This window comes from Cryobacterium sp. TMT2-14, assembly GCF_004402465.1.
Taxonomy (GTDB): Bacteria; Actinomycetota; Actinomycetes; order Actinomycetales; family Microbacteriaceae; genus Cryobacterium; species Cryobacterium sandaracinum.
In genome coordinates, this window is record NZ_SOFV01000035.1 from 1 (window position 1) to 57172 (window position 57172).

Annotated in this window: 50 protein-coding genes (1 of these 50 cut by a window edge); 18 read left to right on the plus strand and 32 right to left on the minus strand. The window is 68.4% G+C overall.

Going from position 1 to position 57172, the window contains the following annotated elements:
* Nucleotides 1-434 precede the first annotated feature (434 nt).
* The 7 genes from E3O28_RS12265 to E3O28_RS12295 all read right to left on the minus strand — a co-directional run bounded on the left by E3O28_RS12265 (nucleotide 435) and on the right by E3O28_RS12295 (nucleotide 11546).
* Complete coding sequence (locus E3O28_RS12265) at nucleotides 435-1046, minus strand: histidine phosphatase family protein (RefSeq protein ID WP_134416196.1); 612 nt, start codon at nucleotides 1044-1046, stop codon at nucleotides 435-437.
* Nucleotides 1047-1142: 96 nt separating this feature from the next.
* On the minus strand, nucleotides 1143-2027 hold the full coding sequence (locus E3O28_RS12270) for a fructose-bisphosphatase class II family protein (protein WP_134416198.1): 885 nt from the start codon (nucleotides 2025-2027) through the stop codon (nucleotides 1143-1145).
* Between the two features lie 148 nt (nucleotides 2028-2175).
* Nucleotides 2176-5481, minus strand: coding sequence for a DEAD/DEAH box helicase (locus E3O28_RS12275; protein ID WP_166784815.1), 3306 nt, complete (start codon nucleotides 5479-5481; stop codon nucleotides 2176-2178).
* 91 nt (nucleotides 5482-5572) lie between these two features.
* Nucleotides 5573-7126 carry an APC family permease gene (locus E3O28_RS12280; protein ID WP_134416202.1) on the minus strand — a complete coding sequence of 518 codons (1554 nt, stop codon included), beginning with the start codon at nucleotides 7124-7126 and terminating at the stop codon, nucleotides 5573-5575.
* A gap of 15 nt (nucleotides 7127-7141) precedes the next feature.
* Nucleotides 7142-8029, minus strand: coding sequence for a universal stress protein (locus E3O28_RS12285; RefSeq protein ID WP_241973120.1), 888 nt, complete (start codon nucleotides 8027-8029; stop codon nucleotides 7142-7144).
* A gap of 36 nt (nucleotides 8030-8065) precedes the next feature.
* On the minus strand, nucleotides 8066-10039 hold the full coding sequence (locus E3O28_RS12290; protein ID WP_134416204.1) for a primary-amine oxidase: 1974 nt from the start codon (nucleotides 10037-10039) through the stop codon (nucleotides 8066-8068).
* 67 nt (nucleotides 10040-10106) lie between these two features.
* Nucleotides 10107-11546, minus strand: a complete 1440-nt coding sequence (locus E3O28_RS12295; RefSeq protein ID WP_198411579.1) for an aminobutyraldehyde dehydrogenase — start codon at nucleotides 11544-11546, stop codon at nucleotides 10107-10109.
* Nucleotides 11547-11777: 231 nt separating this feature from the next.
* Here E3O28_RS12295 and E3O28_RS12300 point away from each other — a divergent pair, with 231 nt between their 5' ends.
* Entirely contained in the window at nucleotides 11778-13967 is a 2190-nt protein-coding gene (locus tag E3O28_RS12300) for an AAA family ATPase (protein ID WP_134343196.1), read from the plus strand.
* A 104-nt stretch (nucleotides 13968-14071) separates the two neighbouring features.
* The gene (locus E3O28_RS12305) at nucleotides 14072-15118 is read left to right on the plus strand and encodes a zinc-dependent alcohol dehydrogenase family protein (RefSeq protein ID WP_134416206.1); all 1047 of its coding nucleotides are present in this window, start codon (nucleotides 14072-14074) and stop codon (nucleotides 15116-15118) included.
* Here the strand turns inward: E3O28_RS12305 and E3O28_RS12310 are convergent.
* The 8 genes from E3O28_RS12310 to E3O28_RS12345 all read right to left on the minus strand — a co-directional run bounded on the left by E3O28_RS12310 (nucleotide 15096) and on the right by E3O28_RS12345 (nucleotide 24584).
* On the minus strand, nucleotides 15096-16592 hold the full coding sequence (locus E3O28_RS12310) for an NAD(P)/FAD-dependent oxidoreductase (RefSeq protein WP_134416208.1): 1497 nt from the start codon (nucleotides 16590-16592) through the stop codon (nucleotides 15096-15098). The genes E3O28_RS12305 and E3O28_RS12310 overlap by 23 nt on opposite strands.
* A gap of 64 nt (nucleotides 16593-16656) precedes the next feature.
* A complete protein-coding gene (locus E3O28_RS12315; protein ID WP_347232384.1) occupies nucleotides 16657-17340 on the minus strand; it encodes a nitroreductase family protein in 684 nt (227 codons plus the stop codon).
* Between the two features lie 144 nt (nucleotides 17341-17484).
* Nucleotides 17485-19176, minus strand: a complete 1692-nt coding sequence (locus E3O28_RS12320; protein WP_104100045.1) for a long-chain-fatty-acid--CoA ligase — start codon at nucleotides 19174-19176, stop codon at nucleotides 17485-17487.
* Nucleotides 19173-20243 carry a low specificity L-threonine aldolase gene (locus E3O28_RS12325; protein WP_233191259.1) on the minus strand — a complete coding sequence of 357 codons (1071 nt, stop codon included), beginning with the start codon at nucleotides 20241-20243 and terminating at the stop codon, nucleotides 19173-19175. The genes E3O28_RS12320 and E3O28_RS12325 overlap by 4 nt, the downstream gene beginning before the upstream one ends.
* A gap of 182 nt (nucleotides 20244-20425) precedes the next feature.
* Entirely contained in the window at nucleotides 20426-21583 is a 1158-nt protein-coding gene (locus tag E3O28_RS12330) for an ABC transporter permease (protein ID WP_347232385.1), read from the minus strand.
* Nucleotides 21580-22464 (minus strand): ATP-binding cassette domain-containing protein, encoded by an 885-nt coding sequence (locus E3O28_RS12335; RefSeq protein WP_104100103.1) that lies wholly within the window; start codon nucleotides 22462-22464, stop codon nucleotides 21580-21582. Before E3O28_RS12335 ends, E3O28_RS12330 begins: the two co-directional genes overlap by 4 nt.
* Before the next feature lie 58 nt (nucleotides 22465-22522).
* Nucleotides 22523-23194: an SDR family NAD(P)-dependent oxidoreductase gene (locus E3O28_RS12340; RefSeq protein WP_241973121.1), complete on the minus strand. Its 672-nt coding sequence runs from the start codon at nucleotides 23192-23194 to the stop codon at nucleotides 22523-22525.
* Complete coding sequence (locus E3O28_RS12345) at nucleotides 23187-24584, minus strand: DUF6421 family protein (RefSeq protein WP_134416212.1); 1398 nt, start codon at nucleotides 24582-24584, stop codon at nucleotides 23187-23189. The genes E3O28_RS12340 and E3O28_RS12345 overlap by 8 nt, the downstream gene beginning before the upstream one ends.
* 468 nt (nucleotides 24585-25052) lie before the next feature.
* On the opposite strand from E3O28_RS12345, the gene E3O28_RS12350 reads away from it, so the two are divergent.
* Nucleotides 25053-25433: a DUF1622 domain-containing protein gene (locus E3O28_RS12350; protein WP_104100048.1), complete on the plus strand. Its 381-nt coding sequence runs from the start codon at nucleotides 25053-25055 to the stop codon at nucleotides 25431-25433.
* 59 nt (nucleotides 25434-25492) lie between these two features.
* On the opposite strand, the gene E3O28_RS12355 is transcribed toward E3O28_RS12350, so the two are convergent.
* Together E3O28_RS12355 and E3O28_RS12360 are read right to left on the minus strand one after the other, a co-directional pair.
* Complete coding sequence (locus E3O28_RS12355; RefSeq protein WP_104100049.1) at nucleotides 25493-26731, minus strand: class I SAM-dependent methyltransferase; 1239 nt, start codon at nucleotides 26729-26731, stop codon at nucleotides 25493-25495.
* Nucleotides 26732-26804: 73 nt separating this feature from the next.
* Nucleotides 26805-27797 (minus strand): LLM class F420-dependent oxidoreductase, encoded by a 993-nt coding sequence (locus tag E3O28_RS12360; RefSeq protein ID WP_134416214.1) that lies wholly within the window; start codon nucleotides 27795-27797, stop codon nucleotides 26805-26807.
* 86 nt (nucleotides 27798-27883) lie between these two features.
* Here E3O28_RS12360 and E3O28_RS12365 point away from each other — a divergent pair, with 86 nt between their 5' ends.
* Nucleotides 27884-29050 (plus strand): glycerate kinase, encoded by a 1167-nt coding sequence (locus tag E3O28_RS12365; protein WP_104100105.1) that lies wholly within the window; start codon nucleotides 27884-27886, stop codon nucleotides 29048-29050.
* Between the two features lie 66 nt (nucleotides 29051-29116).
* On the opposite strand, the gene E3O28_RS12370 is transcribed toward E3O28_RS12365, so the two are convergent.
* From E3O28_RS12370 to E3O28_RS12395, 6 genes are all read right to left on the minus strand, one after another.
* Nucleotides 29117-29938 (minus strand): 2,3-diphosphoglycerate-dependent phosphoglycerate mutase, encoded by an 822-nt coding sequence (locus E3O28_RS12370; RefSeq protein ID WP_134416216.1) that lies wholly within the window; start codon nucleotides 29936-29938, stop codon nucleotides 29117-29119.
* 152 nt (nucleotides 29939-30090) lie between these two features.
* Nucleotides 30091-30660, minus strand: coding sequence for a hypothetical protein (locus E3O28_RS12375; RefSeq protein ID WP_134416218.1), 570 nt, complete (start codon nucleotides 30658-30660; stop codon nucleotides 30091-30093).
* 83 nt (nucleotides 30661-30743) lie between these two features.
* The gene (gene acs, locus E3O28_RS12380) at nucleotides 30744-32831 is read right to left on the minus strand and encodes an acetate--CoA ligase (protein ID WP_233191265.1); all 2088 of its coding nucleotides are present in this window, start codon (nucleotides 32829-32831) and stop codon (nucleotides 30744-30746) included.
* Nucleotides 32822-33697, minus strand: a complete 876-nt coding sequence (locus E3O28_RS12385) for an ABC transporter permease (RefSeq protein WP_134343187.1) — start codon at nucleotides 33695-33697, stop codon at nucleotides 32822-32824. Before E3O28_RS12385 ends, acs begins: the two co-directional genes overlap by 10 nt.
* Nucleotides 33698-33815: 118 nt before the next feature.
* Nucleotides 33816-34874, minus strand: coding sequence for an aliphatic sulfonate ABC transporter substrate-binding protein (locus E3O28_RS12390; RefSeq protein WP_134343186.1), 1059 nt, complete (start codon nucleotides 34872-34874; stop codon nucleotides 33816-33818).
* 95 nt (nucleotides 34875-34969) lie between these two features.
* The gene (locus E3O28_RS12395) at nucleotides 34970-35908 is read right to left on the minus strand and encodes an ABC transporter ATP-binding protein (protein WP_134416220.1); all 939 of its coding nucleotides are present in this window, start codon (nucleotides 35906-35908) and stop codon (nucleotides 34970-34972) included.
* A gap of 121 nt (nucleotides 35909-36029) precedes the next feature.
* Here E3O28_RS12395 and E3O28_RS12400 point away from each other — a divergent pair, with 121 nt between their 5' ends.
* Nucleotides 36030-36866, plus strand: a complete 837-nt coding sequence (locus tag E3O28_RS12400) for an SDR family NAD(P)-dependent oxidoreductase (RefSeq protein WP_104100056.1) — start codon at nucleotides 36030-36032, stop codon at nucleotides 36864-36866.
* A 76-nt stretch (nucleotides 36867-36942) separates the two neighbouring features.
* Here E3O28_RS12400 and E3O28_RS12405 read toward each other — a convergent pair whose 3' ends face one another.
* Entirely contained in the window at nucleotides 36943-37833 is an 891-nt protein-coding gene (locus tag E3O28_RS12405) for a DUF222 domain-containing protein (protein ID WP_134416222.1), read from the minus strand.
* A gap of 767 nt (nucleotides 37834-38600) precedes the next feature.
* On the opposite strand from E3O28_RS12405, the gene E3O28_RS12410 reads away from it, so the two are divergent.
* The 6 genes from E3O28_RS12410 to rbsD all read left to right on the plus strand — a co-directional run bounded on the left by E3O28_RS12410 (nucleotide 38601) and on the right by rbsD (nucleotide 44482).
* On the plus strand, nucleotides 38601-39665 hold the full coding sequence (locus E3O28_RS12410) for a LacI family DNA-binding transcriptional regulator (protein ID WP_104100058.1): 1065 nt from the start codon (nucleotides 38601-38603) through the stop codon (nucleotides 39663-39665).
* 1 nt (nucleotide 39666) lies between these two features.
* On the plus strand, nucleotides 39667-41175 hold the full coding sequence (locus tag E3O28_RS12415; RefSeq protein ID WP_104100059.1) for a sugar ABC transporter ATP-binding protein: 1509 nt from the start codon (nucleotides 39667-39669) through the stop codon (nucleotides 41173-41175).
* 16 nt (nucleotides 41176-41191) lie between these two features.
* Nucleotides 41192-42163, plus strand: a complete 972-nt coding sequence (locus E3O28_RS12420; protein WP_104100060.1) for an ABC transporter permease — start codon at nucleotides 41192-41194, stop codon at nucleotides 42161-42163.
* Between the two features lie 74 nt (nucleotides 42164-42237).
* The gene (locus E3O28_RS12425; RefSeq protein ID WP_134416224.1) at nucleotides 42238-43182 is read left to right on the plus strand and encodes a substrate-binding domain-containing protein; all 945 of its coding nucleotides are present in this window, start codon (nucleotides 42238-42240) and stop codon (nucleotides 43180-43182) included.
* Nucleotides 43179-44102, plus strand: a complete 924-nt coding sequence (locus tag E3O28_RS12430) for a ribokinase (RefSeq protein ID WP_104170698.1) — start codon at nucleotides 43179-43181, stop codon at nucleotides 44100-44102. The genes E3O28_RS12425 and E3O28_RS12430 overlap by 4 nt, the downstream gene beginning before the upstream one ends.
* A complete protein-coding gene (rbsD, locus tag E3O28_RS12435) occupies nucleotides 44099-44482 on the plus strand; it encodes a D-ribose pyranase (protein WP_104100063.1) in 384 nt (127 codons plus the stop codon). Before E3O28_RS12430 ends, rbsD begins: the two co-directional genes overlap by 4 nt.
* 59 nt (nucleotides 44483-44541) lie before the next feature.
* Here rbsD and E3O28_RS12440 read toward each other — a convergent pair whose 3' ends face one another.
* Nucleotides 44542-45435, minus strand: a complete 894-nt coding sequence (locus tag E3O28_RS12440) for an NAD-dependent epimerase/dehydratase family protein (protein ID WP_134416226.1) — start codon at nucleotides 45433-45435, stop codon at nucleotides 44542-44544.
* 74 nt (nucleotides 45436-45509) lie between these two features.
* Between E3O28_RS12440 and E3O28_RS12445 the strand changes: the two genes are divergently transcribed.
* On the plus strand, nucleotides 45510-46040 hold the full coding sequence (locus E3O28_RS12445) for a pyridoxamine 5'-phosphate oxidase family protein (RefSeq protein ID WP_104100065.1): 531 nt from the start codon (nucleotides 45510-45512) through the stop codon (nucleotides 46038-46040).
* Nucleotides 46041-46061: 21 nt separating this feature from the next.
* Here E3O28_RS12445 and E3O28_RS12450 read toward each other — a convergent pair whose 3' ends face one another.
* The 3 genes from E3O28_RS12450 to E3O28_RS16400 form a co-directional block, all read right to left on the minus strand.
* A complete protein-coding gene (locus E3O28_RS12450; RefSeq protein WP_134343181.1) occupies nucleotides 46062-46262 on the minus strand; it encodes a hypothetical protein in 201 nt (66 codons plus the stop codon).
* Entirely contained in the window at nucleotides 46241-46972 is a 732-nt protein-coding gene (locus E3O28_RS16395; protein ID WP_166784816.1) for a glycosyltransferase family 2 protein, read from the minus strand. The genes E3O28_RS12450 and E3O28_RS16395 overlap by 22 nt, the downstream gene beginning before the upstream one ends.
* A 227-nt stretch (nucleotides 46973-47199) precedes the next feature.
* On the minus strand, nucleotides 47200-47460 hold the full coding sequence (locus tag E3O28_RS16400) for a hypothetical protein (RefSeq protein WP_166784817.1): 261 nt from the start codon (nucleotides 47458-47460) through the stop codon (nucleotides 47200-47202).
* Between the two features lie 221 nt (nucleotides 47461-47681).
* Here E3O28_RS16400 and E3O28_RS12460 point away from each other — a divergent pair, with 221 nt between their 5' ends.
* From E3O28_RS12460 to E3O28_RS16405, 5 genes are all read left to right on the plus strand, one after another.
* Nucleotides 47682-48176, plus strand: a complete 495-nt coding sequence (locus E3O28_RS12460) for a MarR family transcriptional regulator (protein WP_134343179.1) — start codon at nucleotides 47682-47684, stop codon at nucleotides 48174-48176.
* A gap of 92 nt (nucleotides 48177-48268) precedes the next feature.
* Nucleotides 48269-48988, plus strand: a complete 720-nt coding sequence (locus E3O28_RS12465) for a GAF and ANTAR domain-containing protein (protein ID WP_134416232.1) — start codon at nucleotides 48269-48271, stop codon at nucleotides 48986-48988.
* Entirely contained in the window at nucleotides 48981-49694 is a 714-nt protein-coding gene (locus tag E3O28_RS12470; protein ID WP_104100070.1) for a GAF and ANTAR domain-containing protein, read from the plus strand. The genes E3O28_RS12465 and E3O28_RS12470 overlap by 8 nt, the downstream gene beginning before the upstream one ends.
* Nucleotides 49695-49971: 277 nt before the next feature.
* On the plus strand, nucleotides 49972-50616 hold the full coding sequence (locus E3O28_RS12475; protein WP_104100071.1) for a hypothetical protein: 645 nt from the start codon (nucleotides 49972-49974) through the stop codon (nucleotides 50614-50616).
* Between the two features lie 116 nt (nucleotides 50617-50732).
* On the plus strand, nucleotides 50733-50879 hold the full coding sequence (locus tag E3O28_RS16405) for a hypothetical protein (RefSeq protein WP_166784818.1): 147 nt from the start codon (nucleotides 50733-50735) through the stop codon (nucleotides 50877-50879).
* A gap of 429 nt (nucleotides 50880-51308) precedes the next feature.
* Here E3O28_RS16405 and E3O28_RS12480 read toward each other — a convergent pair whose 3' ends face one another.
* From E3O28_RS12480 to E3O28_RS12490, 3 genes are all read right to left on the minus strand, one after another.
* Nucleotides 51309-52979 (minus strand): ABC-F family ATP-binding cassette domain-containing protein, encoded by a 1671-nt coding sequence (locus E3O28_RS12480; RefSeq protein WP_134416234.1) that lies wholly within the window; start codon nucleotides 52977-52979, stop codon nucleotides 51309-51311.
* A 105-nt stretch (nucleotides 52980-53084) separates the two neighbouring features.
* The gene (locus E3O28_RS12485) at nucleotides 53085-54215 is read right to left on the minus strand and encodes a nucleoside hydrolase (RefSeq protein ID WP_104100107.1); all 1131 of its coding nucleotides are present in this window, start codon (nucleotides 54213-54215) and stop codon (nucleotides 53085-53087) included.
* Nucleotides 54216-54271: 56 nt separating this feature from the next.
* On the minus strand, nucleotides 54272-55666 hold the full coding sequence (locus E3O28_RS12490; RefSeq protein WP_104100073.1) for an MFS transporter: 1395 nt from the start codon (nucleotides 55664-55666) through the stop codon (nucleotides 54272-54274).
* A gap of 114 nt (nucleotides 55667-55780) precedes the next feature.
* Here E3O28_RS12490 and E3O28_RS12495 point away from each other — a divergent pair, with 114 nt between their 5' ends.
* Entirely contained in the window at nucleotides 55781-56599 is an 819-nt protein-coding gene (locus tag E3O28_RS12495) for a GntR family transcriptional regulator (RefSeq protein WP_134416236.1), read from the plus strand.
* A 9-nt stretch (nucleotides 56600-56608) separates the two neighbouring features.
* Here E3O28_RS12495 and E3O28_RS12500 read toward each other — a convergent pair whose 3' ends face one another.
* Nucleotides 56609-57172 carry the end of a hypothetical protein gene (locus tag E3O28_RS12500; RefSeq protein ID WP_134416238.1) on the minus strand. It continues 2031 nt past the right edge of the window, so only the last 564 of its 2595 coding nucleotides appear in the window; the start codon falls outside the window, past its right edge; the stop codon is at nucleotides 56609-56611.

A 57172-nucleotide genomic window follows, 5' to 3' on the forward strand; every position in this document is an offset into this window, starting at 1 on the left:
GGGGACCCTGTGGGAGAGTAGGACACCGCCGGACTCAACGTAGCAACACACACAATGGCCACCCCAACGGGTGGCCATTGTGCGTTAACCACCACCACCCCGCCCGGCGCCCGGCGCCCGGTGGCCACGCGTCCAACAGCGACGCCCCCGCCCCATCCACCCCGCGGCGCACATCCAGCAGCGGTCGTGGCCAACTCAGGAGATCCAGCCGGGCCGTGCCGGGCATCCGCACCAATGCCGCACTAACCCGCGGCGGCCGTCTACTGCGGGCAACAGATGTCCTGAGTTAGCCACACACACACGGGCCCGGGTGCGAGGGCGCACACCTGCACCGACGACAGAGGGCCACCCGCGCGAGGGGGCCTGCCGTCGCTAAGCGAGGGTGAGTAGGCCCGTTCCGGGTGCAGTCATGCGGGGTGCGGGACCGGCCGCTGCTAGTTGATGGGGAGGAGGTTGCCGGCGGGGACGGGCTCGCCGTTGAGTATGTCGAGGGTCCAGCCGGCCTGGTCATGGACGACCACGTTGAGGGAGGCGTTCCTGATCGTGTCGACGGGCGTCTCGAGCGCCTGCATCAGCGTCAGTCGGATCAGTGTTCCGTGGCTGACTACGATGATGCGGGCACCCGGGTGGTTGCGGGCCAGCAGCTGCAGGGCCTCGACTCCGCGGTCGGCGACACTGGCCTCGGTTTCGGCGCCGTGGAAGCCGCCGATTCCGGTGGGGCCGCCGGGGACGCGGAGCGCGTCCAGCTCGGGGCCTGCGCCCAGTCCCTCGGCGGGACCGTAGTTGCGCTCGACGATCCCTGGGATGCGACCGGTGACGGTCAGGCCGAGGCCCCGGGCGATGAGATCGGCCGTCTCGGCTGCGCGGCTGAGCGGTGAGGAGACGACGAAGTCCCACTCCTGTGCGGCCAGGTGGCCGACGGCATCCGCTGCCTGGCCACGCCCGGTGTCATTGAGCGGGATGTCGGAGTGGCCCTGGATACGCAGAGCGGCATTCCAGTCGGTCTGGCCGTGGCGGATCAGGGCGAAGGTAGTTGTGGAACTCACCGTTCTATTCTGTCTCGGGCTGAGGTCGGGAGATGAATCGGGTCTCGACCGGGTCGAACATCGGGCGGATCGACTTTTGGAACAGAGCGCGGTGGCTCAGGTGACCGGGGACGACGCGAAAAGCACGTGCTTGCTCGTCACCAGGTCTGCTGCGTCGTAGATGCGGGCGAGGTCGAGGCCCGCGGCCCGGGCGCCGCGCTCTTCGGGCTCACTCTGCGGGGCCATCCGCCCGAGCATCACGCCGCCGAGGGCGCGCACGGCGCAGGCCGCGATGACGCCTTCCGGGGTACCGCCGATTCCCATCGAGAGGTCGACCGCGGCATCCGTCGATGCGGCGGCGATGGCCGTGGAGACGTCACCCTCGGCCGTGCGGAGCACGCGTGCTCCGGCGCACCCGAGTTCGCGGATGAGTTCGACGTGGCGCGGTTTGTCGAGCACAGCGACGGTGAGCGCGGTCTCGGGGATGCCGCTGGCGAGCGAGAACGCACGGAGGTTGCGGGTGGCGGAGGCGTGCAGGTCGAGCACGCCGTGACCGGCTGGGCCTGAGATGAGCTTCTCCATGTAGAAAACACCGGCGGGATCGAACATCGTGCCTCGGGGGGAGATGGCGATCACGCACACCGCCCCGGGCAGGTTCCGGGCGACGAGGGTCGTGCCGTCGAGCGGGTCGACTGCGATGTCGCAGTCCGGTCCGTTCCCCGTGCCGAGCTGCTCCCCGTTGGCAAGCATGGGGGCCTGGTCCTTCTCGCCCTCGCCTATCACCACGGTTCCGCGAAAAGGCGCGGTCAGGAGAACGGCACGCATGGCGGCGACGGCCGCCTGGTCGGCGTTGATCTTGTCGCCGCGACCCACCCAGGGCAGTGTGGCGCGTGCCGCCGCCTCGGTCGACGCGCGCACGGCGGCGACCAGCCCGGCCGGCCAGCCCTCGGCTCCGATCACGGTGGATTCGGGCAGGGGAGCGAACGGGCGGTGCTGCGGCATGGGCTACCTCTTGCTGGGACGGCGGTCTCGTGACCGGCAGCTGAAAGCCTACTCGCGTGCCCGGGGCGGGCACTCGTGCGGGCGACAGCGCGGGCGACAGCGCGGGCGACTCAGGGGGCGACTCAGCGGGCGGGTACCGGTGCGTGGGCTAAGCGAGCAGCTCACGGATGTCGGCGGCCGTCAGGGCGGTCCCGCGCGCGGCGCCATCCGTCATCACGCTCTCGAAGAGGCGGGCCTTCGTGGCCTTGAGGGCCATCACCTTTTCCTCGATCGTGTCCCGGGAGACCAGGCGGTAGACGAAGACGTTCTTCGTCTGGCCGATCCGGTGCATGCGGTCCACGGCCTGCGCCTCGGTGGCCGGGTTCCACCACGGGTCGAGCAGGATGGCGTAGTCGGCCTCGGTCAGGTTCAGGCCGAACCCGCCGGCCTTGAGGCTGATCAGGAAGACCGAATTGTTGCCGGCCTTGAAGCTCTCGATCACCTGCGCCCGGTTGCGGGTCTTGCCGTCGAGGTAGGAATAGCTGATGCCCGCGGCGTCGAGGCGTGCGCGGGCCTTGCCCAGGTACTTTGTGAACTGGCTGAAAATGAGGGTGCGATGCCCGCCGGCGACGACGTCCTCCAGCAGTTCGAGGAGCACGTCGAGCTTGGTCGACGGGATGTCGTCGTACTTCGTGTCGTAGAGGCTGGCATCGAGGCTGAGTTGGCGCAGCATGGTGAGCGAGCGGAAGATCTCGAAACGGTTGGAGTTCATGTCGTCGATCAGGCCGAGCACCTTCTGCCGTTCCCGCTGCAGGTGGGTGTCGTAGACCGCGCGGTGCTTCGGGTGCAGCGTGAGCTCAAGCACCTGCTCCTGCTTGGTGGGCAGGTCGCCGGCCACCTGCTCCTTCGTGCGGCGCAGCATGAACGGGCGGATGCGGCGGCGCAGCTGGTCGAGCCGGTCGCCGTCGGCATCCTTCTCGATCGGTTTCTGGTAGTAGTCGCCGAAGCGGCCGGGGCTGGGGAACAGTCCCGGTGCCGTGATTGAGAGCAGCGACCAGAACTCCATCAGGTTGTTCTCCAGCGGCGTGCCCGTGATCGCGAGCTTGAACGGGGTGGCCAGGCGGCGGGCGCACTGGTGGGCGCGGGACTTGCGGTTCTTGACGAACTGGGCTTCGTCGAGCAGCAGCCCGGACCAGGCCAGGGCCTCGTAGTCGCCGAAGTCCAGCCGGAATAGCGTGTACGAGGTGACGACGACGTCCGCGCCGGCGTGCAGCGAGGCCAGAGTGCTGCTGCGCTTGCCGGCGGTCTCGGTGATCGCGGCCACCCGCAGGCCGGGCGCGAATCGGGCGCACTCGGCCGCCCAGTTGGAGACCACGCTGGTGGGTGCCACGACCAGGAACGGCGCGCTCTGCCCCGGCTGCTCCCGCACGCGTTCCATCAGGGCGATGGCCTGCAGGGTCTTGCCGAGGCCCATGTCGTCGGCGAGGATGCCTCCCAGTTGATGGTCGTAGAGAAAGCTCACCCACTCGAAACCGGCCTGCTGATAGCCGCGCAGGGTGGCGTCGACCCCGGCCGGCAGCGGCTGTTCCGGAATCTGGGCGACGTCGGTGAGCCCGGACACGGTGTCGCGCCACGCGGCCGCCTGGCTGGCGACGACCCCGAGGGACTGCAGCTCCTCCCAGAGGTCGGCCTGGAACGGGCTGATCCCCAGGGACTCGGCGCCGGCGTCCTGCAGCCCTCGGGCCTCCTCGATCAGCCGGCGGAGCGTGTGCAGTTCGGGGCGGTCTAGATTGAACCAGGTGCCGCTGGGCAGGATCATCAGCTGCTGACCGACCGCCAGGGCCCGGAACAGGCTGTCGAACGGGATCTCTTCGCCGTCGATGCTGACGGCCACCTGCAGGTCGAACCAGTCCCGGTCATCCGGGCGTTCGGTGGTGCCCACGGTGATCACCGGCGCCTCGTCGGCCTGGCGGTAGTCGGGGGCATCGCCGGCGACCAGCACGGTGACATGGTCTGCGGCCGCCAGGGTCGGCACCACGGAGTCGAGGAAGCCGAGCATGGCGGTGCCGGCCAGGGTGGCGCGCTCGATCAGTACCGGCAGGCCGCTCTGCTGCCCTACCAGGGCCGGCACGGAGGTGAGGAGCGTCTGCACGTCGTGCAGGATCTGTCCCTCCCGGGTGCCGTCGCGAAACCTGTCATCGTCCGGCACCGGGCGGAGTGGCTGGTGGTATTCCGGGTAGTGCCACACCCAGTGCAGGGTGATGCGGGCATCCATCTGGTGCGTGACGGTCAGGGCCAGCACGGGCTGCGGGGTCTCGGGTAGGGCGAACGACTCGTCCCGGCTGGTCACGGTGACCCGGTGCCGAAGGAACGGGTAGAACTCGGCCAGGAAGTCGGCCTCGTCCGCGCCGGGCACCGCGATGGTGTCGGAGGCCGCCATGGCCCGCAGCTCCCGGCTGATCTCGCCCGACAGCGGGGCGAGGGTGATCTGCGGGGAATCGCTGCCGGACTGGCCCGCCCAGGTGTAGACGCCGTGGGCGGGGTTGCCGATGAACCCGAACGTGCCGCGCGCCTGCTGCTCGTCGCCCAGCAGCAGGACGGGGCGCAGCGTGAGGCCGTCGGACACACGACGGATGTCCAGCTCGAGGCACGCAGGAACGGGCGAGACGAGCACGGGATCCTGCTGCGCCGTGGCGGAGACCAGGGGGAGCCCGGCGTTCGCCGCGTCGTCGAGCAGGTCCCAGAGCGCTCGGTCGGGGAAAGCGTCGACCGGAATCCACTGGGTGGAGGTGGCGTAGTACGGGCGGGCCGCGAACTGCAGCGCGTAGAGCGCCGAGAGCACCCGCAGCTGGCCGCGGTCGAGCGACCCGTCGGTGGTCAGGTTCTCCCAGGTGACGCTGCCCCGGATCCACTTGCCCTGCTTGCCCATCATCACGGGCCGCGCCGCCAGCCGGCGCAGCCCCGGCTGACTGGCGAAACGCCCGTGCTCGGGAGCGAGAAGTTGGAACTGGAGGGCGAGGCGGGTGTCTGCGGACGGCGCGGAATCCGGTCGCGCCAGAGGAGCCAGCGTACTTCGCCACGCTGCCCGTGCGGAGAACCCGGCGGTGCCGACGGCCGACCCGGGCTCGCGGCCCAGGGCGGTGGCGGGGGCACCCGGCACTCCGCCGAGGCTGCGGCCCACGGCGCCGCCCTGGCTCGCGATCAGCAGCGCGGCGACATGCTTGCAGTTGCGCTTCATCGGGCAGGTGCAGACGCCGGATGCCCGCACCGCGGCGCCGGCGGAATCAAGGGTGAACGAGACGGTCACCGAATAGGGCGTCGGGTGAGAACCGCGCACCATGCCGAAGAGCTGGGTGTTCGAGCCGAACCAGGTCTCGGCATCAACGTGGCCGTTGCGGGCGTAGCGTTCGCCGCGTGAGAACGCCTGGCTGCCCACAAGGAGCGCGATGTCGTGGGAGCTGAACGTGTGGGCCATGGCGGGAACCATTCTTCCATGCCCCAGCCCGGCCGGCCGTGCCCGGCCGGCCGTGCCCGGCCGGCCGTGCCCGGCCGGGCGCATCAGGGGGCTACTCGACGTGCCCGTGTTCCTTCGAGGACCCCTTCGTCAACGTCTTTCCCTGGAAGAAGGCAGGGTTGACGCTGCGCTGGATCAGCATCAGCACGAGGCCGCCGATGAACAGCACCATCGCGAGGATGAACACGAGCCCGACCCCGCCGATGTTCGATCCGCTGCCGTAGTCGGGGTTCATGCTGTCGTAGAGAGTGGTTGCGAAGATGACCAGCAGGATGACCCCGCCGATCAGCGGCGCCAGGAGTTTGAGCAGGATGGCCCGGGGCCCGTTCAGCGAGTCGCGGAAATACCAGACGCAGGCAAACGCGGTGACCCCGTAGTAGAAGCAGATCATCATGCCCAGGGTCAGGATCGTGTCGGTGAGCACATCGGTGCTGAGCACGCGCATGATCGCGTAGAAGCCCCAGGCCACGATTCCTGCCATTACGGTGGCGAAGGCCGGGGACTTGTAGCGCGGGCTGATTGAGGCGAACCGCTTCGGGAACGCTTTGTAGTGGCCCATCGATAGCATGGTGCGTGCCGGCCCGACGAAGGTCGACTGCAGCGACGCGGCCGAGCTGGACAACACGGCCAGCGACATCAGGATGGCGTAGGGACCCATCACCGGTCCGGCGAGGGCGGCGAACACGTTGCCCTGGATCTCCTCATTGCCGAGTCCGAATTCGCCGGCGCCGATGCCGGAGAACATCAGGGCGGCGACCGCCACGAGGATGTAGAGCGCGAAGATGATGCCCACGGTCAACGTCGCCGCACGCCCGGGGGTTGTCTTCGGGTTCTTGGTCTCCTCGTTCATGGTCAGGGTGACGTCCCAGCCCCAGAAGATGAAGATCGAGAGCGAGACCCCGGCCGCGAAGGCCGAGAACGAAGGGGCGAGGAACGGGTTGAACCAGTCGGCGCTGAACGCAAGGGCATCGAAGGCGGTGCCTTCTACGACCTGCAGCAGGGCGGCGACGCTGAACCAGACCAGCACGATCAGCTGGAAGGCCACGAGCACGTACTGCACGGCCTTCGTGGTCTCCATGCCGCGGTACGAGACATAACAGGCCGCCACCATGAACACCAGACAGGTGAGCACGTTGATCACAACATTGTTCGTCAGGTCGGCGAGGCTCGGGTTGCCGAGAAGCTGGGCGAGCATCAGATAGAAGAAGTCGACGGCGACTCCGGCGAGGTTGGAGAGCACGACCACCGTCGCGACGATCAGACCCCAGCCGCCCATCCAGCCGAGCCACGGCCCGAAGGCGCGGGTGGCCCACGTGAAGGAGGTGCCGGCATCCGGCATGGCGTTGTTGAGCTCGCGGTAGCCGAGCGCCACCAGCAGCATGGGGATGAACCCGACCAGGAAGATGCCCGGCATCTGGGTGCCGACGGCCGCGACCGTCGGGCCGAGGGAGGCCGTCAGGGTGTACGCCGGCGCGATGCACGAGATGCCGATGACCGTGGCGCCGAGAAGCCCGATGGAGCCAGCGCTGAGGCCCTTCTCGGAAAGGCCGCCGGTGAGGGTGGAGGTGCCGGGCGTGGAGCCCGAGGAGGGATGTTGGCTAGTCATGGACTGTCCTTAGGGTCAGTGCGGCTTACGGGCGTCAGTGCCGGTGGGGACCACGATGAGGGGAACGGGGAGCGCGTGCAGCATGCGGTGCGCGGTGATGCCGAGGAAAATCGTGGTGGGCTGAGCCAGCCGGCTGGAGCCGACGAAGGCGATTTCGAACGGCTGCCAGTCGAGGGCCTCGACGGCGGCCTCGACGATGTGCCCGGACGCGACCTCGGTGGTGATGGTGCCGCGCGCCTTCGACCGACTCTGGAAGTACTCCAGGACGCCGTCGAGGTGGGCCTGGCTCTCGCTCTCGTCGACCGGGTGCCGACGACCGGCGTCGACCTCCACGAGCGTGACGAAACGCAGGTCGACCGTGAGGTCCGCCGAGAAGGCCACCAGTGAGTCGAGCAGCGTCTTCCAGCCCGGCCGGGTGCCGATGGCGCAGGTGATCCGGGTCAGCTGTGCGGGAGCCTTGTAGCCGCGGGGCGCGAGGGCGACGGGCGCCGGCGAGGCGTGCAGGAGCGCGTTGGCCACGCTGCCGATCGTGAATCGGTTCATCAGGCCGCGGCGTGAGGCCCCGACGACGATGCGGTCCGAGTCGAACGCGCGAGCGGCCTGGAGCAGCCCTTCCGTGGTGGAGTCGGCGTAGAAGAGATGCGTTGTGGCGACCACGTCATCGGGAACCAGGGCCTTGCCCTGTTCCAGCCATTCGAGGGCCTGCTCCTCGAGCAGAGCCTGGTAGTCGGGGGAGGTGGAAGCACCGACCCGGGCCGGGACGGTGGATGAATGATGCGGAAGCACAAGACACAGACGCAGCTCGGAGCGGGTCAGGCGCGCCAGCGCGACACCCAGCTCGACGGTGTCATTGCCCCGTTCGGTCGCTTCGTATGCGATGACGTAGTTGGCTACTCGGGTCACGCTGGTTTCTCCCTCGGTTCGCGACGGGTGTCGCACTCAGTGGTCATAGTGGTGTGGATTATGGGCGGGCTGATCATGTTCATGGTCATGCTCGGCGTGCTCGCCCGGCGCACAGTGCGCCGGGCTGCGTTCCACGTCGAGCGACGGATTGCGGTCGAAGAAGCCGACCGGCTTGAGCCAGAACGACACGGTGTCGACCGGCATGATCGGCCACTCTTCCGGTCGGGTGATGTGGTGGATACCGAAGACGTACCAGAGCACGATATCGGCGTTCCGCACCGGTCGGCGAGCCTGGATCCACTCGGGCAGGCCGTGGTCGACCGCGCTCTGGTTGACGAACTCGCCGCACGGCCAGCGTTCGGACTCGTCGTTCGGGGTGACCCAGACCGTGTGCCCGATCACCTGGGCGCGTTGGAGGGCAGGCGCCGCCTGGTCGAAGAAGGACGGGATGGCTCCGCCGGGCACCAGCTTGTAGGACACGGGGGTGCCGAGGCCGTTGAGCGAGTTCTCGTTCACGACCTTCCAGGCCCGTTGGGTGTCCCAGTTGTAGTCGTCGAACCCCTCGGTCTCGATCGGGGTGTTCAGCTGGGTGATCGCGAGGCCGAGCGGGTTTGCGGCGCTGATCGGCTCGGCCTGCGTCTCGGTGCGGAACACCGTGTTCTCGCGGCCGTCGACGTCGAGGTCCATCCGGGCCACGATGAAGTGCTGGTGGAACGGCGCGTAGGTGCGCGTGTCGACCAGGGTTCCGTTGGGGTGCGGCTGGCCCTCGTCGAGGTGCGTCACCACCATGATCCCGGTGGCGCGCACCTCGCATTCCATGTTGCCGTCCTGGTAGAAGCGCCAATAGACGAGGTACTCGTAGTTCGCTACCGTGACGTGGAAGGACACGACGAGCCGGCGCATCCGGCGCACCTCGGCACTGCCGTTGTGGTCGACGTGCTTCCAGAGCACCGCGTTGTCTTCCTCGTGGATGCAGAACGCGTTCGGGATGCTGTACGGCTCGCCCTTGCTGTTGTGCAGCACGGCATCGAGGTAGCGGATTTCGCCGAGGCAGTCGCAGCCGAGCTCGAGCGAGGTGGTCATGAAGCCGAGGCCCCACTCGCCGATGTCGAAGGCGGTGCGACGGAAATGGTCGACGCTGGGGTCGCGGTAGGGCACGACCATCTCCGCGAACGACAACCGGTTGGCGATGGGCCGCACCCGGCCGCCGTCCCGGTAGCCCACGGTGTGCAGGGTCATGCCCTCGCGGTAGTTGAAGCCCACCCGGAGCGACCAGTTCTGCCACTCGACCAGGTTGCCGTCGAGCGTGAAGCTCGGGCCGTCGGGCTGCCCGATGTCGAGCGGGGTGAGCGGCGGGCGCGGGCTTCGATCCCGGATGCGCCGGGGCACCAGGTGCGGCACGTATTCGCCCATTCCCGCCGGCGGTTCGACCGTGAACGAGTCCTCCACCTCGAGCAGTTCCATGGTGTTGACGTCGAGCACGAAGTGCAGGCCGCTGACCGGTCCCGCATAGGGGTTGGCGTCGGTGGACGCCCGGACCCAGACGTCTGACCAGCCCAGGCGGCGGCCGCGATACCGGTCGGGGATTACCGCGTCGCCGTAGGTCCAGGTGTCGATGAAGACCAGGTCGAGGTCGGTGATGCCCCGGCGGGCGAGAGTGGCGATCACATCGGGGTGGGCGCGAAGGGCGGCGTCGGCTTCCTCCCACTCGTCGACGGTGAAGTTCGCCTGCATCCCCGGCACCGTTTCCCACTCGAGCAGGGCGTCGGTCGTGAGCGAGACGACGCCCACCCAAGTGGTGTTCTCGGCGCGGTGGAGCACAACCAGCCGTGCGCGTCGGTCGGGAACCGCGCTGGTAGCTGTGAACTCGGCGACGGCGCTCCGGGGCGGCTCGACCAGCTCGATCGAGGTGAACCGCCACCCGTCGGCGACGCCGCGCTCGCGGGCGAGGATGGCGACGGCGGAGGTGAACTCAGCGGCGGAGAGCGGGTCGAGCGGGTGGAAAGTCATCGAGGGGCCTCTGTTCTCGTTGGCGGTGGTCGAGCCTGGCGGTGGTCGAGCCTGTCGAGACCCGTGTTTATTCCAGCGCGCTCATCACGTGCTTGATCCGGGTGTAGTCCTCGACGCCGTACATCGACAGGTCTTTGCCGTATCCGGACTGCTTGAAACCGCCGTGTGGCATCTCGGCGGTCAGCAGGAGATGGGTGTTGATCCACACCGCGCCGAAGTCGAGGTCGCGGGAGACCCGCATGGCCGTGGCGTGGTCGAGGGTCCACACGCTGGAGGCGAGCGCGTAGTTGACATCGTTCGCGAGCGTGACCGCGTGCTCCTCCGACGTGAAGGGCTGCACCGTGATCACCGGGCCGAACGTTTCCTCCTGCACGATCGCATCCGTTTGGCGCACCTGAGTGACGACTGTGGGCTCGAAAAAGAAGCCCTCGGTGCCGACCTGGTGTCCGCCGGTGGCAATGACAGCGTGGTCGGGCAGGGCCGCGACCTTGCGCGAGACGTCGCCGAAATGGTTGACGTTGTTGAGCGGCCCGAAGTAGTTGTCGGCGTCGTCGGCCGACCCGGTAGTGCGGCTGCGGGCCTCGGCGACGAGTGCGTCGACGAACTCGTCATGGATGGACTCGTGCACGAGCACTCGCGTGATGGCCGTGCAGTCCTGCCCGGCGTTATAGAAGGAGAAGTCGGCGATGGCGGCGGCGGTCACGCTGACGTCGACGCCGGCGAAGACCAGGGCCGGCGCCTTGCCGCCGAGCTCGAGATGGGCCCGCTTGAGCGTCTTCGCGGCGCCGGCGGCGACGGCCATACCGGCCCGCACGCTGCCAGTGATCGAGACCAGGCCGGGTACCGGATGCTCGACGATCGCGGCCCCGGTGCCGCCGTTGCCGAGCACGATGTTCATCACGCCGTCGGGGAGGATGCCCTGGCTGATCCGGGCGAGTTCGAGGGTCGACTCCGGGGTGGTGTCGCTGGGCTTGAGCACGAGGGTGTTGCCGGCCGCCAGCGCGGGGCCGATCTTCCAGATGGCCATCAGGAAGGGGAAGTTCCACGGGGTGACCTGCCCGACCACGCCGATCGGTTCGCGGCGTACCCAGGAGGTCATGCCGGGCAGATATTCACCGGCGGACTTGCCCTCGAGCAGTCGGGCGGCACCGGCGAAGAAGCGCAGCTGATCGGCGCCGGCCGCGACCTCGTCAACGGCGATCGTGGCGCGAGGTTGGCCCGTGTTGCGGTGCTGGGCCTCCACGATGGCGTCGCTCTCGGCATCGATCGCGTCGGCGAGGCGCAGCAGCGCGCGCTGCCGCTCGGCGGGAGTGGTGCGGCCCCAGGTGCGGAAGGCGGTCTTCGCGGCGGTCATCGCGTCGTCGACGTCGGCCGCGGTGGAGACCGGGGCCCGGGCAACCCGGCGTCCCGTTGTGGGATCGACGATGTCGAGCAGCTCGGTGCCGGAGGGAGTGACAAAGCGGCCGTTGATGAAGTTTTTAAGGGTGGGGGTGGCCACGGGCCTGATCCTCTGCGCTGAGTGTAGAAACGGGTCTTTTGTTCGGTAAGTATGGCATCCGACAGAGGAATTCGGATACCCGGACGAAAACTGGGTCGTGATGGGGCTGCCGCCGTAGCACCGCCGAGTTGTCTCCGGACCGCTGGCGCGTTTTCTCGATGTCCCCTAAACTTGAGTCCAACAGGCTCAGCTTTTTGCCGACCTGCGACGAGAGCGGCCGGCCCGAGAGAGGATCTTCCGATGCAAGCAGGTCAGCAACCGCCCCAGGAAGAAGCGAAGACGGCGTTGGAGCAGTACGGTGTCAACCTCACCGAGATCGCCCGGACCGGCAAGCTTGACCCGGTGATCGGGCGGGACGCGGAGATTCGGCGGGTCAGTCAGGTACTCACCCGCCGCACCAAGAACAACCCGGTGCTGATCGGTGAACCCGGCGTGGGCAAGACCGCCGTTGTGGAGGGACTGGCCCAGCGCATCGTGGCCGGCGATGTGGCCGACTCCCTCAAGGGCAAGCAGCTGGTCTCCCTCGACCTGGCGGCCCTGGTGGCGGGGGCCAAGTATCGCGGCGAGTTCGAGGAGCGGCTCAAGGCCGTACTCAAGGAAATCAACGACGCGCAGGGGCAGATCATTACCTTCGTCGACGAGCTGCACACCCTGATGGGTGCCGGCGGCGGCGAAGGGTCCGTGGCGGCCTCCAACATGCTCAAGCCCATGCTCGCCCGCGGCGAGTTGCGCCTGATCGGTGCGACCACGCTCAACGAGTACCGCGAATTCATCGAGAAGGATGCCGCCCTCGAGCGCCGGTTCCAACCGGTGCTGGTCGACGAGCCCAGTGCGGAAGACACTGTGGCCATCCTGCGCGGGCTCAAGGAGCGCTACGAGGCCCACCATAAGGTGTCGATCGCGGACTCGGCGCTGGTGGCCGCGGTCTCCCTCTCCAACCGGTACATCACCGCCCGCCAGCTGCCGGACAAGGCCATCGACCTGATCGACGAGGCGGCCAGCCGGCTGCGGATGGAGATCGACTCCGCTCCCGTGGAAATCGACGAACTGCGTCGCAGGGTGCAGAGGCTGGAGTTGGAAGAGCTCGCGCTGAAAAAAGAGAAGGACGACGCCTCTAAGGCTCGCCTGGGGAAGTTGCGTGCTGACCTTGCCGAATACACGGTGGCCCTTGCTGAGCTGCAGGACCGCTGGGACAAGGAGCGTTCCTCGCTCAACCGGATCGGCGATCTGAGGAAGCGCTTGGTGAGCACCCGCAGCCAGGCCGAGGTGGCCGAGCGCGAGGGCAACCTGGAGAAGGCGTCCAGGCTGCTCTACGGCGACATCCCGGTGATCGAACGGGAACTCGCCGAAGCGGAGCAGACCGAGCAGGATGGGCCGCGGATGGTCGGTGACCAGGTCACCGCGGAGGACATCGCCGCCGTGGTCGCGATGTGGACCGGCATCCCGGTAGGGCGGCTGCTGCAGGGCGAGACGGAGAAGCTGCTGAACCTCGAGGGTGAGCTCGGGCACCGCTTGGTCGGGCAGAAGCAGGCCGTGCGCGCGGTCGCCGACGCCGTGCGCCGCAGCCGGGCCGGCATCTCCGACCCGGACCGGCCGACCGGTTCGTTCCTCTTCCTCGGGCCGACCGGCGTGGGCAAGACGGAGCTGGCGAAGGCGCTCGCCGAGTTCCTCTTCGACGACGAAAAGGCGATGGTGCGCATCGACATGAGCGAGTACGGGGAAAAGTTTTCCGTGTCCCGTCTGGTCGGGGCTCCTCCCGGCTATATCGGCTACGAGCAGGGCGGGCAGCTGACCGAGGCCGTGCGCCGCCGCCCGTATTCGGTGATTTTGTTCGACGAGGTGGAGAAGGCGCATCCGGAGGTCTTCGATGTCTTGCTGCAGGTGCTCGACGACGGCCGGCTCACGGATGGCCAGGGCCGCACCGTGGACTTCCGCAACACGATCCTGGTGCTGACCTCGAACCTCGGGTCGGCGTTCCTGATCGACCCGGTGCTCAGCCGGGACGAGAAGGAGGCGGCCGTGCAGGCACTCGTGCGCAAGACGTTCAAGCCCGAGTTCGTCAACCGTCTCGACGACATCGTCGTGTTCGAATCGCTGTCGATGGAGGACCTCGGCCAGATCGTCGGGCTGCTCGTTGACCGGTTGGAAAAGCGGCTGATCGAGCGGCGGCTCGAGCTGGGCGTGACCCCGGATGCCCGCACCTGGCTGGCGGAACGCGGCTATGACCCGATCTACGGTGCGCGCCCGCTGCGGCGGTTGATGCAGACCGAGATCGACGACAGGTTGGCGACCGCGATCCTGTCGGGCGCCGTGCGGGACGGCGAGACGGTGCGGGTGGACCTGGCGCCGGACGGGGAATCGCTCAGCGTCGCATCCGCCCCGTTGCTGGTCGTGGACCCGGCCGACCTCGACGACGACGCGCTGCTGTAGTTCTGTCCGTCGCCGGATTTCGCGTTTAGCGGAATTCGGCGGGAATACGACGGAACGGGCCCCCTGCCCGGTGACAGTCAGGGGGGCTGGCATAGGGTCGAAGCATGCGTGCAACAGTGATTTACGGGGAACGGGACATCCGCCTCGAAGAAGTATCCGATCCGATTCTCTCCACCGGCGGTGACGCCATCGTGCGCGTCGTCGCAGCCTGCGTCTGCGGCTCAGATCTCTGGCCCTACCGCGGCATCCATCCCACCGAGGAGCCGAAACGAATCGGCCACGAGTTCGTCGGCATCGTCGAGGAAATCGGCGCCGACGTCAGCCGGGTCAAGGTCGGCGACTTCGTCATCGCGCCGTTCTACGACTGCGATAACACGTGCATCAACTGCCAGAACGGCACCAGCACCTCCTGCCTGAACGGCGGCTGGTGGGGCTCGGACGACCAGCTCGGCGGCTTCGCCGACGGCGCCCAGGGCGAGAAAGTGCGCGTGCCGCACGCCGACGGGTCGCTCGTTGCGACGCCGACCCTGCCCACCGATGCCCAGGTTCCCGGTCTCCTGACCCTCGCCGACGTCATGGGCACCGGCCACCACGCCGCGGTCTCCGCCGGTGTGACCGCGGGCAGCACGGTCGTCGTCGTCGGTGACGGCGCGGTCGGCCTCTGCGCCATCATCGCGGCCAAGCGGCTCGGGGCCTCCCGGATCGTGGCCATGTCGCGTCACCCCGAACGGCAGATCGTGGCCCGCGAGTTCGGCGCGACCGAGATCGTCGAGGAGCGCGGCGAGGCCGGCGTGGCCCGCATCCGTGAGCTGTTCGACGGCATCGGCGCGGATTGCGTGCTCGAGTGCGTCGGCACCAAGGAGTCGATGGAGCAGGCCATCGCGTCGGCCCGTCCCGGCGGAATGGTCGGCTACGTGGGCGTGCCCACCGGCGGACCGATCGAGGTTAGCCCGCTGTTCGGGCGGAACGTGGGCCTGAACGGCGGCGTCGCATCCGTGCGCGGCTACGTCGAAGAGTTGCTGCCGGAAGTGCTCTCGGGTGCCATCAACCCCGGCCGCGTGTTCGACCTGCAGCTGCCGCTGGCCGAGGTTGCCGAGGCCTACGCCGCCATGGACGAGCGCCGCGCCATCAAGGTGATGCTGCTCCCGTAGGCACGGAGATCACACGTGTCGGGAGGGGGAGCTCGACGGGCTCGATCACCGCGACGGGCAGGATCACCGCGGCCGGCTTCGGCGCTTCCAGCAGTAGTCGACGGGCCGTGAGGCCGATGACGGCACTGTAGGTGGGGTAGGCGAAGCGCACCCGGGCCAGAGTGGCGACGTCGACGCCGGCGGCCATCGCCGTCGTCACGGATTGGATCACTTCGACCGCGTTCTCCCCGGTGGCATGGGCGCCGAGGATCAGCTCCCGCCGCCGGTCGGCGATCAGCTTGAGGAAGCCAGGTTCCCGACCGTCGATCACAGCGCGGTCGAGTTCGGCGTAGGGCACTGTCGCGACGACGCAGTGCGGGTCGCGAGCCCTGGCCTCCTCCTCGGTGAAGCCCACGCCCGCGTAGTCGGGGTCGGTGAAACCGCCGGCCGGGAGCAGGTGGTGCGGCGTTCTGCGATTGGCGCCCAGCACCGCGTTCTCGGCCGCGGCCTCGCCCTCGAATTGGGCCGCCTGTACGAGCATGTCCCGGCCGTTCGCGTCGCCGACCGCGAAAATATGGGGCACGACACTCCGGAAGTACTGGTCCACCGGGATGGCGGAACGTTCGATGGTGATGCCAGCCCGGTCGAGCCCGAGGTCGTCGACATCCGCCGGCCAACCGGTGGACATAATGACGGCGTCGAAGGCGGAAGACTGTTCCGTTCCTTTTTCGCGCCAGGACAGGGTGAGGGTTCCGTCGGCGTCCGGCTCGATCGCCGTCACCGCTTCGATGCCCGTGTGCACGGCCACGCCCTGCTCGCGGAACGCCGCCGAGACCGTGGCGGAGATGTCGGAATCCGACGCCATCAGGATGCGCGGTGCCACATCGAGCACGGTCACGTCGGAGCCGAAGGAGCTGAACACCGTGACCAACTGGGCGCCGGTGTTTCCGGCGCCGATCACGGCTACCCGTCGGGGTAGCGACGGCAGCTTCAGAATGTCTTCCGGGACCGTCGCCAAGTGCGCCCCCGGCACGGCGAGTCGCCGAGAATGCCCGCCGACGCAGACCAGGAACGTGGCGGCGGTGAGGATGCGGCCGGTGTCCAGGACCACGGAATGCGGGTCGATGAATCGCGCCCGACCTTCCAGAACCAGTTCGATTCCGGCGGCCGCGAACCTCTCGGCCTCGCTCTTGATCGAGCGCACCTTGTTCACCCGCGACTGCACCCGGTCTCCCATGGTGGCCCAGTCGATGACGGGGCCGTTGACTACGATCCCGTAGGTATCTGCCGCGCGCACCTCGCGCATCAGGCGCGCCGCCTTGGCGAGCACCCGCGTCGGCACGCACCCCGTGTTCACGCAGGTCCCGCCGAGCTGGTCGGCCTCCGCCACGGCGACCCGGGCTCCCAGTTCGGCGGCACGGAGCGCCGCGGCCGTTCCCGCCGGCCCCGCGCCGATGATGACGACATCAAAGTGATTTGGGGTGTGTTCGGTCATCGTGGTCTCCACCGGTGTTCACTGCTGGGAGCAGCCGGGCGCGTTGCCGGGAAAAATAGTCGAATCATGTTTGTACCTGACGGGGCTGTGGAGTTACTGTGTCGGGGCGGGCTCTTGCTGCTGGTCGTTGACTAGTCGTTGACCAGTCGTTGACCAGGAGAAGCTCGACGAGAGGCTTGCGGGTGCGCGGGGCGGACTCGCGTTCGAGCAGCTCGGGGGAGAGCAGGGAGACGTCGCCGAGCACGCCGAGGGCGGTGCCGTCGAAGCCGCCGAGGGCGGTGCCGTCGAAGCCGCCGAGCTGGTGGGTGTGCAGTCCCTCGTGCTGGGCCTGGATCGTCAGATGGGCGACGGCCTGACCCAGGTCGTAGCGGGCCCACGGGTTCTCGCGGGTCACGTCGATCGGCAGAGTGGCGACGTTGACGATCAGCACGGAGGCGGCATTCGCCCCCGCCTTGTTGAAGCCCATCAGCGTCTCATGGATCTTCGCGAAGCTGTCCGAGCCGCGGCGGGCGACGATGAAGCGGGTCGGCTGCATATTGCTGGCCGAGGGAGCCCAACGGGCGGCCTCGAGCACGGTGGTCAGAGTGGCTTCGTCGACGAGGGCCGTCGGGTAGAAGCCGCGGGGGCTCCAGCGCCCGGCGAGCACGGGGAGGAGGGGCGACGCCGTGTGGGCGGCGCGGCTGAGGGTGTTGGTGATGAGGTTCGTAGGCCCATCTTTCGCCAGAGTCTGGCTGGGATGGCGGGGCAACGCTGACCCATCCACTCCAACGCGGGCGGCGGCACACTGTTCCGCTACGACCTGCCGCTGCGGTATACGCATCGCCGAAGCATCTCACGAGCGGGTAGGCGTCGGAATGCGGCGTCGAAACCGACGCTCTACCCGCTCTCGCGGCTACTCCTTGATCAAGCCGGCTCGCACCTCGCGGCGCAGCACCTTGCCGATCAGCGACCGGGGCAGCTCGTCGACCTCCACGACGGTGCGGGGCACCTTGTAGGCGGAGAGCCGGGTGCGGCAATACGTGCGGATGGCGTCGACGTCGAGGGTGGCCCCCGCCGCCAACACGACGGCGGCGGCGACGTCTTCGCCGCCGTTCGCGCTCGGCAGCCCGACGACGGCGGCGTCGGCGACATCCGGATGCGACAAAAGAGCGGCCTCGACCTCGGAGGGCGCCACATTGAAGCCGCCGGTGATGATGAGTTCTTTGATACGGTCGACGACCGTGACGAAGCCGTCGGAGGAGACGCGGACGATGTCGCCGGTGCGCAGCCAGCCTCCGTCGAGAAGCGTCTTGGCGGTCTCGGTCGGCTGGTCCCAGTAGCCGGAAGAGACCTGTGGGCCACGGATGAGTAGCTCACCTTCCTCTTCGATCCCGCGGTTCACGGTCGGGTCGTCCGGGTCCACCACGCGGATCTCGGTGCTCGGGAACGGCACGCCCACCGTGCCGGGGCGCCGGCTCGGGCCCATCGGGTTGCCGACGGCGATCGGCGAGGCCTCGGTCATGCCGTAGCCCTCGACCAACAGCCCGCCGGTGGCGGCCTCCCAGCGTTCCACGATCGACACCGGCAGGCTCATCGCGCCCGAGATGGCGTAACGGATGCTGCGCAGGCTTACATTCTTCGCCGTCGCGGCCTTCACGAGCCGGTCGTAGATCGGCGGGACGGCCGGCATGAATGTGGGTGGGGTGCGCCGGGCCGCATCGAGCAGCAGTCCCTCGTCGAACTTGGGGAACAGCACGAGCCGGGCGCCGGTGGCCATCGCGAACGTCAGACAGAGGGTCAGGCCGTAGGCGTGGAACATGGGCAGGACCGCGTAGAAGACCTCCTCGCCAGGGCGCAGCCCCTGCACCCAGGCCTCGCCCTGCAGGGCGTTCGAGCGCAGGTTGAAGTGGCTGAGGATGGCACCCTTCGGGGTGCCGGTGGTGCCGCTGGTGTATTGGAGCGCGGCGGTGTCGGTGACCTTCGGGCGCGGGTGGCCGGGGCGCAGCTTGCGTGAGCCGACGATGCCGGACCAGCTGAAGGCATCCTTGCCCAGCGGGCCCGAGGTCAGGGCGTCTCGCGACTCGCGGGCTTTAGCGATCGGCAGCTTGAGCAGGAGCCGCTTGGCGAGCGGCATCGCTTCCGTCAGGTTCACCGCGATCACGGTGCGCAGGCCCAGGTCGGCGGGGAAATCGGTGACGGTCTGGTAGATCTTGTCCCAAACGATGGCGACGCGGGCGCCGTGGTCTTCAAACTGGTGTCGGAGTTCACGTTCGGTGTAGAGCGGGTTGTGCTCGACGACGATCGCGCCCAGGCGTAGCACGGCGTAGAAAGCCACCACGTGCTGAGGGCAGTTCGGCAGCACAAGGGCCACCCGGTCGCCGGGTTTGACGCCGAGGCGCAGGAGGCCGTTTGCAGCCCGAGAGATCTGCTCGCCGAGCTCGGCGTAGGTGGTGGTGGCGCCGAAGAAGTCGAGGGCCACGCTGGGGCCGAACCGGCGCGCCGAGGTCTCGATCATGTCGGAGAGCGTGTCGGTCGGTTCCTGGATGGTACTCGGAACGCCGGGGGCGTAGGAGCCGAGCCAGGGTTTATTCTCGAAGACGTTCATCGGGCGGCCAGTTCTCTGATCAGGGCCGCGACGAATGCGTCGATGTCGGCCTCCTCGGTGTCGAAGCCGCACATCCAGCGCACCTCGTTGGTCGCGGGGTCCCAATCGTAGAACCGGAAGTGCCCGCGCAGGCGATCGGCCACGCCGGGGGGCAGGATCGCGAAGATCGCGTTGGCCTGAGTGTTCTGGGTGAAGGACAAGCCCTCGATTTCGCCGGCGGCGATACCGGTCTCGAGGGCGTGGCGCATCCGTGTGGCCATGGCGTTGGCGTGGCCGGCGTTTCGCTGCCAGAGGTCGCCGCCGAGCAGCGCGATCAGCTGGGCCGAGATGAAGCGCATCTTCGAGGCCAGCTGCATGTTCAGTTTGCGCAGGTAGAGCAGGCCCGCGGATGCCTCAGGGTTCAGGACCACGACGCACTCGCCGTACATCATGCCGTTCTTGGTGCCGCCGAAGCTGAGCACGTCGACGCCGGCGTCACGGGTGAAGGTGCGGAACGGCAGGCCCAGCGAGGTGGCGGCGTTGGACAGGCGGGCGCCGTCCATGTGTAGCTTCATGCCGTGGGCGTGTGCGTGGTCGGCGATGGCCCGCACCTCGTCGACCGTGTACGCGGTGCCGAGCTCGGTGGTCTGGGTGATCGACACCACGAGCGGTTGGGCGCGGTGTTCGTCGCCCCAGCCCCAGGCCTGCTGGTCGATCAGTGCGGGGGTGAGTTTGCCGTCGGGGGTGTCGACGGTGAGGAGCTTGATGCCGGCCACCTTTTCGGGGGCGCCCGCCTCATCCGTGTTGATATGAGCGGTGGATGCGCAGATCACGGCGCCCCAGCGCGGCAGCATCGACTGCAGTCCGATCACATTGGCGCCGGTGCCGTTGAAGACCGGGAAGGCTTCGACGCCCGCGCCGAAGTGTTCGGTGAAGACCTGCTGCAGCCGGGCAGTGTAGACGTCTTCGCCGTAGGCGATCTGGTGCGCGCCGTTGGCGGCGACGATCGCCTCGAGAATCTCGGGGTGCACCCCGGAGTAGTTGTCGGATGCGAACCCGCGCGAAGAAAGGTCATGGAGTTGAGTCACCCCTCCATCTTCGCGCATCCGTCTGCTCCGCTTCTGTGCGCTCGGTGTGCGAATTCGACGGAGATTTTGCGTTGAAACGGCGATTTCGGGCCGAAACCGGCCCGTGGGAGCAAAATCACCGTCGAATTGGTTCGGGGCAGGGTTCAGGTTCGGGGCCGGGATCGGGCTGGCGGGGCGGCAGGTCAGCCGCGCAGGGCCTGGCGCAACGTAACGCGGGCGCCCATCCGCAGCAGGGAGTTCGAGTAGATGCGGGAGCCCAGCAGGATGACCACGGCCGTCGAGGCGAGCAGGATGGCCAGCGAGAGCAGCGGCTCCCACCAGGCGGCCGTGCCGAGGAAGATGCGCATCGGCATGCCGACCGGGGCCGAGAACGGGATGTAGGACATGACGGCGAGCACGGTGGGGTTGTCGTTGAAAAAGATCACCAGAAAATAGGGAATCATCACGAGGAACAGCACGGGCGAGGTGGCCGAGCCCACGTCTTCCTGGCGGGAGACCATCGACGCGGTCGCGGCGAACAGCGCCGCAAGCATGACGAAGCCGAACGCGAAGAACACGGCGAACCAGACGATCGACGGCCCCACGGTGCCCAGCAACCCGAACTGGCCGGTCGTGGCCATGCCGATCGCCACCAGCAGGCCGATCGCCACGATCTGCCCGAAGGCCATGATGCTGTTGCCCACCACCTTGCCGCCGAGCAGGGCGCGCACCGGGATGGTGGTCATTAGGATCTCGACGACCCGGGTCTGCTTCTCCTCGACGACGCTCTGCGCGATGGTCGAGCCGAACGTGATCGCCGACATGAAGAAGACCAGCCCGAAGCCCAGGGAGACGAGGTAGACGAGGCCACCGCTCTGCCGCGATGTCGGCTCGAGCAGGCTCACCGCGGGGGTGACGCTCAGGGCCGCGAGCACACCCACCGGCGGGGAGTCGAGGGCGATGACGCGCACGCCGAGCAGGGCATCCGCCCGGGTGGACGGAACGACCGCCGCGGAGACGGTGCCGTCCCGCACCAGGGACTCGGCAGCGCCGACGTCATCGGCCTTCACCATCGTGAACGACTCGGTCTGCTCGACGACCTGAGCGGCGGACCCCACGACGGCCACCTTCGGCATGGTCAGGTTCTGACTCGCAATGCTGCCGGCGACGACGGAACCGACCGAGATGAGCAGCAGGATGCCGGTTGAGATCAGGAAGGCCTTGCTGCGCAGCCGGGCCATGATCTCGCGGGTCGCGACAAGCCACACACTCCGGGCGAAGCTCGGCGCCGGATACCGGGGGCGAACCTGCGGGCGTCCGATGTGTGGCGTGCCGGCGCGGTCGTTCCAGATGGTGCTCACTGCACGATCTCCTTGAAGATGGTGGCGAGGCTGGGCCGCTGCTGGCTGAACTGTGTCACCGGGGCCCGGGTGAGGGCCTGGCGCAGAACGGACTGGCTGGCGGCATCCGTTTCGGCTTCGAACACGGCGACACCCCCGGAGAGGTCGAGCACGGAGATGCCGGGCACGGTGTGGATCCACTCAGCGTCGGCCGCGGTGCGCAATTCGAACCGGGGGCTGCTGTGCTGCTCGCGCAGCCGCTCTCGGGGGCCGTTGGCCCGGATCTCGCCGTCGGCGATGATGACGACGTCGTCGCAGAGGCGCTCGACGATGTCGAGCTGGTGCGAGGAGAACAGCACCGGCGCGCCCTGGGCGGCGAAGCCGGAGAGCACGCTCATGACCACTTCCACCGCGAGCGGGTCAAGGCCGGAGAACGGCTCGTCGAGCACGAGGAACTCCGGGTCGTGCACGAGCGCGGCCGCGATCTGGGCGCGCTGCTGGTTGCCGAGCGAGAGAGACTGCACCAGGTCACCGGCCCGCTCGCCGAGGCCGAGCCGGTCGAGCAACTCGGCGGTGTTGCGGCGGGCGGATGCCGGGCCCAACCCGTGCAGGCGGGCCAGGTAGACGAGATGCTCGCCCACCTTCATCTTCGGGTAGAGGCCGCGCTCCTCCGGCATGTAGCCGAAGCGGCGGCGGTCGTCGCTGGTCAGCGGAACGCCGTCTTGCAGCACGGTGCCGGAGTCGGCCGACAGCACCCCCAGGATGATCCGCATGGTGGTTGTCTTGCCGGCGCCGTTCGCACCGACGAAGCCGGTCAGGCGTCCGCTCTCGACGCCGAAACTCACGTCGGTCAGCACCTGCCGGGTGCCATAACGCTTGTTTATGGTCCTGATGTCGAGCATGCCCACCCCTCTGTAGCCTGGTTCCACGCTAGCGCGCCGCGGGGTGCCGACGTCGGGTTCAGGGGGCCAAAAGCACGCGAGAAGTGTTGACGGATGCCGCCGACGCGTCCCACAGGCCGACCACCGCGGTCGCAAGTGCGGTTTCCAGCCCGGCGAGGGCACGCACGACGAAGATGACCGCCGCGGCATCCGCGCCTGCTTTCGCGAAGCCCTGACCGACCGCGCGGGTCCAGGTCTCGGCGGCGGCCTTCGCGGCGGCGTAGTTCGCGCCGCCCGGGGCCGGCTTGTCGACCGACACCGACGACACGATCGCCAGGCGCCCGGCCGGCGAGGCCAGCAGGTCGTCGTTGAACGCGCGGGTGGTGTTGCGCAGCGTGGCGACGACGTGCGCGTGCAGGAAATCCCAGTCCCCGTCGGACTGGCCGGCCAGCCCGCCGCCGCCGCGCCAGCCGCCGACCAGGTGGATCAGGCCGTCGATCGGACCGTGCTCGCCGTGCACGGCGTCGGCCAGGGCCGTGACCTGGGCGAAGTCGCCGAGGTCGCAGACATAGGTTGCGGCACCGGGAACCTCGGCGCGGAAGCCGTGCAGGCGCTCGGCGTTGGTGCCGACCGCGATCACGTGCGCGCCGGCATCCGTCAGCGCGGTGGCCACGGCGCGGCCGGCCGCGCTGGTCGCACCGGCGATGAGCACGGTGCGACCAGCGACGGCCCTGCCTGCGGTGTCAGTCACGCCCGGTGAGCCCGGCCGTCGACTCGATCACGGGCTTCATCTTCTTGTCGAGCGCCTCGAAGAACATCGACAGCGGGAACTCGTCGTCCAGAACAAGGTCGGTGTAGCCCTTCGGTGCGCCAGCAAGCACGTCCAGCGGCAGGCCGCGAGCCCACTGCGACGCCGGGTTCGGCGTGAGCGTCTCCGCGATCATGTCGTAGGCGGCCAGCCAGTGGGCCTTCTTCGGCCGGTCGATCGACGCCCAGTAGAGGTCGTCGATTCGCTTGCCCAGCGCGATGACCACGTCGGGCACGGCTTCCCAGTCGAAGGTGAGCCGGGTGTCGGTCCAGTGCAGCACGTGGTGCTGGTGCATCCACGCGAAGAGCAGCTGCCCGCCCAGCCCGTCGTAGTTCCGCACCCGGGTGCCGCTGATCGAGAATCGGAAGATCCGGTCGAAGATCACGGCGTACTGCACGAGTTTCGCGTGCCGGCGTGCTTCCGGGCTGGCGTTCTCGTCGCGTTCGATCGTGACCGATTCGCGGAACGCGGTCAGGTCGCAGCGCAGTTCCTCCAGGGAGTAGAGGAAGAACGGCATCCGCTGCTTGATCATGAACGGGTCGAATGGAAGGTCGCCGCGCATGTGCGTGCGGTCGTGGATGAGGTCCCACATGACGAAGGTTTCCTCGGTCAGGTGCTGGTCGTCGAGCAGCGCCGCCGCATCGGCAGGCAGTTCGAGACGCGTGATCTCGGCGGCCGCGCGCACGACCCGGCGGAACCGGGCAGCTTCGCGGTCGGCGAAGATCGCACCCCAGGTGAAGGAGGGGATCTGGCGCATGGCGACGGTCTCGGGGAATAAAACGGCCGAGTTGGTGTCGTAGCCGGGCGTGAAATCGAGGAAACGGATCGGCATGAACAGCTCGTTCGTGTACTCCTGCTCGAGCTCGTCGATGAATTCCGGCCAGATCACCTCGATCAGCACGGCCTCGACAAAGCGGTTCGCGCTGCCGTTCTGCGTGTACATCGGGAACACGACCAGGTGACGGATGCCGTCGGCCCGCTGCTGCTGCGGCTGGAACGCCATCAGGGAGTCGAAGAAGTCCGGCACGCCGAAGCCCTCGGTGCTCCAGCGGGTGAAGTCCCGGGTCACGGCCGCGAGGTAGGCGGCGTCGTGCGGGAACAGCAGGGCGAGCTCGTCGATGGCGGCGGCGATCACGCCGACGTGCGCCGCGGCATCCGCGTGGTCGGCGGCGACGGGGATGGAGCCGTCCTGCGCCTGGCTGGCCTGAAGCGAGGTGGCCGCGGACTTGAGCCGGAGCCAGGCCGGGCTTGTGGCCGGGTTGGCGGCGGTGACGGCATCCTCGAGAACCTCGGGCTCACCGACCAGTGCATCGTGCGCAACGTAATTCGACATGGGAACCTCCGTTCTTCGTGAGTGCCGCGGTCGCGGCGGGGTCGTTCGTGGTAGTGCTGGGTGGTGCCGGTGGTGCCGGTGGTGCCATTTGGCGCCACGGTCCAGAGTAGCGGGAGGGTGCGGGCGTTTTCTTGCCATATCTCGCAACGAATCGCCGTGTTCCGACCCTCCGGTCGTCGAAATCCCCCGTTCCGGTTGAAAGTGTGCGTTGTTCCGGTCATTCTCCGAGAATCGCGCATTGTGCCGAGTGCCGCCCTTCCGGCGGTGATTGTGGGCGCACACGGCGCTTTCGGTCTCAGCGGCGCGAGAGGGCGGTGCACGAGAACCGGCTGCCCGGGTCTCGACAGGCTGGACCACCGGATGGCTCGACCACAGGATGGCTCGACCACAGGATGGCTCGACCGCGGGGGTGGCCTGCGCTATCGTCGAGGCGACCATGCAGCGACCATGCAGCGAGGAGCGCCGCCGATGAACTTTGACGAGGTGATCTCGGCGGTCGTGCGGATCGTCGAGGCGGCCGGTGCAGCCATCATGGTGCTCGGCGGCGCGGCCGCGATGATCGCTGCGGTGCCGACCGCGCTGCGGGCCGACACCCGGCAGCGGGCCTATGAGAAGTTGCGCCGCAATCTGGGCCGGGCCATCCTGCTCGGGCTCGAAGTGCTGATCATCGCCGATATCATCCGCACGATCCTGGTGGATCCGACCCCGCAGAGCGTGCTGGTGCTCGGCGCGATCGTGGTGATCCGGGTGCTGCTCAGCTTCTCGCTTGAGGTGGAGATGGACGGCATCTGGCCCTGGTCCCGCTGGCGCCTCGCCGCGAACAAGGGCGGCACGCCGAACCTCAAGTAGCGCTCGAAACGACACGTTCGAGGGGCGGGCGCCGCCGCGCACCCTTCAAACCTGACGGTTCACCGAACAGCGTCAGGCGCGTCGGGGGCATCGGCAGTCGACTGGGCCGGCGGAGAGACGGCCCGCAACCGCCAGAGCGACGTCACTTCCTTCGACCGGGCGGCGTGCAGGGGATCGGACGCGTCGGCGGCGCGGCCGTGCACGGGTTTGGCGTCCAGGCGGGCGACGACCTCGAGGCCCGCGTCCTCGATCAGGTCGAGGAGTTCGCCGCGGGAGCGCAACCCGAGGTGCTCGGCGATGTCGGAGAGCACGAGCCAGCCCTCCCCGGCCGCCTGGAGGTGGTCGGCCAGCCCGGCCAGGAAGCCCCGCAACATCCGGCTGTCGGGGTCGTAGACGGCGAAGTCGGTGGCGGTGACGGCGGACGCGGGAATCCACGGCGGGTTGCAGACCACGAGGTCGGCGCGGCCGGCGGGGAACAGATCGGCCTTGATGATCTCGACCGCACCGGCCAGCCCGAGCCGCCCGATGTTCGCGCGCGCGCAGGTCAGCGCCCGTGGCTCCTGGTCGGTGCCGACCACGTGACGGATGCCGCGTCGCGCCAGCACCGCAGCGAGCACCCCGGTGCCCGTGCCGATGTCGAACGCGGTGGCGGTCCCGGCGATCGAGCCGGCCTCAGCCGCAGAACCTCCGGCCCAGGCTGCCGGCAGCGGGGCCGTGTTCACCAGGTCGAGGTATTCGCCGCGCACGGGCGAGAACACCCCGTAGTGCGGGTGGATGCGGGCGCCGAGCGCGGGTACGTCGACCCCGGTCGTGCGCCACTCGTGCGCCCCGATGACGCCGAGGAGCTCGCGCAGGGCGGTGACCGAGGCATCCGTCGCCGGGCCGTAGGTCTCGGTGCAGGCCTGGCGCACGTCGGGCGCGCGGCGGAGCGGAACGGTGTAGTCGGCGTCGAGCGGCACGAACACCAGGCCGAGCAGCCGGGAGCGGCGCAGCGCCTCGGAGCGGTAGTGCCGGAAAGCGGCGGCCAGGTCGGTGGTGGGCGCGTGCCGGCCGTGGTCGATGCGGCGGGCGAGGGCGCTGAGCAACTGGCGGGCGCCCAGGAAGTCGCCGCGCCAGAGCATGCCGGTGCCAGCCTTCGCGTGGCGGTAGGCGGCATCCGCGGTCATCGTGTCGTCGGCGATGACGACGCGTTCCGGCGGCGCCCAACCGCTCTCCGAGTGCCAGAGGGCCGACCGGGTCCGCCCGGCCTCCGCCCAGGTGATGCGGGCGGGCCTGGTCGCCGTGTTCGTGCTGGTCATGGGTTCCATCTTTGCGCGGGTGGGGTGGGGTGGGCGTGCCGGGGCCGGCGGGAGAGCACGGGGTGCGGCCCGATCAACGCAGCGCGGGCATGACCTCGCATTCGAAGAGTTCCAGACCCGAGCGGTCGTAGGCGGCCTCCGGGAAGTAGTGGATGGCGTAGCCGAGGCCGCGTGCCTTCATGCCGTTCAGGCGCTCGACGACCTGTTCCGGTGTGCCGACGCACTGCGCCTCGCCGCTGCGGTACTCGGCCATGAATGCCGCCGCGCCCTCCGAACCGAGGTAGGGGGTGACCCGGGACTCGATGGCGTCGAGACGGTCGGCGACCTCGGCCTCCGTCGCCGCGATTACGGTGTTGTAGTTCGTCGAGCGGGTGATCGCGCCGAAATCGGTGCCTTCCGCCATGCAGTGCGCCTCGAGCAACTCGCTCTTGTGCGAGAAGCCCTCGGGGGAGCCGTCGAAGTTCGTGTAGTTCGCGTACTTCGCCGCGATCTTGAGGGTGACCTTCTCGCCGCCGCCGGCGATCCAGACCGGGATGCCTCCGTCCTGCAGTGGTAGCGGCCGCACGATGGCGCCGTCCACCTGGTAGTGCTGTCCGTCGAGGGTGGCCTTACCGGTGGCCCAGGCCTGGCGCATGATCTGCACGCCCTCGTCGAGGCGTGCGAGGCGCTCGCCGGCGCGCGGGAAGCCATAGCCGTAAGCGCGCCATTCGTGCTCGTACCAGCCGGCGCCGATGCCCATTTCGACGCGTCCGCCGGAGATGATGTCGATGGTCGAGGCGACCTTCGCGAGGTAGGCCGGGTTGCGGTAGCTGATGCAGGTGCACATCTGGCCGAGGCGCACCCGTGTCGTGGTGGCGGCGAACGCGCTCATCAGCGTCCAGGCTTCGTGGGTGGCCTCCTCGCTCGGCACCGGCACGGTGTGGAAGTGGTCGTACACCCAGATCGACTCCCACTCGCCGGCGTCGGCGTGCGCGGCGAGGCCGCTCATGGTCGCCCACTGTTCGACGGGATCGATGTCGACCAGGTCGTGACGCCAGCCCTGAGGTATGAAGAGTCCGAATCGCATGGTTTCGAGCCTACGCGGGGGTAGCGAATGCTGCGTCCTGCGCCCTGCAGTTGCAGCTGGTGCCCGGGACCGGGAAGATCAACACCATGAAGTTCGTTCTGGCCCCCGACTCGTTCAAGGAATCCATGTCGGCCGTCGAGGCCGCCACGGCCCTGGAGCGCGGAATCCGTTCCGTCTTCCCCGGCGCCGAGTGCGTGCGGGTGCCGATGGCCGACGGCGGCGAGGGCACCGTGAACGCGATGGTTGCCGCCTGTGGCGGTGAGATCGTGGAGACCGAGGTTCAGGATGCCCGCGGACGCCCGGTGCTGGCCGCCTACGGCTATGTGGCCGCCGAGCAGCTGGCGATCATCGAGGTTGCGGCGTCGGCCGGCATCCATCTCGTCGCCGCAGCCGACCGGGACGCACGCACCGCCAGCACGTACGGCGTCGGGCAGCTCATCACCGACGCGCTGGACCGCGGTGCGAGCCGGTTCGTGATCGGGCTGGGCGGCTCGGTGACCAACGACGGAGGGGCTGGCATGCTTCACGCCCTCGGCGCTCGTCTGTTCGATTCCGCCGAACGTGACCTGGACTGCGGGGGAGCGGCGCTTGCGCGGCTCTGCCGGATCGACCTGGAAGGATTCGACCCGCGGGCGCGGTCCGCGTCGTTCGAGATCGCGAGCGATGTCGCCAATCCGCTGCTCGGTCCGGGCGGCGCCACCGCCGTCTTCGGCCCGCAGAAAGGCGCCGATCCGCAGGCCGTGCGGGACCTCGAGGAGGCCCTCACGGTCTTCGCGCGGGTGCTGACCGCGGATTCCGGGCGTTCCGTGGCGGAGCTGCCCGGCGCCGGCGCGGCCGGCGGGCTCGGCGCGGCCTTCCTCGCCTGCTTCGACTCCCGCATGCGGCGGGGCGTCGAGGTGGTGATGGAGGCCGCCCTCCTCGAGCGTCGCCTGAGCGGGGCCGACTTCGTTTTCACCGGCGAGGGCAGCATCGACGGGCAGACCCTGCACGGCAAGACCCCGCTCGGCGTGGCCGAGGCTGCCGCGCGCAACGGTGTGCCCGTGATCGCGTTCGCGGGCCGGGTAGGACCCGGGTCCGAGGTGCTTTATGACCAGGGCTTCGCCGCGCTGGTGCCGATCGTTCAGGAGGTCAGCGACCTCCCGCAGGCACTGACGGATGGTCCGGCGAACCTCGAACGGGCCGCCGCCACGGTGTGCCGTATCCTCGCCCTCGGGCTGTCGGCCGGGGCGGCCCGCGGGGCACAGACAAGCTAAGCGACGGGAGCCGGAACGTCACGGACGGCTCGAGATCACACACCCGAGCTCACAGGCTCGAGATCGTCAGGTACCGCCCTCATTCGCGAGGGTGAGGGCGGCCGCCAGCGCGGTGACGGAGTCGAGGTAGCGGCCGCCGAACGGCACGGGACGCCCCCGGGCGTCGAAACGGTAGACCAACGGCTGTCCGGTGGGCAGGTTCAGGTCGCGGATCTGCCCGTCGGACAGGCCGTCGATCACCGCGCACAGAGCCCGCAGGGAGTTGCCGTGGGCCACCACGAGCACGATCTCGCCGCGGGCGAGAAGCGGGTCGACGCGCTCGGTGAGGAAGGCATCCACTCGGGTGATGACGTCGCTGAGCGCCTCGGTGCGGTTCAGTGCGGCCGCCGGCAGCGCGCGGAACAGGGCGGTGCCGGCGAACTCGTCGTAGAGCAGGTCGCCCATGGCGGGCGGGGCCTCGGCGACCGAGCGGCGCCAGGCCACGAACTGTTCCTCGCCGAACTCGGCGCGCACATCGTCTTTGGAACGGCCGGTCAGCGCGCCGTAATTGCGTTCGTTCAGTCGCCAGTCGGCGTCGCAGCCGACCGGCGGGTGGGCCAGACCGGCGGCGACGATCGCGGCGGTCTGCCGGGCGCGCGTCAGCGTCGAGGTGAACAGGGTGACAGGTGCTGCAGCGGGTGCCGGTGCCGTGGTCATGGCCGGAGAGCCGGTGCCGGTGGTCGGTGGCCGTTCGCCCGGCAGCGCAAGGTTGAGGAGGACGGTGGCCGTGTGGGCCTCGCGGATCCCCTGATCCGACAGCGGCGCATCCAGCACGCCCGTGAACAGCCCGGCGGCGTTCGCGGTGCTCTGGCCGTGCCGCAGCACGATTAACACCCCCGTTTCACGCACGGTGACCAGCCCTGTTCGAGTCTCAGCCGGCGGATGCCTCAGCCGTCGCGGATCTTCCGCCGCTAATTCTCAGGCTACAGCCCCGCAGTGACCACCGCCCGGCGGGGAGTGGCCGGGTTGAGCGGGAGCGACTCTCGCGGAAGGGGGTGGGCTCAGAAGCCGAAATCGCCGCCGCCGAAATCGCCGCTGCCGGAGTCGCCGCCGGAACCCGCGTCGCCGCCGGAATCGCCGCCGGAGTCGCCGGAACCGGAGTCGGCGCCCGAGGCATCCGCGCCGCCGGAGTCCATGGGCAGGAAGGCGCTCATCAGCGTCGACGCGATGACATAGCCCGCCACGGTGCCGAGCAGGGAGCTGCCGACCATGCTGCCGAAGCTCGGCCCGCTCTGGCCCTGGTTGCCGAAGGCGCGGGTGAGGGTGCCGGGCTGGCGCAGCTCCGCCCGGGTGGCCGCCTGGGCCAGTGTTGCCGGTTCGGCGTTCGCCGGGCGCTCGCTGGCGTTGGCGTTCTCGCTTAGCTGGCGGAACAGCAGGTCGCGTTGCTCATCGTTCAGTTTGCTGAAGGCCTCCGCGTGCACCTGCTCGATCGTCTCGGGCGGTGCCGTGCGCAGTAGGTACTGATAGCGATCGACGGCGATCTCGTCGTCGGTGCGCTGCGGTGCGGTCGCGCGTCGCTGCTGTTCCGGCTGCTGGGGCTCGGTTCCGAAGAGGCGGTCGAAGAATCCCATGGTGTGCTCCTCTGGCTCGGGTGGTCTGGGGCGTTGGTCCCTACGATTCCACCCGTCGCTGGGTAGGCGCTGGAACCGTGCGCTCAGCGCTGCCGCGCGGCCGCCACGATCACGGCGATGCGGCCCGGAACCGAGTCGTCCTGGAGCGCGGTCACGTCGCCGAGCGCACGACCGGCCACGATATCGCCGAGGAGGCGACGCATGATCTTGCCCGAGCGGGTCTTGGGCAGGTCAGGCACAACGAACACCTCCTGCGGCCGGGCGACGACCCCGATGGCCTGCGTGACGTGCGCGCGCAGCAGCGGCTCGAGGGTGCCCCGGGCGGCCAGCCAGACCGCGGGGTCGCCCAGGTTGCCGCGCTCGCCGGAACCGCTGGTGGGGCGCGGTGCCGCGGCCGGGATCACGAAGGCCGCGATGGCCTCGCCTGTTCTCGCATCCGTCACGCCGACGACGCCGGCCTCGCCGACCAGCGGATGTGCGACGAGCGCCGACTCTATCTCGATCGTCGACAAGCGGTGCCCGGACACGTTGATGACGTCGTCGACGCGGCCGAGGAGCCAGATGTCGCCGTCGTCGTCGTATTTCGCGCCGTCGCCGGAGAAGAAGAAGCCCTGCTTCGCGAACCGGGCCCAGTAGGAGTCGCGGTAGCGCTCGGGGTCGCCCCAGACGGTGCGGGCCATGCCTGGCCAGGTGCCCTCGATCACGAGGTAGCCGCCGGAGCCGAACGGCACCGGCCGGCCGTGGTCGTCGACGACGTGGGTCGTCAGGCCCGGCAGGGCGCGCAGGGCCGAACCGGGCTTGAGCGTGCTGACGCCCGGTAGCGGCGCCATCACGGCGGCGCCGGTCTCAGACTGCCACCAGGTGTCCACGATGGGGGCGCTGCCAGCGCCGATGTTCTCGCGGAACCACACCCAGGCCTCCGGGTTGATGGCCTCGCCGACCGACCCGAGCAGACGGATGCTGGACAGGTCGAACTCGCTCGGCAGCCCTTCCGGGAACCACGTCATCAACGTGCGGATGAGTGTTGGCGCCGTGTAATAGGTGGTCACCCCGTAGCGCTCGATGATCTCGAGGTGCCGGCCCGGATGCGGGGTGTTCGGCGTTCCCTCGTAGATCACCGAGGTGGTGCCGTTGGAGAGCGGCCCGTAGTGCACATAGCTGTGAGCGGTAACCCAGGCCAGGTCGGCCGTGCACCAGTGCACGTCGTCGTCCTTGACGTCGAAGACGGCCCAGTGACTCCAGGAGGTGTGCGTGAGGTACCCGCCGCTGGTGTGCACGAGCCCCTTCGGAGTACCCGTCGTGCCCGAGGTGTAGATGATGAACAGCGGGGTCTCCGCGTCGAAGTACGCGGGTTCGTGCACGGGGGAGGCGAGGTCGACGCTGTCGTGCCACCAGACATCCCGGCCCGGCGTGAAGGGGATGTCGGGGGTCAGGTCGCCGGTGCGGCGCACCACGAGCACGTGCTCGATCGAGTCCACGCCCGCGACGGCCTCGTCGGCCGCGGCCTTGACCGGCACGGCCTGACCCCGGCGGAACTGGCCGTCGGTGGTCACGAGCAGCTTCGCGCCGGTGTCCTCGACCCGGAACCGCAGCGCCTCGGCGGAGAAGCCGCCGAAGACGAGCGAGTGCACGGCGCCGAGGCGCGCGATGGCGAGGGTGATGATGATGGTTTCGAGGATCACCGGCAGGTAGAGCACGACCCGGTCGCCCGGCACGATGCCGAGGTCGGTAAGCGTGTTGGCGGCGCGGTTCACCGCGCGTTCGAGTTCGGCATAGGTGATCGTTCGGCGGTCGCCGGGCTCTCCCTCGAAGTAGAAGGCGACCTTGTCACCCTTGCCGGCGGCCACGTGCCGGTCGACGCAGTTGACGGCCACGTTGAGCTTGCCGCCCGCGAACCACTCGGCGCGGGGAATGGAGAGCACGCCGTCGGCGTCCGCCCTGGCCGGCTGCCAGGTGTGGTCGGTGTGCCACGGCTCGGCCCAGTCGAGGCGGTTGGCCTGCTCGGCCCAGAACGCGATCGGATCGGCGGCGGCCCGGTCCCACCAGGTGGCGTCGACGTTGGCCTGCGCCGCGAAGGCGGCCGGGGCCGGGTAGCGCCGGGTTTCGGTCAGGAGATTACGGATGGTGGCGCTCGCCGGATCGAACGGGGCCGGCATCGGCGTCAGGCCCATTTGCGGTTCGCCCAGCGCTCGAAGAGGCCAACGGCGGCATCCGTCAGCTTGCCGAGGATGGCGAGCAGGATGATGGCGAGCAGGATGCGGTCGATGCGGCCGTTGTTCTGGGAGTCGATCAGCAGGAAGCCCAGCCCCATCGAGGAGGCGATCAGCTCGGCGGCCACGAGGAACAGCCAGGCCTGGGCCAGAGCCAGCCGCAGCCCGGAGACCACGGCGGGGATCACCGCGGGCAGCTGCACGGCCGTGAACAGGCGCGCCCTGCGCAGGCCGAACGCGCGGCCCGCCTCCACGAGCTGACGGTCGACGTGCCGCAGCGCCGCAGACACGGTCGTGTAAACGGGGAAGAAGGCGCCGATGGCGATCAGGGTGAGCTTGGACTCCTCGCCGATCTTCAGCCAGAGGATGAGCAGGGGAACCCAGGCGAGCGACGGCACCGCCCGGATGGCGCCAAGGGTAGGGGCGAACAGTACGTCGGCGGCCCGGGACAGGCCGACCAGGGCGCCCAGGGCGATGCCCAGGGCGGCGCCGACGGCGAAACCGATGAGCACTCGCTGGGTGGAGATCGCCGCGTACTGGCCGAGCAGCCCGCTCGCGAACAGGTCGACGCCGGCCTGCCAGACCATCGCGGGGGAGGGCAGTTGGGCCATCGTGAACACGCCGAGCGCGGTGGTGAGCTGCCAGGCCGCGAGGATCAGGACCGGCAGGACCGCTCCGCCGCCGAGGGCGATCCAGCCGCGCGAGGCGAGCGGCCGGCGCGGGGCACGCGCCGTGCGGGCGGCGGGGGCGGATGCAGCGAATGCGGTGGCGTCGGGCACGGTCCGGGCCGACGTGCGCGGCAGCGTGCGGGGCACAGTCTCGGTCATGGTCGCGTCCTCTCGGTGGGTGGCGCTGGTGGGGCCGGGGTGCTGGGTGCAGGGGGTGCTGGTGGTGCGGGTGTCCGGGGCGGTTGCCCGCCCCGGACGGCGCTACGGTAATTCCTGATTACTCCGTGACGACCGACGGGTCGGCCTTCGTGGCGAAGCTGTCGTTGACGATCGTGTCGAGGGCGTCGTCGATCTGGCTCTGCGCTGCCACGTCACCGGCGGCGACGAAGGTCGGGCCGATCTTCTTCAGCACCGTGAGCTGGGCCTTGCCGGGCACGTTGTCCACGTCGAGGTTGGAACGCTCGGTGATCACCGTGGTGGCCACGGCGAGGTCGAGGCCCGAGACGCCGGCCAGGATCTCGGCGGTCTGGTTGGGGTTCTCCAGCGCCCAGGCGCGGGCGTGCTCATAGACGTCGACGACGGTCTGGGCCACATCGGGCTTCTCGGTCAGGAAGCTTTCGGTGGCGTTGAGGAACCCGTAGCTGTTGAAGTCGACGTTGCGGTAGAGCAGCTCCGCGCCGGCAGCCTCGGCACCGGCCATGATCGGGTCGAGTCCGGCCCAGGCGTCGACCGAGCCGTTCTGGAGGGCAGCCCAGCCGTCGGCGTGCTGCAGGTTCTGCACGGTCACGTCGTCGAGGGTGAGTCCGGCCTCCTCCAGAGACTGGAGCAGGAAGAAGTAGGGGTCGGTGCCCTTGGTGGCGGCGATCTGCTTGCCCTTGAGATCGGCGACGTCGGTGATCGCGGAGTCGCCGGGAACGACGAGGGCCGCCCACTCGGGCTGCGAGAAGATGTCGATGACCTGGATCGGCGAGCCGTTCGAGCGGAACAGCAGCGCGGCCGAGCCGGCGGTGGAACCCACGTCGATGGCATTTGCGCGCAGTGCCTCGTTGGCCTTGTTGGAGCCGGCCGACTGTACCCAGTTCACGGCGATGTCCTGGTCGCTGAGGGCATCCTCGAGCCAGCCCTGGTCCTTGATCACCAGGCTGAGCGGGTTGTAGGTGGCGAAGTCGATGTTGAGGGTGCCGCCGGTGGTGACGGTGGTCTTACCCGCTTCGGCGGCCTCGGCCGGCTCGGCGACCGGCTGGTTTTCACCCGCGACGCAGCCGGTGAGCAGCAGGGCGGCGGCGGTTGCGACGGCAAGGAGTGCGATTCGTGTGGTGGAGCGGTGCTGTGTCATCGGGATCTCTCAGTTGATTGGGCAGCGGATGCTGCACCCGGTGTGGGAAAGCGGTGGTGAAAGCAGTGCGGTGGTGAAGTGGTGAGGCAGAAAAGTCAGTAGGGGAAGGCCGGGATGGTAGAGGTCGCGGCGAGCCCGCGTGCCTCGCCGTGGCGGTCGATGCCGAGCCCGGCGAGAAGTCGTCCGCGCAGTTCGGCGAGTTCCGCCGAGCCGCGGTCGCGGGGGCGGGCCCCGGGAACGGTGAGTTCCTGCACGATGGTGGCGCCGGCGCCGGCGCGGGTGCCGTTGTCGGGCCGGCCGAGCAGGATGATCCGGTCGGCCAATTGCAGCGCCTCGTCGACGTCGTGCGTGACCAGGAGGACCGTCGTCGGCGCCTGGGCGTGCACGTCGAGCAGGAGGTCCTGCATCTTCAGGCGGGTGAGCGCGTCGAGGGCGCCGAACGGTTCGTCGAGCAGCAGAACGCCCGGGTTGCGGGCCAACGCCCGGGCGAGGGAGGCACGCTGCGCCATCCCGCCGGAGATGGCCTGGGGGCGGTGGCCGGCGAACGCGGCCAGACCGACCAGCTCGATCAGTTCGGCGACGCGGGCGCGGCCGGCGGCCCGCGGGGTGCCGCGGGGCAGTCCCAGTGCGACGTTCTCGGTGACGGTGCGCCAGGGCAGCAGGCGCGGCTCCTGAAATCCGACCGCGCAGCGCGGGTCGATGCCGGCGACGGGCGAGCCGTCGATTCTCACCTGGCCGATGGTCGGGGAGTCGAGGCCGCCCGCGATGCGGAGCAGAGTGGACTTGCCGCATCCGCTCGTGCCCAGAATCGCCAGCACCTCGCCGGGCCGCACCGTGAGGGAAACGTCGCGGAGTACCGGGGGTAGGGCGGTGGCCCCGCGGGTCGTGGCAGGGGCGAACGTGCGGCCGATCGCCTCGAACTCGACTGTGCAGGCCGAGTTTCCGGTCGTGGTCGTGGCCGTGGATCTGGACGCCGCGCCGCGCACGGACGCCGGATCGGCGAACGCCTCGTGTGGTGCGGCGCGGTGCGGCATGGGCGGCTTTCGGTCGAGGGAGGGGAAGAGTTGCTTGACGTTAGCCGAGGGCAGACGGATGCTGCTGGGCCGGCCGCAACCCGACGTAACACGCGGCGCTTCTTCTTGGGATGATGGGGCCATGACTCGAACCGTTTCCGGAGCCCGTGTGCTCATTACCGGTGCCGCCAGCGGCATGGGCCGCCTCTATGCCGAGCGGGCCGTCGCCGAGGGCGCGAAAGCCGTGATCCTCTGGGACCGGGACGCCGGGGCGCTGACCCGTGCGGCCGGCATCCTCGGCGATCGGGCCGGCGAGGGCACGCTCGTTGTCCCGTATGTCGTGGACATCGCCGACCTCGGCGCGATCGCCCAGACCGCCCAGCGGGTGCGCACGGAGGTCGGCGACCCGGACATCGTGATCAACAACGCCGGCATCGTGCGCGGAGCCTTCTTCTGGGAGCACGACAACGGCGCGGACACGCGGCCGACCATGCAGATCAACGCGCTCGCGCCGATGTACATCGCCCGGGAGTTCCTCCCGGCGATGATGGCCAATCGCGGTCGTGCGTCGCGTATCGTGAACATCGCGTCGGCGGCCGGGATGCTCTCGAACCCTCGGATGAGCGTCTATGCGGCGTCGAAGGCGGCCCTGATCGGGTGGGGCGACTCGCTGCGTCTGGAGCTCAAGCAGCAACGGTTCGGGCACGTGAAGGTCACGACCGTCTGCCCCAGCTACATCTCGACCGGGATGTTCGAGGGTGCCCGCGGTCCGCTGCTGACGCCGGTGATGACGCCGGAATACGTGGTCGAACGGGTCTGGCAGGCGATGCTCGCGGGCAAGCCCATGCTCACCATGCCGTGGACGGTCGTGCTCTCGAAGGTGGTCCGCGGTCTGCTGCCGCTGCCCCTGTGGGACGTCGTCGCGGGTCGGGTCTTCGGTGTCTACGGCTCCATGGACAAATTCACCGGTCGCCCCTAACCCGAGCCCCGGTGGTCGAGCCTGTCGAGTCCCGGTGACCCGCCCCTCGGAGATTCCCCGCCGGTGGTCGAGCCTGTCAAGACCCGGGACGAGAGCCACGCCCTACAGCCCCACCCGCTTGCTCGGCAGTGCGATCAGTGTCTGTTCCGGGCCGTTCTCCACCGGTGGCCGCAGCCAGTGTTGCGTTTCGGTGCGGGTGATCTTCCAGTGCTGGTTGTGCAGCAGTAGGTGGTGCGGGTGGCAGAGCAGTACTCCGTCGGCGAGGTTGGTGTCTCCGCTGACTGTGAGCCAGTCGTTGATGTGGTGGGCTTCGGTCCAGGCCGGTGATGGAGTCGAAGGTGGAGAGCACGAACTCGCCGTCTTCGGGGGCGAAGAGCCCGTTCAGGCGCACGTTGCCGTTGCTCAGCCGGTAGACCTTCAGGTAGCGGTCGTCGTGGGCCTGCTTCTCCCGGGCGGTGATGCCGGCCTGATCGAGCCGGTCGCGCATCCGGCGGGCCCGTTTGAAGACCTCGTCGGCATTCAGTGACGGTGCCTCGGTGAGGAGCGCCGCGAGGGCCACCCGGAGCTTCTCCGCGGTGACTGCCGCGTCGATCTGGCCGAGCCCGGCCCGGATAGCCTCGGCCGCGTCAACCGAGAGCGTGCCGGCGGTGACGCCCCGGGCGACCGGCGCCTGCCAGGGCACCCTCGCGGTGAACGCCGCGACGCCGACAGCATCCGCGACGTCGACAGCATCGGCATCGGCGTCGGCGTCGGGCGTCGAGAGCGTCGAGAGTGCCTCTTCGACCAGCTTGTCGGCCGCCTCGGTGTCGGCCATCATCGTGCCGACCGCGACGAGCTTGTACGCGTCACCGTTGGATGAGCCGGTCCAATTCTGGATCAGGGCCTCGGGCGAGAGGAACCCCTGCTGCGCGGCCAGCCCCGAGTGGCCGAGTTCCGGGCGGGACCGGCGGGCGATGGTTGCGGCCATCCACGCGGCGCGGGTGTCGAGCAGTCGGCGAGCCGCTGCAATCTGCTTCTGACCGATGAGAACGACTGCGTCGGGAAGAGCGGCGAGGTCGGCGCTCGAGGAGCCCAGCAGGGCGACGGCGTCGGCCGCCTGCCTGAGGTCATCCGCGAGTTCGTCATGTTATGAGGATAACTTAAGGAGCACACGTAGTCGAGTGTCACTCACCTTTTATGGATAGCAGTTTCGTATCTTTGTTCAACCGCCCGGCTGTTTGGCCGCGCGGCGCCACCGAGTCAGCGCTGAGCCCGCGGCCTGACCGGCAGCAACGCTCGGTGCCGTGGCGCAGGTTGGGGACCGCGGCGGAGCCTCTCACGTGCGCCCGCTTTACCGAACGCGTGCCGGGAGGTGCGGTGTGGCACGGGAGCCCTGAAGACTGACTCGCCGGTTCTCGACGGGCTTGACCGCCGACGGGGCCGCGACTTCGAGGCGCAGACAGGCCCAGGCCCAGGACTGACGCGGGTCGCCCCGCCGACAGGTCCGCTACCGGCAGGTCTGTGACTTTCGGATGGATCCGTCCGAGTTCTAGCAGACCCAGAAGGGTGCCGTCTCTGTAGGTATCTCGCTGAATCTCCATGGTCTCCTTCGCGCCGTACCGGGCATGCTACTTCGCTGCGCTGTTCCTCCGGGCTCGTTGACAGCGGCCTTCGCGGGGACCTAGTATGAAATCGTTTCCATGGAAACGATTCCACGACTTTATTGATACCCGCACGAACACGAAGAGGTGAGAGATGGTTGCCATCACGATCAAGGATGTCGCCGCCCTGGCCGGCGTCTCCGTGGCCACGGCCTCCCGGGTCCTGTCCGGCAGCCCGGCCACCTCGCCCGCGGCTCGGGCCGGCGTCGCCGCCGCGGCCGCCCAGCTCGACTACCGGCCCAACGCCCAGGCCCGCGCCCTGCGCAGCACCCACACCGAGTCCATCGGCCTGCTGGTGTCGGATGTGCGCAACCCCTTCTTCGCCGACCTCGCCCACACGGTCGAACAGGCCGCCCTGGCTGCCGGCTATGTCACGCTGCTCGGCAACGCGAATGAGCGCAAGGAACAGCAGGACCGGTACCTGGACACCCTGATCTCCAGGCGAGTGGACGGCATCGTCGTGGCACCGCTCGGGGACGGCAGCGGTAGCATCCGTTCGCTGATCGAACGCAAGATCCCGACCGTCTTCGTGGACCGCACCGTGGACGGCCTCGATGTGCCGAGCGTGACCACGGACAGCGAAACCGGCATCCGCCAGGCTGTTGCACACCTGGCCGCGGCCGGCCACACCCGCATCGGCTACATCTCGGGCCCGCAGGCCATTTCGACCGGCCGGGACCGGTTCGCCGCCTTCACTCGCGCGGTGGCCGAGTTCGGCCTCAGCCAGGACCCCGACCTGGTCTATTTCGGCGACTTCCAGGCCGCCAGTGGCTCGGCCGGCGTGCACGCGCTGCTCGAACTGCGCCAGCCGCCCACCGCCCTGCTCGCCGCCGACAGCCCGATGGCCGTGGGCGCGATCGCCATTCTTCACAAGCGCGGGCTGCGTATCGGCCGGGACGTGGCTCTGATCGCGTTCGACGACATCGAGTGGTTCGCCCTGCTCGACCCGGCGCTCAGCGTCATCTCGCACAGTGTCGAGGACATGGGCCGGATCGCCGTGAAGATGCTGCTCGAGGTCATTGGCGGAGGCACCCCCGAGTCGGTGGTGCTGCCCAGCGAACTGATCATCCGGGCGTCGTCCTCGGCGCCCATCTCAGGAGTGCCCGATTCACCCGCAGCCGTTTCACCCGCATCCGGGCCGAGCCCGAGGAAGAACTGACATGAGTCAACAACCACTGGTCACCCTGCAGAACGTGGGCAAGACCTTCGGACCGGTGACGGTCATCAAAGACGTCACCGTCAGCGTCTACGCCGGCAAGGTGCAGGTGCTGCTGGGCGAGAACGGTGCCGGCAAGTCCACCCTGATCAAGATGATGGCGGGGGTGTACCAGCCGGACGCCGGCCACATCGTGGTGGACGGGCAGACAGTCACCCTGCCCACCACCCGCGCGGCCGAGGAACTCGGCATCGCCACGATCCACCAGGAACTGAACCTCGTTCCCACCATGAGCATCGCCGAGAACGTGATGCTGGGGCGGATGCCCACCAAGCACGGCCTGGTCGACCGCAGCGCCCTGCGCAATCGGGCGCGTGCCGCCCTCGCCCTGATCGGCCTCGACGTCGACGTGGACACCCTGGTCGGCGACCTCGGCATCGCCCGGCAGCAGCTGGTCGAGATCGCCAAGGCGCTCAGCATCAACGCCCGCATCCTGATCCTGGACGAGCCCACCGCGGCCCTGACCCGCCACGAGACCGAGAGCCTGTTCGCCGTGATGACCGACCTGCGCCGCCGTGGGGTGGGCATGCTGTTCATCAGCCACCACCTTGACGAGATCGCCGAGGTCGGCGACACCGTGACCGTGCTGCGCGACGGCGAGTTCATCGCCGAGGTGCCGGCCTCCACCCCCGAAGACGACCTCGTGAAGCTGATGGTCGGCCGCAACATCGAAGACCATTTCCCGCGGTCGGCCGGCGACGTGAGCCAGGCGACCGAGATCCTCACGGTCGACAAGCTCACCTCGGCCGGCTCGTTCAGCGACATCAGCTTCAGCGTCAAGGCGGGCGAGGTGCTTGGCATCGCCGGGCTGGTCGGCGCGGGGCGCACCGAACTGATCCGCGCGATCGCAGGCGCCGACCGGTACACCTCCGGCACGGTCGCCGTGCGCGGCCGGCAGCTGCCGAACGGCAGCATCCAGGCGGCAATCGCAGCGGGCATCGGGCACGTGCCCGAAGACCGCAAGGGACAGGGGCTGGTGCTCGACGCATCCGTCAACGACAACCTCGGCTACGCCACGCTCGCCGCCACCGCGAAGCTGGGTCTGGTCGACTTCGCCGGCCAACGCAGCCGGGCCGCCGAGGTGGCCATGAAACTGCGCATCCGGATGCACACCATCGACCAGTCGATCGGCGCACTCTCCGGGGGCAACCAGCAAAAAGCCGTGTTCGGCCGCTGGATCATCGCCGCCTCCACGGTGCTGCTCCTCGACGAGCCCACCCGCGGCGTCGATGTGGGCGCCAAGGTCGAGATCTATGAACTGATGAACGCGATCACGGCGGCCGGGGGAGCGATTCTGATGGTCTCCAGTGAACTGCCCGAGATTCTCGGCATGAGCGACCGCATCCTCGTGATGCGCGACGGCCGGATCGCCGGCGAGCTCACCGCCGCCGAGGCCACCCAAGACGCAGTCATGACACTCGCCGCCCGCGATGTCGACGAGAAGTACGAATAGAGATAGGGAAGCCACCATGTCCACCACAACCCTGCCGTTGAAGCGCCGCGGTCTCGACTACAAGAAGTTCCTCGCCAACAACGGCGCCCTCGTCGGCCTCGTCGTTCTCTGCATCGCCCTGTTCATCGCGACTCCCGACTTCCTGACCGCGCAGAACCTGCTCAACATCGGCATCCAGGTGTCCACGGTGGCCGTGCTGGCCTTCGGGATGACCTTCGTCATCGTGGCCGGCGGGATCGACCTCTCGGTGGGTGCCGTGGCGGCCCTGTCGGCCATGTCGTCGGGCTGGATGTTCGCCAGCGCCGGCCTCCCCGGCTGGATCGCCCTCCTGGGTGGTCTGTTCGTCGGAGCCCTGGCCGGCACCATCAACGGTTTGGCCAACGCCTACGGCAAGCTGCCCTCGTTCATCGCCACGCTCGCCATGCTCAGCGTGGCCCGCGGACTGACCCTGGTCATCTCCGACGGCCGTCCGATCTCGACGCCGGCCGAGGTCTCCTTCCTCGGCGGCAACCTGGGCCCGGTGCCGATGCCGATCATCATCCTTGTGCTCGCCGCCCTGGCCGCTTCCTTCCTGCTCAACCGGACTGTCATCGGCCGCTCGATGTACGCGGTCGGCGGCAACGCCGAAGCCGCCCGGCTGTCGGGACTGCCGGTCAAGCGCATCCTGGTCACCGTCTTCGCCCTGGCCGGACTATTCGCCGCACTTGCCGGGCTCCTGCTCGCCGGGCGCCTCGACTCCGCGCAGCCGCAGGCCGCGGCGGGCTACGAACTCGACGCCATCGCGGCCGTCGTGATCGGCGGTGCCTCCCTCGCCGGTGGCCTCGGCAAGATCTCAGGCACTTTCGTGGGTGCCCTCGTGCTCGTCGTCATCCGCAATGGCCTGAACCTGCTCAACGTGACGTCGTTCTGGCAGCAGGTTGTGATCGGACTCGTGATCGCCCTCGCCGTGGGCGTCGACGTGCTCCGCCGCAAGACCCGCAGCAGCTGACCAGGCCGGCGGCCGACATCCGTCACCCCCTCTACCTTTCTCCTCACCCATCAATAACCACAAAGGAATACACAATGAAGTCCTCCTCGTTTCGCAAAATCGCGGTGCTGACCGCCACCGCCGCCCTGATTCTGGTGGGCACTACGGCCTGCGGCCGTGGTGGCGGGTCTGAGGCGTCGGGCACCAAGATCGTGCTGGCCGTCTCCACCCTGAACAACCCGTTCTTCGTGGAACTGCGCGACGGCGCGCAGGCTGCCGCCGACGAGGCCGGCGTGCAGCTGAACATCGTCGACGCCCAGAACGACTCGGCCACGCAGGCCAATCAGCTCGCCACCGCCGCCTCCGGCAGCACCAAGGCCGTCATCGTGAACCCGGTGGACTCCGACGCAGCCTCCTCCGCCGTGAACGACCTCCTCAGCGCGGGTATTCCGGTCATCGGGGTCGACCGCACGGTCAACGGCGCCGACCTGAACTCACTCGTCGCCAGCGACAACGTGGCCGGTGGCCGTCAGGCTGCCGACGCCCTCGCCGAGGCCATGGGCGAAACGGGCAGCGTCATCCACCTGCAGGGTGTCTCCGGCACCTCGGCCAGCCGTGACCGCGGCCAGGGCTTCGAAGAGGGCATGAAGGCCTACCCGAACATCACCGTGGTCGCCAAGCAGACCGCCAACTTCGACCGCGCCGCCGCGCTCGACGTGACCACGAACCTGCTGCAGGCCAACCCCGGCGCGACCGGCCTCTTCGCTGAGAACGATGAAATGGCGCTCGGCGCCATCCAGGCGCTCGGGTCGCGGGCCGGCACCGAGGTCGCGGTCGTCGGCTTCGACGGCACGGCCGACGGACTCGCCGCCATCGAGGCAGGCACCCTGGTTGCCACCATCGCTCAGCAGCCGGCCGAACTCGGCAAGCTCGCCGTTGAACTGGCCATCAAGGCCATCGCCGGCGACACGATCGAGAAGACCGTTCCGGTCGAGGTCGTCTCCGTCACGAAGACGAATGTCGGCGACTTCGCCAAGTGAGTTACTCCGCCAGCACGGTCGTCGTCGTCGGGTCGATCAACGTCGACCAGCTGATCACCATCGAACGCCACCCGCTGCCCGGTGAGACCCTCATCGGAACGTCGATGGAGTTCCTCCCCGGAGGAAAAGGAGCCAACCAGGCCGTCGCGGCCGCCCAGCTGGGTGCCGCGGTGAGTATGGTCGGCCTGGTCGGCCGGGATCCGCAGGCCGAGGTCGCGACTGCGATCCTGACCCGCTCCGGAGTGAACTTGTCGAATGTGCGCGCGGTGGACGGCCCGACCGGCCTGGCACTCGTCACGGTCGCCGCCGACGGCGAAAACACCATCGTGATCATCCCCGGCGCCAACGCACTGCTGGGCGCGGAGGCCGTTGAGGCCAGCGCGACCGTCATCGCGGAGGCCGCCGTGGTGGTGCTTCAGGGTGAGATTCCCGCGGAGGGCATCGTGGCGGCAATGCGGCTGGCCACCGGCCGGGTGGTGCTGAACCTGGCGCCCGTGATCGAGCTGGATGCCGCGAGCATCCGTCGGGCCGACCCGCTGGTCGTCAACGAGCACGAGGCTGCCCTCGTGCTCGCGCAGCTCGCCCCGAAAATGGTCATCCCCACCGAGGACGCCGAGCTCGTCGCCCGGCTCCTCGACTGGGGCGTTCCCTCGGTCGTGCTCACCCGCGGTGCGAAGGGCGCGATCTGCGCCGACCGGGACGGTACCCACAGTCTGGCGTCGCCACGGGTCGTTGCCGTGGACAGCTCGGGCGCCGGCGACGCATTCGTCGGCGCCCTCAGCGCGCAGCTCGCGGCCGGGTCGAGCCTGTCCGAGTCCGTGCGCCGGGCCGTGCGCGTGGGTGCCTTCGCAGTGCAGTCGCGCGGCACGCAGACGTCGTATCCCTCCCTGGCCGACGAGCTGCCGCTGGTACGCGCATGAAGCGCCGCGGCATCCTGAACGCCGACCTCTCCGGCGCCCTGGCCCGCCTCGGGCACACGGATGTCGTTCTCCTCGCGGACTGCGGCATGCCGATCCCGGCCGGCGTTCCCGTGATCGACCTGGCGCTTGTGCATGGTGTGCCGCGCTTCGAGCAGGTGCTCGACGCCCTGCTCGAGGAGATGGTGTTCCAGCGCTGCGTGGCCGCGGAGGAGTCGAAAACCGCCCCCGCCGGGGTCTGGCTGGCCGACCGGTTCGACGCGATCGAGTACATCAGCCACGCCGAGTTGAAGGACCTGTCGGCCTCGGCGAAGCTATTCATCCGTTCGGGGGAGGCGACGCCGTTCGCGAACGCGGCGCTGGTCTGCGGCGTCTCGTTCTAGACGTCTCGTTCTAGGTGTCTCGTTCCCGAACGAATTGGTTCACACCGAACCCGGTTGAGCTACGGGTGACGGATGCCCCGGCCGGCCAGCACGGCCCGGTAGCCCTCGCGGTAGGTCGGATAGCTGAACGTGAAACCCGTGCCCAGCAGCAGCTGGTTGCGGAGGCGTTTGTCGCCTCCGCGCTGGCTGTCCCGCGGGACGGGCCGAGTGGGCGCGGCAGTCGTTGTGCCGGGAGCGCCGGGTGCCTCGGGCTTAGGGGCCGGCAGTCCAAGCTCCTCGGCAAGGAACGCCAGCACCTCACCGCCGCGCACCGGCGCGCTGTCGACGCCGAGATAGAGGGTCGCCGGTGCTTCCTCCCGCAGCATCAGGTGCACGATCGCGGCCGCGGCATCATCCCGGTGGATGCGGTTCGTGTGGCGGGCCGAGGCCGACGCGGTGGTGCGGCCGCTCCGCACCTGGGTGATCAGGCGCTCCCGGCCGGGGCCGTAGATGCCCGACAGGCGGAAGACGACAGCCGCGGGGATGCGGGCGTGCAGCATCCGTTCGGCCTCGAGCAGAATGGCGTCGGTGCCCGGCCGCGGGTTGGCCGGCGTCTGCTCGTCGACCCAGCTCTCGTCGGACACGTCGTAGACGGCGGTCGACGACACCAGCAGCACGCGGCGGGGCGTGACGCCGGCCTCGTCGAGCGCGTCGAGGAGGTTCTGCAGACCGTCCACGTAGGCCGCCCGGTAGACCGCGGGGCTGGGGTTGCCCGCGGCGATCGCCACGATCACGATCTCGGTGTCGGCCGGCACGACCGGCTTGTGCGCGCTGAGGTCGACGGACTGGCCCTCGATACCGGCGGGGAGAACGGCCGCGTTGCGGCGCAACCCCACCACCCGGTGCCCGAGCGCCGCGAAACGCAGGCCCACCTCCGTGCCGAGGTCCCCGCATCCTGCAATGAGTACCTTCATCTCGCTCCTCTTGTCTGCTTCCAACGCTAGCGGCACTCTCTGAACGCTGACAGTCGACGCAGTAGGCTCGGTGGGTGAGCGAATCATTCCGCAGCATGCTGCGTTCCCTGCCGGATTTTCCCGTCGATCTGCCGATTTTCGACCCGGCGTCGGCGCCACTCGACCCGGCTGTACTGTTCCGGTCGTGGCTTGATGAGGCCCTCGCGGCCGGGGTTTCCCAGCCGCACGCCTTCAGCCTGGCGACCGTCGGCGCCGAGGGCATGCCGTCGTCGCGCATGCTCATCCTCAAGAATCTCGACGCCGAGGGCTGGCACTTCGCCACCTCGCGGGCGTCGCGCAAGGGCCGGGAGCTGACGGAGCATCCGTTGGCCGCGATGAATTTCTTCTGGTCGGCGCTGGGCCGCCAGGTGCGCGTGGTCGGCCCGGTCGCCGAGTTGTCGACGGATGCCTCGGCGGCCGACTGGTCCGAACGGCCCGGCGCCGACGGATCAGAGAACCCCACCTGGCAGCTGTACGCCCTGCGCCCGGTCGAGGTCGAATTCTGGCAGGCCGACCCCGGCCGCCGGCACGTGCGCCACCGCTACCTGATTCCCGCCGAGGGCTGAGCGCGCTCGGGCTGAGGGGGACTACTTCCAGCGGCGGGCGGACCCGGTGAGGAACTGCACATAGCCGACCAGTGACGCGTAGGAACACAGCACCTGGTCGCCGAGCAGATAGGCCAGGTAGCCGAACCGGTTGCGTCGCATTTCCAGACCGAGCGGACCGAAGACCCGGCGGCTCTGGAACATGCGCAGACTTCCGTAGATCACCAGGGTGATCGGAAGCACGGCCAGCGCCCAGATCGAGACCACGGCCGTGTTGCCGAAGACGGCGAACAGCACGAGGCCGGGCACCCAGAACAGCCCGTCCACTCCTGCATGCGGGTGGGCAGGTTGATGCGGGAGTTGCGCACGAGAACCGCGCCGGCCACGGCAACAGTGTCTGCCGGGGCGGATTCAAGCCGGGAGATCAGGTGGCGCGGGGCCTTCCGGTGCAGCAGCGTGTCCGCGTCGACCGTGATCAGATAGGGCGTGGTCACGTGGGTCAGTGCGGAGTTCAGCGCGTTCGACTTGCCGGGGACAGGTTGCCGCACGACCAGCAGGTCCACGTCGGATTCGATGGCGGCGACGTTGGCGAACCGCGCCGTAGCGTCATCGGAGCCGTTGTCGGCGAGGATCACCGTCACCTCGCTGGCGTAATCGTTCCCGCCGATGCAGCGGATCGCCTCCCGGAGACCGTCCTGCTCGTTTCGGGCGGCCACGATGATGGTCAGGGGGGTGACCGGATCGGGGACCCGGAACGGCGGCTGGCGATCCAGCAGGAGCGACAGGCTCGGAAACGCCACCACGAAGCCAGGCAGGAATGCCACCAGGGAGACGATGATCCACGCCGCCGGTTCGCCGGTCAGGCGGGTCAGGTCCTGGATCCACGGCAGCGAGATCCAAACGGATGCGTCGGTCCAGCTGAGCGCGAACAGAACGGACAGCCAGAACTTCACGGCGACGGAGAGGCAGAGCCGGCGCCCGGGCGTCCGGTGGAGGGCAGCGGGCTCAGCGCACGCTGTCGGCGATGCCGGCGGTGCCGGCGCGGTTGGAGCGCGGGCATGTGAGCCCCAGGTGCGGGCTGTGTGACTCACGGCTGCGGCATCTGTCCCCCGGGTTGTTACTACAAACGTACGCCGCGACGGGCCCGCTGAGGAGTTGCCGAAGACACCAGTTCGGAGAGCTAGAAGTCCTCGTAGGTGAAGGCCTCCTCGGCGAGAAGCTGGGTCCAGGGCTCCGGTCGTTGGGAGCGGACTTGTTGCAGCGTGACGGTCGAGTTCGGAGTGATCAGAAGCGTAGTCAAGAACCCGGCGGAATTGATCACATTGATGAATCCTCCACCGCGCTGCACCGCGTCGGCCACGGAGGTTTTCCATGCTGCCAGGTCATCGTCGGTGTCGACAACGTAACGGTCGCCACTCACGGTCAGACGGTACTCGTTCATGGAAATAGACCCTGTCTCTCAGCGGACCCTGAAGCGCCACGTGGTGGTTCAGCAGAGATCGGACGATGCCCTAAGAATTGGCGTCGGAGAGTAATATATAGCGATCAGTTTGAATTTCAAACTATTTTATGTTGGAAGATGATGCACGTCGTCGATAGGGTGGAGGCGGAAATGTGCCGCAGATCCAGCTGAGTACTTTTCGTTGATGTCGGGAGGAAACCATGTTCAAGGAAAGTGGCTCCGTCCAGGTTCTCGAGGGTGTTGCTGCTGCGGTGGTCGTTCTGCTTCGAGCGCTGGACAAGACGCGTGCCGGGATGGCGGCGAAGGATGGCTTCACGGGTTCTGAGATACGGGTTCTTTTTCGAATTTCGGAAGCGGGCCGGGTGACACCGAAGATTTTGGCCGGTTCCACGGATCTCTCGATGGGTGCGGTCACCGCGATCTCTGACCGGTTGGTCGCCCGGGATGTCGTGCGCCGAGTTGCCAACCCGAATGACCGGCGGAGCCTGTTCCTGGAGCTGACTGCGACGGGCGAGACGCTGATGGATAGCATCTACGGTGATTTTCGTGCACGGATCGGCGAAGCTCAGAGGAAAATGTCGTGTGCTGAACAGGAGCTGCTCGAGGCGCAGCTGCTGAATATCGCTGCGGCGCTCGGCTACGACCTGGAAGAAAGACTTGCTGGAACTCAAATATCGGTCGTGAAGGCTTCTTGAGCCTCCCGTTTCGGACGTGGCGGGGTACGTTCGGAAAATGACTTGGCCACGTTTGAAAAGGAGCAGCAGCGAGAATCGCAGGAGGGATTGCCATGCGTGATCAATTCGCGGTTGCCGAAAAGGCATTGTCCGCTTTGACAGGCAGCGAGTCCCGTCTGTTCGAGCCGTTCCTGGGGGTACTGCCAGTGGATGGCGTGTCAATCTCGACGTTCGGTGACTTTCTCCCTGATGAGACAATCTCGGCGAGCGACGCCCAATCGATGCGGCTGGACGAGCTGCAATTCGATCTGGGCGAGGGTCCGAGTTGGGATGCTCTAGAAACCGGGGCGCCGGTCTTCGAGCCGAACATTCGCGAACGACCGAACCGGGTTTGGCCGGCGTTCTCGGAGGCAATCATCGCCGATGATCTGGGCGCGCTTTTTGCTTTTCCTTTGTCGTTGGGGCCGTTGCGCATCGGGGCGATCGACCTGTACACAAGTCGGCCCAGTCATCTCAGTGATCTGAATATCCAGCACACTGCAGCCCTCGCGACCGTCGTCAGCCGGCTCGTTCTCGCCCGTGCCATCCGGCTGTCCCAGAGCGACATTAAGGGTGAAACCGACACGCGCAAACAATTCTCCCGACGTGAGGTGCATCAGGCCACAGGCATGGTGCTGGCCCAACTGAGGATTTCTGCCCTGGACGCCCGTCTGATCATCCAGGGCCATGCCTTCGCCGTCGGCCGATCTGTGCAGGAGATCGCGGAGGAGATCATCGACCGGCGATTGACTTTTGCGGTGAATGAAAACCAGATCGAAGGGTCTCATGATTGATGAAACGAGAGAAGACCGCCTGATCGAAACGTTCGCGACCCTAGCTGACACCCTGGTTGCCGGTTATGACGTGGTGGAGCTCCTCCAGACACTGGTGGAGAGTTGCGCCGGGCTCTTCGATATTGCGGCGGCAGGTATTCTCTTGGCCGACGAAAACGGAGAGCTCGAAGTTGTCGCTTCCACCAGCGAAGCCAGCAGGCTTGTCGAGGTGATGCAACTGAGCGCTCGGGCGGGCCCGTGTGTCGAGTGTTTCATCACCGGGTCGGTCGTGTCCCTGCCGGACGTGGAGGACAGCCCGCTCGCGTGGCGGCGGTTTCGGGACAGTGCCAGGGAGCAGGGTTTCGCTGCGGTCCATGCGATTCCGTTGCGGCTGCGTGAGACTACCATCGGCGCCCTCAACTTGTTGTCCACTGTTCCCGGCGCCCTGCGTCAACAGGATGTGCGCGCGGCCCAGGCGTTGGCCGATGTGGCCACGATCGGGATTCTGCAGGAACGCACGCTCCGAGAAAGCAACTCGGTGCGGGAGCAATTGACGATTGCGTTGAACTCCCGAGTCCTCATCGAGCAAGCCAAAGGCGTGATCTCGCATTCCCGCGGAGTCTCGATGGAGGACGCATTCGCGTTGCTGAGGAATCACGCTCGCAGTAACCACTTGTTGTTGTCCCAGGTTGCTCAGGGGCTGGTCGACCAGACCCTTGTCATCTAGGCGGGAGACCCCCGCGCCTCTCAGAGCGCCTGAATCCTCCAGGAGCGCGAAATTCCCTGCTTGATTTCTGTGACGAACACCCTCTGAAATACGACTACATGTTAAGAGATTCTCGCTGAAGACAGATTCTGTCTCGGCGGGACACGCTCCGATCGCGTCCACTCCATCGATTCTCCTGTGACGCGGCTGAGCGAAGTCGTCCTGACTCTCTGAGGTTCATATCTGTATCAGTAGAGGAGATATCAACATGGCAACATACGATTCATCCGGTCTAAACATGAATCGAAACATCGACGACCACGGCTCCGATGCTGCGGTATCCGCGGGCGATGGGGCGACCAACCGCCACGAGGTCGCCGACCGTGATAAGGCCGTCGGCCGCGACGAGGCCCGCTTCGGCGGGATCAAGTGGGGATCGGCTTTCTTCGGCTGGCTCACCGCCACCGGGACCGCGGTGATCCTCACCGCCCTGTTCGCTGCGGTCGGAGCCGCAGTCGGCCTGGGCGGGGCCGATTCCACAGACCAAGCTGCCGGAACTGCTGCCGAGAACGCCGGCACCATGGCACTGGTCGGAGCGATTGTGCTCGCGGTTGTGGTCTTCGTGTCATATTTCTGCGGCGGCTACGTCGCCGGTCGGATGGCCCGCTTCAACGGAATCAAGCAGGGAATCGCGGTCTGGGTCTGGGCGATCGTGATCGCTGCCGTCGCCGGGATCCTCGGGGTCATTGCCGGCGGTGAACTCAACGTTCTGGGGAACCTGAACAGCTTGCCCAGCATCCCGCTCAATCCGGACGGTCTCACGGCAGGCAGCATCATCACCGCGATCGTCATCGTCCTGATCAGCCTCATCGGCGCAATCGTCGGCGGACTCGCCGGCATGCGGTTCCACCGCCGCGTCGACCGCGAAGCACTCGGCCGCTGACGGCCAGCACCTAACACTCATATCCAACACCTGCACCGGGCGGCTGGGCGGGCGCAGGTCTGCCCAGCCGCTACCGCACTCTCGTACCCAAAATTTTAAACAGAAATGAGACCGCCATGGCGCGCCTGCTGAAGTACATCCCCGTAATCCTGACCGTGGTCACCAAGTACCTGCGCAGCCCGCAGGGGAAGGCCGCGATGCAGAAGGTTCGCACGTCGCGCCGCCGGCCGAAGAACGTCGGCAGTACCCGCCCGGGATACTGAAGAAATCCGTCTGCGCCGCGACCACCGGCCCTGCACCTGGCAGACGCCGCTGACGGTGACGAAAACTGGGAAGAAGCTGAGACAGTCGACAGCGGTCGGCACTGGAGCATCGCCGGCACCACCTCGGCGGGACCGGCCGACGGCTACTGAGTCCTTGATGCGAGGGGCCTGACAGCCGTGAGGGATCGTGGATTTGGGTTCGCGGCGGTTGTCCGCGAGGTCTGGCAGTGACTCTCCTCGAACGAATTCGACGGAGATTCTGCCCAAATCGCCCCCATAGAGCCTGAAATTGCAGTTTTCCGGCAGATTCTCCGTCGAATTGGTTCAACACCGGACACGACGCTCCGCCTGGGCTCAGCCGCGTCCACTCGGTGCAGTCAGCTCTGACTTTCCGGGAGCGACTCCACCAATCGAATAGGGTCCGCTCACCTACGCCTCGGTCACCTGGCCGTTGTCCACCCGCCAGTGCCGGTCCGTGTGCACGTTGGCCAGCATCCGTCGGTCGTGGGTGACCAGCAGCAGCGTGCCCTCGTAGGACTCGAGGGCCTGCTCGAGCTGCTCGATGGCGGCCAGGTCGAGGTGGTTGGTGGGCTCGTCGAGCACCAGTAGATTGATGGCGTGCGCCTGCAGCAGCGCCAGGCCGGCACGGGTGCGCTCGCCGGGGGAGAGGTCCGCGGCCGGACGGTGGACGTGGTCGGCCTTGAGGCCGAATTTTGCGAGCAGGGTGCGCACCTCGGCCGTGGACAGAACGGGCACGAGTTCCTCGAAGCTGGTGGCGAGGTGCCGGGTGCCATCGAGTTGGGCCCGGGCCTGGTCGATTTCGCCAATGCTGACGCTGGCACCGAGGCTGGCCGTGCCGGCATCCGGAACCTGATGCCCCAACAGCGCGCGCAGCAGCGTGGACTTGCCGGCCCCGTTCGGCCCGGTGATGCCGATGCGCTCACCCGCGTTGACCTGCAGCGACACCGGGCCGAGGGTGAAATCGCCCTGGCGGAGCACCGCGTTGCTCAGCGTGGACACCACCGAACTCGAGCGGGGCGCGGACCCGATCGTAAAGTCGAGCTGCCACTCCTTGCGCGGCTCGTCGACCTCCTCGAGGCGCGCGATGCGGCTCTCCAGCTGCCGCACCTTCTGCGCCTGCTTCTCGCTGGACTCGGCGGATGCCTTGCGTCGGATCTTGTCGTTGTCGGGTGCCTTCTTCATGGCGTTCCGCACGCCCTGGCTTGACCATTCGCGTTGGGTGCGGGCCCGGCCCACGAGGTCGGCCTTCTTCTCGGCAAACTCGTCGTAGTGTTCGCGCTTGTGCCGGCGGGACGTTTCGCGCTCCTCCAGGTAGGAGTCGTAGCCGCCGCCGAAGACCCGGTTTGCCCCCTGGACGAGGTCGAGTTCGAGCACGCGCGTCACGCAGCGCGCCAGGAACTCACGGTCGTGGCTGACGAGCACGACGCCGCCGCGGAGGCCGGTGACGAAGGACTCCAGGCGTTCCAGGCCGTCGAGGTCGAGGTCGTTGGTGGGTTCGTCGAGCAGAACGATGTCGAAGCGCGACAGCAGAAGGGCGGCCAGTCCGACCCGCGCGGCCTGCCCGCCGGACAGAGACGTCATCAGGGTGTGCTCGGCGAGCTCGGTGCCGAAAGTGAGACCGAGGCCGGTGAGCACCACGGGCATCCGTTCATCGAGATCGGCGGCGCCGCTGGCCAGCCAGCGCTCGAGGGCGGCCGAGTACACGTCGGCCGGGTCGAGGCCGTCGGGTCGCGGGCTCGGTGATGCATCGCCGAGAGTGGATGCCGCGTCGTCCATCTCGAGGGTCGCCTGGGCGCAGCCGGTGCGCCGGGCGATGTAACCGGCCACGGTCTCACCGGGCACACGCTCGTGCTCCTGCGGCAGGCAGCCGACGAAGGCATCGGCCGGGGCGAGGCTGACGGTGCCGGACTGCGGTTCGGACAGGCCCGCAAGCAAGCTCAACAGCGTGGACTTGCCCGATCCGTTCACACCGACGACACCCACGACGTCGCCGGGCGCGACGGTGAGGTCGAGGGAAGCAAAGAGTGTGCGGTGCGCGTACCCGCCGGTCAGGCCCTTGGCCACGAGTGTTGCGGTCATTCGTCTATTTTCTCAGACTGGCACTGCGGTTGCGCGCGTCACGGCGTGCTGCGAAAGTCTTCAAGAAGAGCGGCTCGACGGATGCCGACGGATGCAGACGGCGGCTCAGGCTGGTACCGGTTCCGCCTGCCTACGGGTCCGAGCGGGCGCCTGTGCTCGGGCTCCGGACGGAGCCTGAGCCTGACCCGGAACAACAACGGCCTCAGCGGCAGCCGGCACGAAAGCCTGAGCCGAAGTCGCAGCGGGTGCGAGGGTGAGGATTCGTTCCAGGAGCAGCGTCGCGGCGTTTCGCCGGATGGACAGCACGACCCGGGCCTCGTGCGGATTCTGCCCGGCAGGCCCCGCGGTGACAGGCCCCCCAGCCGCCGCCTCCACCTTGGCGAAGTGGGTCTGGCCGTGGCGCGGGCCGGCGCTCATGTCCACGCAGATGCGCAGGGTCGGCGCCCGCTCGGCCTCAAGAGCGCCGGTTGCGAAGGCCGCGGCGATGGAGGTATGCAGGGCGAAACGCCGCGTGCTGAACTGCGTGCCGCACTGCGTCAGGCAGGTGCCGAGCATGGCGGCCAGTGCCTGCTGGGTCAGCCCCGAGGCCGAGGCGAGTGCCCGCCGGTGGGTCTCGTCGAAGGTGTGCGGCGCCGTCGCGTCGAGCGGGACCACGGTCACCGGCCAGCTGGCCGCGAAGACGTCCGCGGCGGCCGTGGGGTCGGCGGCGATGTTGCCCTCGGCGAATTTGCCGACGTTGCCGGGCGCGAAGACGGCGCCGCCCATGATGGTGACGCGACGCACGAGCCGGGGAAGTTCCGGGTCGAGGTAGAGGGCCTCGGCCAGGTTCGTCAGCGGGCCGACCGCGATGACCTCCAGTTCGCCGGGATACTCGTGCGCCAGCCGGATCAGCAGCTCCGTGGCGCTGTCGTCGACTGGGTGCCGCCGCGAGCGGGGCAGCAGCACGTCCCCGATCCCGTTGCGGCCGTGCATGTGGGCGGTCCCGCGCCGGGAGATCCCGCTGACGGGCTCCCAGACGCCGACCGCGACCGGGATATCGTCACGCCTGGCGGTAGCGAGCAGGCTCAGGGTGTTCACCGCGGCGACGGCCGGGTTGACGCATCCGCTCACCGTGCCGATCCCGACCAGACGGATGCCCGGTGTCGCCAGCAAGAACGCAAGCGCCATCGCATCGTCGATCCCGGTGTCGCAGTCGAGGTAGATCGGGCGGGGGTGGGGAGCCGTCGTGGGAGTCATCGTTGACCATCCGTTCTCATGGTGCTGGTTCAGGGGTTCAGAAGCGGTGCGGGAGTTCATGCGGCGGGGCGCAGAATCAGGGAGGCCAGGAAGGATGCCAGGGTGAGACCCGCGGAGATCCACAGGGCCGTCTGGAAGCCGGCGACCGTGCCCGCGGCCACGACCGGGGCGACGAGGGCGATGCCGATGCCGATGCCGATGCCGAAGCAGGCGCCGTTCAGGCCGGGCAGGGCCCCGCGCGCCTCGGGCGGCGAGTTGAGCACGGAGACGCCGTTGACCGAACTCTGGAACAGGCCGAGGTAGAAGACGCCCATCACGATGAGCAGGCTGAAAACCAGCCAGCGGTCTATCGCGAACACGGCCAGGCCGACCGTGATCAGGGTGATGACGCCGCTGCTCAGCCGCAGCGCGGTGATCCAACCGATCCGCACGGCGATCCAGCCGGAGAAGATCGCCGCGGTGACGCCGACGAACGCGGTCGGGGTGAGGTAGAGCAGCGCCGACATCGAGGCGGAGAGCCCGTAACCCACCTGATTGTTCTGGCTGAGCAAGACCACGGTGAAGTTGAGCGCGGAAAAGACCCCGGCCAGGGTGAGCACCGTGGACAGCAGGAGCGGCCACACCCGGCGGGAACGCAGCGCGTGGATGGGAATGAGCGGCCGTCGGGTGCGCCTCTCAACGAGCACGAAGACGACCGCGCTGACGACCGCCCCGACGAGGTAACTGAGCGTGAGCGGGTCGGCCCAGCCTGACGACGACGCCTGCGAGATCAGGCTCGTGAGCAGCACTAGAAACAGGGACAGGATGCCGGCACCCCACCAGTCCATTGACCCGTCCTGGGTGCGCGGATCATCCTGCGGAATGAAGAGTGCGACGCAACTGATTGCGACCAGCCCGAGGCCGAGGGTGAACACGAAGAGGAACCGCCAGCCGATGGTGTCGGTCACGTAGCCGCCGAGAAAGCCGTCGACGCCGAACAGGCCGCCGTTGACCGAGGTGATAATGCCGACCGAGATGCCGAACAGGCGGCTGTTCAGGCGCTCCGAGAGTAGGAGGAAGGAGATCGTGAAGGTGGCGTTGGACGCGCCCTGCAGCACCCGGCCGAGCAGTAGCAGTGGGAGGCTCGGTGCGAGGGCGCAGATGACGGTGCCGATCAGCAGCAGCGTCAGTACGATCACGAGGCTGCGCTTGCGGCCGAGGAAATCGCTCCAGCGGGAAAAGACCATGCCGAAAACGGCGCCGGAAAGGAAGAACACCGACTGCACCCGGGCGACATCCTGCATGCTCTCGCCCAACTGGGCGCCGACGGCTGGCAAGGCGGCGGAGAGGAGGGTGGCATTCAGCTGGAACGTCAGGATCGCCAGGACCAGCGTGCCGATCAACACTCCGGGAGCCCGGGGAGCGCGGGCGCGCCCCATTACGGGAGCGGCTTCGGAGGAAAGCACGAGCATGACACGACTCCTTCATTGGAGCAAACACAAGGTCGACACGCTCAGTGTACATGCTTGTTATACAAGTACGTGAGATCACACGATAGGCTCGACTCACCGACCAGGGGAGAACGAATGGATCGACGCACGGAGGCGGCCCTGGCAGGTCCGCTCGAGACCAATGGAAGTCTGCCGCTGCGGGTGGCGGTGTACTCGCGCATCACCGAGGCGATCCGCAACGGATCCCTGCCGATCGCCTCCCTGCTCCCATCGGAGTCCGAGCTCGGCACGGCGATGGGCGTCAGTCGCACGGTCGTGCGGGAGGCCCTCATGCTTCTCGAGGAGGACCGCTTCGTGCGCTCGCGCCGGGGCATCGGGCGCTTCGTCGCCGACCGGCTGCCTCACCTCGGGCTGCAGAAGATCCGTCCGATCGAGGAGCTTCTCAGCGAGACCGGACCGACCGTGCACGTTCGCCGCACCCAGACTGCGCTGCAGTCCGCGTCGCCCGCGTTCACTGCGGACGCCATCGGCATCCGCACCGACGAGGCCTCATGGTTTCTCGAGAGCGTCATCACCCGGGAGGGTGCACCAATCGCCCTGATCCAGGAGCACGTGCCGGGAGACCGTCTGAGCCGGCTCGGCGGGGCGGTGGTGGCGGCCGTGTCCGAGGCAGGCGTCGACGCGAACGCCCAGGGGGACGCGGGAGCTGCGGGACGCAGTGCGCTCGCCGCGCTGATCGCGGTGCTCGGTCCGATCTTCGGGCCCGGCGAAACCGACATCACGCTCGGTGTTCCCGGTGCCACACGCGGCAAGCTGCTCGGGCTGCCCGCCAGCAGTCCGGTGCTCATCCTCACCCAGACTCTCGACCACGACGGGCGCCCGTTCTATCTCTCGAAGGCCTTGATCAACACCGACTTCGTGCAGCTGACGATCAGCCACGCGGTGCAGTCCTGAGCCGGGCCGCTACCGCAGCGCCGAGATAGTCATCGAGATCGCCTTGAAGTTCGCGATCCGCTGCTCGTAGCGGGCCGCGAGCACGATCAGGATGACGCCGCCCACGCCCAGCCACAGCCACCACGGCACCGCGCCGTAGGCCAGCGAGATCCAGGGCCAGAGCTGCGCCACCGCGTGCAGCATCAGCACGATCGCGCCGATCACGAACGGAGCCTGCAACTTGCGCACGGCACCGACCACGATCACCACGGTGGCAACGAGGCCGAGGCCCACCACCCGCCAGAGCGGGCTCTCGGTGATGTCGAGCAGCACCGACGGAACGAACAGCACGAGCAGCCCGGGAGCAAGCCAGCGCCGGCTGCGCGCGGCCGGCGTGACGTCGAGGTGCAACCAACCGGTGGCCAGCAGGGCGATGGCCAGTGGAACGCTCACGATCTCCACCGTGGCCGGCGCCGCGTACGCGGACCCGGCGACCACGGCGCCGCCGCCAGCCCCGATCGCCACCCAGGCGACCATCCGGCCCAGCCGGCTGTCGTCGTACCAGAACGCCGCCAGGTGCAGCGCGGAGAAAGT

Excerpts from the sequence above, each read along its gene's own strand:
- E3O28_RS12270 (WP_134416198.1), bottom strand. The coding sequence starts at position 2,027 with ATGCCGCAGCACCGCCCGTTCGCTCCCCTGCCCGAATCCACCGTGATC.
- E3O28_RS12275 (WP_166784815.1), bottom strand. The coding sequence starts at position 5,481 with ATGGCCCACACGTTCAGCTCCCACGACATCGCGCTCCTTGTGGGCAGC.
- E3O28_RS12280 (WP_134416202.1), bottom strand. The coding sequence starts at position 7,126 with ATGACTAGCCAACATCCCTCCTCGGGCTCCACGCCCGGCACCTCCACC.
- E3O28_RS12290 (WP_134416204.1), bottom strand. The coding sequence starts at position 10,039 with ATGACTTTCCACCCGCTCGACCCGCTCTCCGCCGCTGAGTTCACCTCC.
- E3O28_RS12300 (WP_134343196.1), top strand. The coding sequence starts at position 11,778 with ATGCAAGCAGGTCAGCAACCGCCCCAGGAAGAAGCGAAGACGGCGTTG.
- E3O28_RS12305 (WP_134416206.1), top strand. The coding sequence starts at position 14,072 with ATGCGTGCAACAGTGATTTACGGGGAACGGGACATCCGCCTCGAAGAA.
- E3O28_RS12310 (WP_134416208.1), bottom strand. The coding sequence starts at position 16,592 with ATGACCGAACACACCCCAAATCACTTTGATGTCGTCATCATCGGCGCG.
- E3O28_RS12320 (WP_104100045.1), bottom strand. The coding sequence starts at position 19,176 with ATGAACGTCTTCGAGAATAAACCCTGGCTCGGCTCCTACGCCCCCGGC.
- E3O28_RS12335 (WP_104100103.1), bottom strand. The coding sequence starts at position 22,464 with ATGCTCGACATCAGGACCATAAACAAGCGTTATGGCACCCGGCAGGTG.
- E3O28_RS12345 (WP_134416212.1), bottom strand. The coding sequence starts at position 24,584 with ATGTCGAATTACGTTGCGCACGATGCACTGGTCGGTGAGCCCGAGGTT.
- E3O28_RS12350 (WP_104100048.1), top strand. The coding sequence starts at position 25,053 with ATGAACTTTGACGAGGTGATCTCGGCGGTCGTGCGGATCGTCGAGGCG.
- E3O28_RS12355 (WP_104100049.1), bottom strand. The coding sequence starts at position 26,731 with ATGACCAGCACGAACACGGCGACCAGGCCCGCCCGCATCACCTGGGCG.
- E3O28_RS12360 (WP_134416214.1), bottom strand. The coding sequence starts at position 27,797 with ATGCGATTCGGACTCTTCATACCTCAGGGCTGGCGTCACGACCTGGTC.
- E3O28_RS12365 (WP_104100105.1), top strand. The coding sequence starts at position 27,884 with ATGAAGTTCGTTCTGGCCCCCGACTCGTTCAAGGAATCCATGTCGGCC.
- E3O28_RS12375 (WP_134416218.1), bottom strand. The coding sequence starts at position 30,660 with ATGGGATTCTTCGACCGCCTCTTCGGAACCGAGCCCCAGCAGCCGGAA.
- acs (WP_233191265.1), bottom strand. The coding sequence starts at position 32,831 with ATGGGCCTGACGCCGATGCCGGCCCCGTTCGATCCGGCGAGCGCCACC.
- E3O28_RS12385 (WP_134343187.1), bottom strand. The coding sequence starts at position 33,697 with ATGACCGAGACTGTGCCCCGCACGCTGCCGCGCACGTCGGCCCGGACC.
- E3O28_RS12390 (WP_134343186.1), bottom strand. The coding sequence starts at position 34,874 with ATGACACAGCACCGCTCCACCACACGAATCGCACTCCTTGCCGTCGCA.
- E3O28_RS12395 (WP_134416220.1), bottom strand. The coding sequence starts at position 35,908 with ATGCCGCACCGCGCCGCACCACACGAGGCGTTCGCCGATCCGGCGTCC.
- E3O28_RS12400 (WP_104100056.1), top strand. The coding sequence starts at position 36,030 with ATGACTCGAACCGTTTCCGGAGCCCGTGTGCTCATTACCGGTGCCGCC.
- E3O28_RS12405 (WP_134416222.1), bottom strand. The coding sequence starts at position 37,833 with ATGGCCGCAACCATCGCCCGCCGGTCCCGCCCGGAACTCGGCCACTCG.
- E3O28_RS12410 (WP_104100058.1), top strand. The coding sequence starts at position 38,601 with ATGGTTGCCATCACGATCAAGGATGTCGCCGCCCTGGCCGGCGTCTCC.
- E3O28_RS12415 (WP_104100059.1), top strand. The coding sequence starts at position 39,667 with ATGAGTCAACAACCACTGGTCACCCTGCAGAACGTGGGCAAGACCTTC.
- E3O28_RS12420 (WP_104100060.1), top strand. The coding sequence starts at position 41,192 with ATGTCCACCACAACCCTGCCGTTGAAGCGCCGCGGTCTCGACTACAAG.
- E3O28_RS12425 (WP_134416224.1), top strand. The coding sequence starts at position 42,238 with ATGAAGTCCTCCTCGTTTCGCAAAATCGCGGTGCTGACCGCCACCGCC.
- rbsD (WP_104100063.1), top strand. The coding sequence starts at position 44,099 with ATGAAGCGCCGCGGCATCCTGAACGCCGACCTCTCCGGCGCCCTGGCC.
- E3O28_RS12440 (WP_134416226.1), bottom strand. The coding sequence starts at position 45,435 with ATGAAGGTACTCATTGCAGGATGCGGGGACCTCGGCACGGAGGTGGGC.
- E3O28_RS16400 (WP_166784817.1), bottom strand. The coding sequence starts at position 47,460 with ATGAACGAGTACCGTCTGACCGTGAGTGGCGACCGTTACGTTGTCGAC.
- E3O28_RS12460 (WP_134343179.1), top strand. The coding sequence starts at position 47,682 with ATGTTCAAGGAAAGTGGCTCCGTCCAGGTTCTCGAGGGTGTTGCTGCT.
- E3O28_RS12465 (WP_134416232.1), top strand. The coding sequence starts at position 48,269 with ATGCGTGATCAATTCGCGGTTGCCGAAAAGGCATTGTCCGCTTTGACA.
- E3O28_RS12470 (WP_104100070.1), top strand. The coding sequence starts at position 48,981 with ATGATTGATGAAACGAGAGAAGACCGCCTGATCGAAACGTTCGCGACC.
- E3O28_RS12475 (WP_104100071.1), top strand. The coding sequence starts at position 49,972 with ATGAATCGAAACATCGACGACCACGGCTCCGATGCTGCGGTATCCGCG.
- E3O28_RS16405 (WP_166784818.1), top strand. The coding sequence starts at position 50,733 with ATGGCGCGCCTGCTGAAGTACATCCCCGTAATCCTGACCGTGGTCACC.
- E3O28_RS12480 (WP_134416234.1), bottom strand. The coding sequence starts at position 52,979 with ATGACCGCAACACTCGTGGCCAAGGGCCTGACCGGCGGGTACGCGCAC.
- E3O28_RS12485 (WP_104100107.1), bottom strand. The coding sequence starts at position 54,215 with ATGACTCCCACGACGGCTCCCCACCCCCGCCCGATCTACCTCGACTGC.
- E3O28_RS12490 (WP_104100073.1), bottom strand. The coding sequence starts at position 55,666 with ATGCTCGTGCTTTCCTCCGAAGCCGCTCCCGTAATGGGGCGCGCCCGC.
- E3O28_RS12495 (WP_134416236.1), top strand. The coding sequence starts at position 55,781 with ATGGATCGACGCACGGAGGCGGCCCTGGCAGGTCCGCTCGAGACCAAT.